Annotated in this window: 47 protein-coding genes and 1 pseudogene (1 of these 48 cut by a window edge); 25 read left to right on the forward strand and 23 right to left on the reverse strand. The window is 74.5% G+C overall.

The features are described 5' to 3' along the window. Positions 1 to 193 precede the first annotated feature (193 nt). Positions 194 to 1,089, forward strand: a pseudogene (locus ABZ312_RS28030) (S1 family peptidase). Between the two features lie 35 nt (positions 1,090 to 1,124). On the opposite strand, the gene ABZ312_RS28035 reads toward ABZ312_RS28030, so the two are convergent. Continuing rightward, positions 1,125 to 2,246 carry a winged helix DNA-binding domain-containing protein gene (locus tag ABZ312_RS28035; protein ID WP_500359740.1) on the reverse strand — a complete coding sequence of 374 codons (1,122 nt, stop codon included), beginning with the start codon at positions 2,244 to 2,246 and terminating at the stop codon, positions 1,125 to 1,127. A 62-nt stretch (positions 2,247 to 2,308) separates the two neighbouring features. Between ABZ312_RS28035 and ABZ312_RS28040 the strand changes: the two genes are divergently transcribed. Both ABZ312_RS28040 and ABZ312_RS28045 read left to right on the forward strand, forming a co-directional pair. Continuing rightward, entirely contained in the window at positions 2,309 to 3,265 is a 957-nt protein-coding gene (locus tag ABZ312_RS28040; RefSeq protein ID WP_500328509.1) for a helix-turn-helix transcriptional regulator, read from the forward strand. 101 nt (positions 3,266 to 3,366) lie between these two features. Further along, positions 3,367 to 4,338, forward strand: a complete 972-nt coding sequence (locus ABZ312_RS28045; protein ID WP_500439024.1) for a slipin family protein — start codon at positions 3,367 to 3,369, stop codon at positions 4,336 to 4,338. Here the strand turns inward: ABZ312_RS28045 and ABZ312_RS28050 are convergent. Then, complete coding sequence (locus ABZ312_RS28050; protein WP_500439025.1) at positions 4,331 to 5,173, reverse strand: GNAT family N-acetyltransferase; 843 nt, start codon at positions 5,171 to 5,173, stop codon at positions 4,331 to 4,333. The genes ABZ312_RS28045 and ABZ312_RS28050 overlap by 8 nt on opposite strands. Before the next feature lie 150 nt (positions 5,174 to 5,323). On the opposite strand from ABZ312_RS28050, the gene ABZ312_RS28055 reads away from it, so the two are divergent. Continuing rightward, positions 5,324 to 6,439 carry a S1 family peptidase gene (locus ABZ312_RS28055; RefSeq protein WP_500328503.1) on the forward strand — a complete coding sequence of 372 codons (1,116 nt, stop codon included), beginning with the start codon at positions 5,324 to 5,326 and terminating at the stop codon, positions 6,437 to 6,439. A gap of 138 nt (positions 6,440 to 6,577) precedes the next feature. Here ABZ312_RS28055 and ABZ312_RS28060 read toward each other — a convergent pair whose 3' ends face one another. Both ABZ312_RS28060 and ABZ312_RS28065 read right to left on the reverse strand, forming a co-directional pair. After that, entirely contained in the window at positions 6,578 to 6,868 is a 291-nt protein-coding gene (locus ABZ312_RS28060) for a hypothetical protein (protein ID WP_500328501.1), read from the reverse strand. Positions 6,869 to 7,041: 173 nt separating this feature from the next. Beyond that, the gene (locus ABZ312_RS28065) at positions 7,042 to 7,863 is read right to left on the reverse strand and encodes a TIGR04222 domain-containing membrane protein (RefSeq protein WP_500439026.1); all 822 of its coding nucleotides are present in this window, start codon (positions 7,861 to 7,863) and stop codon (positions 7,042 to 7,044) included. A gap of 93 nt (positions 7,864 to 7,956) precedes the next feature. Here ABZ312_RS28065 and ABZ312_RS28070 point away from each other — a divergent pair, with 93 nt between their 5' ends. Further along, complete coding sequence (locus ABZ312_RS28070; protein ID WP_500328497.1) at positions 7,957 to 9,174, forward strand: amidase; 1,218 nt, start codon at positions 7,957 to 7,959, stop codon at positions 9,172 to 9,174. On the opposite strand, the gene ABZ312_RS28075 is transcribed toward ABZ312_RS28070, so the two are convergent. After that, positions 9,161 to 10,042: a nuclease gene (locus ABZ312_RS28075; protein WP_500439027.1), complete on the reverse strand. Its 882-nt coding sequence runs from the start codon at positions 10,040 to 10,042 to the stop codon at positions 9,161 to 9,163. The genes ABZ312_RS28070 and ABZ312_RS28075 overlap by 14 nt on opposite strands. 170 nt (positions 10,043 to 10,212) lie before the next feature. Here ABZ312_RS28075 and ABZ312_RS28080 point away from each other — a divergent pair, with 170 nt between their 5' ends. From ABZ312_RS28080 to ABZ312_RS28090, 3 genes are all read left to right on the forward strand, one after another. Beyond that, on the forward strand, positions 10,213 to 13,683 hold the full coding sequence (locus tag ABZ312_RS28080) for a DNA polymerase III subunit alpha (RefSeq protein WP_500328493.1): 3,471 nt from the start codon (positions 10,213 to 10,215) through the stop codon (positions 13,681 to 13,683). Beyond that, on the forward strand, positions 13,680 to 14,663 hold the full coding sequence (locus ABZ312_RS28085; protein WP_500359746.1) for a DNA polymerase Y family protein: 984 nt from the start codon (positions 13,680 to 13,682) through the stop codon (positions 14,661 to 14,663). Before ABZ312_RS28080 ends, ABZ312_RS28085 begins: the two co-directional genes overlap by 4 nt. Positions 14,664 to 14,832: 169 nt before the next feature. After that, the gene (locus ABZ312_RS28090; protein WP_500328488.1) at positions 14,833 to 15,774 is read left to right on the forward strand and encodes an esterase/lipase family protein; all 942 of its coding nucleotides are present in this window, start codon (positions 14,833 to 14,835) and stop codon (positions 15,772 to 15,774) included. A gap of 9 nt (positions 15,775 to 15,783) precedes the next feature. Here the strand turns inward: ABZ312_RS28090 and ABZ312_RS28095 are convergent, their stop codons facing one another. From ABZ312_RS28095 to ABZ312_RS28110, 4 genes are all read right to left on the reverse strand, one after another. Then, positions 15,784 to 16,788 carry a lytic polysaccharide monooxygenase auxiliary activity family 9 protein gene (locus ABZ312_RS28095; protein ID WP_500439028.1) on the reverse strand — a complete coding sequence of 335 codons (1,005 nt, stop codon included), beginning with the start codon at positions 16,786 to 16,788 and terminating at the stop codon, positions 15,784 to 15,786. A gap of 264 nt (positions 16,789 to 17,052) precedes the next feature. Next, complete coding sequence (locus ABZ312_RS28100; RefSeq protein WP_499511037.1) at positions 17,053 to 17,277, reverse strand: hypothetical protein; 225 nt, start codon at positions 17,275 to 17,277, stop codon at positions 17,053 to 17,055. Positions 17,278 to 17,386: 109 nt separating this feature from the next. Beyond that, positions 17,387 to 18,148 carry a DUF2637 domain-containing protein gene (locus tag ABZ312_RS28105; RefSeq protein ID WP_500328484.1) on the reverse strand — a complete coding sequence of 254 codons (762 nt, stop codon included), beginning with the start codon at positions 18,146 to 18,148 and terminating at the stop codon, positions 17,387 to 17,389. A 54-nt stretch (positions 18,149 to 18,202) separates the two neighbouring features. After that, positions 18,203 to 18,517, reverse strand: coding sequence for a hypothetical protein (locus ABZ312_RS28110; RefSeq protein WP_500328482.1), 315 nt, complete (start codon positions 18,515 to 18,517; stop codon positions 18,203 to 18,205). A 118-nt stretch (positions 18,518 to 18,635) separates the two neighbouring features. Here ABZ312_RS28110 and ABZ312_RS28115 point away from each other — a divergent pair, with 118 nt between their 5' ends. From ABZ312_RS28115 to ABZ312_RS28125, 3 genes are all read left to right on the forward strand, one after another. Next, positions 18,636 to 20,165, forward strand: coding sequence for a carboxyl transferase domain-containing protein (locus ABZ312_RS28115; protein ID WP_500328480.1), 1,530 nt, complete (start codon positions 18,636 to 18,638; stop codon positions 20,163 to 20,165). Between the two features lie 403 nt (positions 20,166 to 20,568). Beyond that, positions 20,569 to 21,735: a methyltransferase domain-containing protein gene (locus ABZ312_RS28120; protein WP_500328479.1), complete on the forward strand. Its 1,167-nt coding sequence runs from the start codon at positions 20,569 to 20,571 to the stop codon at positions 21,733 to 21,735. Then, positions 21,732 to 22,106, forward strand: coding sequence for a GntR family transcriptional regulator (locus tag ABZ312_RS28125; protein ID WP_500328477.1), 375 nt, complete (start codon positions 21,732 to 21,734; stop codon positions 22,104 to 22,106). The genes ABZ312_RS28120 and ABZ312_RS28125 overlap by 4 nt, the downstream gene beginning before the upstream one ends. A gap of 10 nt (positions 22,107 to 22,116) precedes the next feature. Here the strand turns inward: ABZ312_RS28125 and ABZ312_RS28130 are convergent, their stop codons facing one another. Both ABZ312_RS28130 and ABZ312_RS28135 read right to left on the reverse strand, forming a co-directional pair. Continuing rightward, positions 22,117 to 22,659, reverse strand: coding sequence for a TrmH family RNA methyltransferase (locus tag ABZ312_RS28130; RefSeq protein ID WP_500439029.1), 543 nt, complete (start codon positions 22,657 to 22,659; stop codon positions 22,117 to 22,119). Next, complete coding sequence (locus tag ABZ312_RS28135) at positions 22,659 to 23,774, reverse strand: DUF5925 domain-containing protein (RefSeq protein WP_500328474.1); 1,116 nt, start codon at positions 23,772 to 23,774, stop codon at positions 22,659 to 22,661. The genes ABZ312_RS28130 and ABZ312_RS28135 overlap by 1 nt, the downstream gene beginning before the upstream one ends. A gap of 366 nt (positions 23,775 to 24,140) precedes the next feature. On the opposite strand from ABZ312_RS28135, the gene ABZ312_RS28140 reads away from it, so the two are divergent. Continuing rightward, entirely contained in the window at positions 24,141 to 24,932 is a 792-nt protein-coding gene (locus ABZ312_RS28140; protein WP_499511030.1) for an SGNH/GDSL hydrolase family protein, read from the forward strand. A 91-nt stretch (positions 24,933 to 25,023) separates the two neighbouring features. Here ABZ312_RS28140 and ABZ312_RS28145 read toward each other — a convergent pair whose 3' ends face one another. The 4 genes from ABZ312_RS28145 to ABZ312_RS28160 form a co-directional block, all read right to left on the reverse strand. Next, entirely contained in the window at positions 25,024 to 26,670 is a 1,647-nt protein-coding gene (locus ABZ312_RS28145; RefSeq protein WP_500328472.1) for a serine/threonine-protein kinase, read from the reverse strand. Between the two features lie 82 nt (positions 26,671 to 26,752). Further along, entirely contained in the window at positions 26,753 to 28,384 is a 1,632-nt protein-coding gene (locus tag ABZ312_RS28150) for a nickel transporter (RefSeq protein WP_500328470.1), read from the reverse strand. Then, positions 28,381 to 29,736, reverse strand: coding sequence for a tetratricopeptide repeat protein (locus ABZ312_RS28155; protein ID WP_500439030.1), 1,356 nt, complete (start codon positions 29,734 to 29,736; stop codon positions 28,381 to 28,383). Before ABZ312_RS28155 ends, ABZ312_RS28150 begins: the two co-directional genes overlap by 4 nt. Positions 29,737 to 29,852: 116 nt before the next feature. After that, positions 29,853 to 31,421, reverse strand: coding sequence for a DUF4331 domain-containing protein (locus ABZ312_RS28160; protein ID WP_500328467.1), 1,569 nt, complete (start codon positions 31,419 to 31,421; stop codon positions 29,853 to 29,855). A 175-nt stretch (positions 31,422 to 31,596) separates the two neighbouring features. On the opposite strand from ABZ312_RS28160, the gene ABZ312_RS28165 reads away from it, so the two are divergent. Both ABZ312_RS28165 and ABZ312_RS28170 read left to right on the forward strand, forming a co-directional pair. Further along, positions 31,597 to 32,403 (forward strand): anti-sigma factor, encoded by an 807-nt coding sequence (locus tag ABZ312_RS28165; RefSeq protein ID WP_500328465.1) that lies wholly within the window; start codon positions 31,597 to 31,599, stop codon positions 32,401 to 32,403. A 116-nt stretch (positions 32,404 to 32,519) separates the two neighbouring features. Beyond that, positions 32,520 to 32,783: a hypothetical protein gene (locus ABZ312_RS28170; RefSeq protein WP_499511025.1), complete on the forward strand. Its 264-nt coding sequence runs from the start codon at positions 32,520 to 32,522 to the stop codon at positions 32,781 to 32,783. Between the two features lie 126 nt (positions 32,784 to 32,909). Here the strand turns inward: ABZ312_RS28170 and ABZ312_RS28175 are convergent, their stop codons facing one another. Genes ABZ312_RS28175 through hmgA form a run of 3 tightly spaced genes read right to left on the reverse strand, consistent with a single transcriptional unit; the run spans position 32,910 to position 36,252 of the window. Next, complete coding sequence (locus ABZ312_RS28175; RefSeq protein ID WP_500328463.1) at positions 32,910 to 34,151, reverse strand: type ISP restriction/modification enzyme; 1,242 nt, start codon at positions 34,149 to 34,151, stop codon at positions 32,910 to 32,912. 14 nt (positions 34,152 to 34,165) lie between these two features. Next, on the reverse strand, positions 34,166 to 34,927 hold the full coding sequence (locus ABZ312_RS28180; RefSeq protein ID WP_500328461.1) for a GntR family transcriptional regulator: 762 nt from the start codon (positions 34,925 to 34,927) through the stop codon (positions 34,166 to 34,168). Further along, positions 34,924 to 36,252: a homogentisate 1,2-dioxygenase gene (gene hmgA, locus ABZ312_RS28185; RefSeq protein ID WP_500439031.1), complete on the reverse strand. Its 1,329-nt coding sequence runs from the start codon at positions 36,250 to 36,252 to the stop codon at positions 34,924 to 34,926. The genes ABZ312_RS28180 and hmgA overlap by 4 nt, the downstream gene beginning before the upstream one ends. A gap of 66 nt (positions 36,253 to 36,318) precedes the next feature. Here hmgA and ABZ312_RS28190 point away from each other — a divergent pair, with 66 nt between their 5' ends. The 5 genes from ABZ312_RS28190 (at position 36,319) to ABZ312_RS28210 (ending at position 42,897) form a co-directional block, all read left to right on the forward strand. Further along, entirely contained in the window at positions 36,319 to 37,014 is a 696-nt protein-coding gene (locus ABZ312_RS28190; protein WP_500328457.1) for a TetR/AcrR family transcriptional regulator, read from the forward strand. 81 nt (positions 37,015 to 37,095) lie between these two features. After that, positions 37,096 to 39,330, forward strand: a complete 2,235-nt coding sequence (locus ABZ312_RS28195; protein ID WP_500439032.1) for a molybdopterin oxidoreductase family protein — start codon at positions 37,096 to 37,098, stop codon at positions 39,328 to 39,330. An 88-nt stretch (positions 39,331 to 39,418) separates the two neighbouring features. After that, positions 39,419 to 40,813, forward strand: a complete 1,395-nt coding sequence (locus ABZ312_RS28200; protein WP_500328454.1) for an aldehyde dehydrogenase family protein — start codon at positions 39,419 to 39,421, stop codon at positions 40,811 to 40,813. 17 nt (positions 40,814 to 40,830) lie between these two features. Beyond that, positions 40,831 to 41,913 (forward strand): zinc-binding dehydrogenase, encoded by a 1,083-nt coding sequence (locus ABZ312_RS28205; protein WP_500328452.1) that lies wholly within the window; start codon positions 40,831 to 40,833, stop codon positions 41,911 to 41,913. Positions 41,914 to 42,591: 678 nt separating this feature from the next. Continuing rightward, a complete protein-coding gene (locus ABZ312_RS28210; protein ID WP_500328450.1) occupies positions 42,592 to 42,897 on the forward strand; it encodes a hypothetical protein in 306 nt (101 codons plus the stop codon). Positions 42,898 to 42,900: 3 nt separating this feature from the next. Here the strand turns inward: ABZ312_RS28210 and ABZ312_RS28215 are convergent, their stop codons facing one another. After that, positions 42,901 to 43,557: a TetR/AcrR family transcriptional regulator gene (locus ABZ312_RS28215; RefSeq protein WP_500328448.1), complete on the reverse strand. Its 657-nt coding sequence runs from the start codon at positions 43,555 to 43,557 to the stop codon at positions 42,901 to 42,903. Positions 43,558 to 43,625: 68 nt separating this feature from the next. On the opposite strand from ABZ312_RS28215, the gene ABZ312_RS28220 reads away from it, so the two are divergent. Together ABZ312_RS28220 and ABZ312_RS28225 are read left to right on the forward strand one after the other, a co-directional pair. Beyond that, complete coding sequence (locus ABZ312_RS28220; protein WP_500328446.1) at positions 43,626 to 44,777, forward strand: acyl-CoA dehydrogenase family protein; 1,152 nt, start codon at positions 43,626 to 43,628, stop codon at positions 44,775 to 44,777. 71 nt (positions 44,778 to 44,848) lie between these two features. Further along, positions 44,849 to 45,481: a TetR/AcrR family transcriptional regulator gene (locus ABZ312_RS28225; RefSeq protein ID WP_500328444.1), complete on the forward strand. Its 633-nt coding sequence runs from the start codon at positions 44,849 to 44,851 to the stop codon at positions 45,479 to 45,481. Here the strand turns inward: ABZ312_RS28225 and ABZ312_RS28230 are convergent. After that, positions 45,472 to 45,933, reverse strand: coding sequence for a MaoC family dehydratase (locus tag ABZ312_RS28230; protein ID WP_499511013.1), 462 nt, complete (start codon positions 45,931 to 45,933; stop codon positions 45,472 to 45,474). The two genes, ABZ312_RS28225 and ABZ312_RS28230, sit on opposite strands and share 10 nt — an antisense overlap. Before the next feature lie 126 nt (positions 45,934 to 46,059). Here ABZ312_RS28230 and ABZ312_RS28235 point away from each other — a divergent pair, with 126 nt between their 5' ends. Continuing rightward, positions 46,060 to 47,397, forward strand: a complete 1,338-nt coding sequence (locus ABZ312_RS28235; RefSeq protein ID WP_500328442.1) for a glycosyltransferase 87 family protein — start codon at positions 46,060 to 46,062, stop codon at positions 47,395 to 47,397. 9 nt (positions 47,398 to 47,406) lie between these two features. Beyond that, positions 47,407 to 47,952, forward strand: coding sequence for a redox-sensitive transcriptional activator SoxR (gene soxR, locus ABZ312_RS28240; RefSeq protein ID WP_500439033.1), 546 nt, complete (start codon positions 47,407 to 47,409; stop codon positions 47,950 to 47,952). Here the strand turns inward: soxR and ABZ312_RS28245 are convergent. Together ABZ312_RS28245 and ABZ312_RS28250 are read right to left on the reverse strand one after the other, a co-directional pair. Continuing rightward, positions 47,885 to 49,330 (reverse strand): amidase, encoded by a 1,446-nt coding sequence (locus ABZ312_RS28245; RefSeq protein ID WP_500328439.1) that lies wholly within the window; start codon positions 49,328 to 49,330, stop codon positions 47,885 to 47,887. The two genes, soxR and ABZ312_RS28245, sit on opposite strands and share 68 nt — an antisense overlap. A 638-nt stretch (positions 49,331 to 49,968) precedes the next feature. After that, complete coding sequence (locus tag ABZ312_RS28250) at positions 49,969 to 50,568, reverse strand: hypothetical protein (RefSeq protein WP_499511009.1); 600 nt, start codon at positions 50,566 to 50,568, stop codon at positions 49,969 to 49,971. A 190-nt stretch (positions 50,569 to 50,758) separates the two neighbouring features. Here ABZ312_RS28250 and ABZ312_RS28255 point away from each other — a divergent pair, with 190 nt between their 5' ends. Beyond that, positions 50,759 to 53,506 (forward strand): penicillin acylase family protein, encoded by a 2,748-nt coding sequence (locus tag ABZ312_RS28255; RefSeq protein ID WP_500439034.1) that lies wholly within the window; start codon positions 50,759 to 50,761, stop codon positions 53,504 to 53,506. 53 nt (positions 53,507 to 53,559) lie between these two features. Here the strand turns inward: ABZ312_RS28255 and ABZ312_RS28260 are convergent, their stop codons facing one another. Then, entirely contained in the window at positions 53,560 to 54,864 is a 1,305-nt protein-coding gene (locus ABZ312_RS28260) for a lipase family protein (protein ID WP_500439046.1), read from the reverse strand. 181 nt (positions 54,865 to 55,045) lie between these two features. On the opposite strand from ABZ312_RS28260, the gene ABZ312_RS28265 reads away from it, so the two are divergent. Further along, positions 55,046 to 55,675, forward strand: partial view of an SDR family oxidoreductase gene (locus ABZ312_RS28265; RefSeq protein WP_500328436.1) — the 5' portion only. It continues 138 nt past the right edge of the window; the window shows 630 of its 768 coding nt (coding positions 1-630); it begins with the start codon at positions 55,046 to 55,048; the stop codon falls past the right edge of the window.

Raw genomic sequence — 55,675 nt, forward strand, 5'->3', positions numbered from 1 at the left:
GGTCAGCCCACGGCGGGCAGCCTTAACTGCTCCGGCGCCGGCTCCCCCTTCCGCCTGCCGGGCACGGACGCGCTCAGCCGTTCCGGCGTCAGGGCCCCACGGCCGCCGGGCACGTCCCGTATGGTCCTCTTGTCCGCCGGGCCGATCGTCGCAATACTCCGCGAGGCACCGCATAACCTCGCAGGGGGAACATATGAGGAACAAGCGCACCACTCCGTGGGGCGGCCTCGCCCGAGGCGCAGCGCTGCGCGGAGCGGCGCTCCTCGGTCTGGTGGCCGCGACCGCGGTCGCCGTGCCGGACGCACGGGCCGCCACCGGCAGCGGGACCTCGGCCGCGCACCTGGCGGCGGCGGGCCTGGCGGCCGAGTCGGCGGACGTCGAGGGCAGTGCCTGGGCGGTCGACCCCAAGAGCGGCGCGCTGGTCATCGCCACCGACGGCACCGTCCCGCGCAGCGGGCTCACCGCGTTGAAACGGGCCGCCGGACGGTACGGCGGCACGGTCCGCTTCGAGCGCGTCGGCGGCTCCTTCGCACGGATGGCCGCCGGTTGCGACGCCGTCCACGGCGGCGGCTTCCGCTGCTCGGTCGGCTTCAACGTCCGCGCCGCGGGCACCTACTACTTCCTGACCGCCGGTCACTGCGGGCACGCCGCCAGGACCTGGTACGGCGATCCCGCCCGGACCAGGACGCTGGGCACCACCACCGGCTTCAGCTTCCCGTACGACGACTACGCCCTGGTCCGCTACACCGGCTCCGTCGCGCGGCCCGGCAAGGTCGGACGGCAGGACATCACGCAGGCCGCGCGGGCCCGCGTCGGGGAGGCGGTGAAGCGGGACGGCTCCACCACGGGCGTCCGCAGCGGCACGGTCACCGGGCTCGGCTACACCGTCAACTACGGCGGCGACATCGTCCGCGGCCTGATCCGTACGACCTCTGCGCCGAGCCCGGCGACTCCGACGGGCCGTTGTACGACGGGACGAAGGCCCTCGGACTGCTGTCCGGAGGCAGCGGTGACTGCACCGAGGGGGGCACCACCTTCTTCCAGCCGCTGCCCGCGGTCCTCACGGCGTACGGGGTCGGCGTGTACTGAGCCGTTCCCGGCCGCCCCCGGTACGCGCGCCCCGGTCACCCCGCGAAGCGCACCTCCCGGGCGGCGGCCTCCGGCACCGTGAACGCCAGCAGCCGTGCGCCCTCGGCGGCGACCGCCTCCCGCGCCCCGGCGTCCAGCGGCGCGTACGGCTGGACGTGGAGCACGGCCGCGCCGCGGGTGGCCCGGATCCGCCACAGGCCGTGGACGAAGCCGTCGTGGAGGAAGAAGCCGCGGTTGCTGCCGCTGCCGGGCAGCGGCAGCTCGGCGTAGGGGTTGCGCAGCATGATCCGCGTCCGGTCGGCGTGCGACAGGGCGATGTTGTCGTACTGCGGGAGGAACCGGGGCGGCGCCTTCGTCCCGGGGTCGGGGAAGGGCGCGTCCGGCACGTCGTACAACGCGGTGCCCTTCTCGTCGCGGTAGACCCGCAGCCCCGGGCGGAGCCGGTCCATGACCGCGCGGAGCCCGGTCAGCCCCGACCATACGGCGACGTCCCCGGCCGACGCGGGGCCGAAGGCGGCGAGGTAGCGCAGGACGGCCGCGTCCGGCGCGGAGCCGGCCGCGAAGTCGAAGTCCCGGCCGAGCCACCGGTCGGCCGGGGTCTGCAGGGCCGCGCCCGAGGTGCGCCACAGGCCGCGCGGCGGCGGCTGCACGGTCGGCACCCGGGCCGTGACGGCCAGGCTGAGCGGCAGCCGCTCGCGGTCCGGCCAGCGTTCCCGCAGGGCGTCCCCGAGCCTGCTCGGGGACAGCGGGCCGTCCTCGAGGAGCGCCCGGCCGGCCCCGGCCACCTCCGCCAGGTCCAGCCCCGCCAGCTGGCGCCGGAACTGCCCGAGCAGGCGCCGTTCGAGCACGTCCTGCACCACAGGGCGCAGTGCCATGCAGTCCCGTGCCGTCACCAGGTGCACCGTCCACCGCAGCAGTGACATCCGCACCGCCCGCCGGTCCGCGAGCATCCCGGACAGCTCCTCCGGCGCGAAGTCCTCGATCCGGGACCACAGGGCGACGTACGGGTCCTGCGGCTCCTGCGCCTGCAGTCCCACCAGGGCCTCGACCATCTCCTCCGCACCGGTGCGCACCCGCCCCAGCAGCGACTGCCGGGCCAGGAGGGAACGGTTGAGCGTCCGGCGGTCCAGGACGGTGCCTTCGGGGATGGTCTCCATGGGCGTCACGGTAGGGCGGAATGCGGCCAGGAACCGTCCGCGATGGCTGCCAGACTGGTGCCGTGCTGGAAACCTCCGCCCGACTGCTGCGCCTGTTGTCCCTGCTCCAGTCCCGGCGCGACTGGACCGGGCCCGAACTCGCCGGACGCCTCGAGGTCACCGCCCGGACGGTGCGCCGCGACGTGGAGCGCCTGCGGGCCCTGGGCTACCCCGTGCACGCCACCCCCGGCACCGCCGGGGGCTACCGGCTCGGCGCGGGCGCCGCCCTGCCCCCGCTGCTGCTCGACGACGAGGAGGCGATCGCGGTCGCGCTCTGCCTGCGCACCGGCGCCGGGGGCAGCGTCGAGGGCATCGAGGAGACCTCGCTGCGCGCGCTGGCCAAACTGGAACAGGTGCTGCCCTCCCGGCTGCGCCGCCGGGCGCAGGCCATGGAGGCCGTCGCGGTCGCCCGGCCCGCGACCGTGCCGGGCGCCGTCGCCCAGGACGTGCTGACCGCGATCGGCGCCGCGTGCCGCGACCACGAACGGCTGCGCTTCGACTACCGGGCGCACGGCGGCACCGCCAGCCGCCGCACGGTGGAGCCGCACGGCCTGGTCCACCACGGCCGCCGCTGGTACCTGCTCGCCTGGGACACCGACCGGCAGGACTGGCGCACCTTCCGCGTGGACCGGATGGACCCCAAGTCCCCGGCCGGCCCCCGCTTCACGCCCCGGCGGCCTCCGGCGGACGCCGCGTCGTACGTCGCCCGCGGCGTCACCTCGCGGGCCTACCGCCACCAGGCCGTCGTGGTCGTGCACGCCCCCGCCGAGGCCGTGGCCGAGTACGCCGGTTACGCGACCGTGGAGTCCACCGGACCGGACAGCTGCGTGCTGCGCACCGGTTCCGAGTCCCTCGACGCGCTCGCCGTCTACATCGGCATGCTCGGCGTCGACTTCGAGGTGCGGGAGCCCCCTGAGCTGGCCGAACGGCTGCGGGTCGTCGCGGACCGCCTCGCCCGGGCGGCGGGTGCGCCGCGGTAGGCCGGCACCGGGCCCGTAACCGGGGCATCCCGGCCCGTATCCGGCGGGTTACTCGCGAGGTACCGTGGAAGTACTGCGATTCCGGACCCCAGGGGGCCGTGATGGTCGTCGAGTTGATTGCCGCCGTGCTCTCGGCAGGAGCGTTGTACTTCGTGGCCGGGGCCCGTGTGGTGCAGCAGTTCGAGCGGGGCGTGGTGTTCCGGCTCGGCCGGGTCAGGGGCGGGGTGCGGAACCCGGGATTCACCATGATCGTCCCGATCGTCGACCGGATGCGGAAGGTGAACCTGCAGATCGTGACGATGCCGGTGCCCGCTCAGGAGGGCATCACCCGCGACAACGTCACGGTCAAGGTGGACGCGGTGGTCTACTTCAAGGTCGTCCACGCGGCCGACGCGATCATCAACGTCGAGGACTACCGCTTCGCCGTCTCGCAGATGGCGCAGACCTCGCTGCGCTCGATCATCGGCAAGAGCGACCTGGACGACCTGCTCTCCAACCGCGAGAAGCTCAACCAGGGGCTGGAGCTGATGATCGACAGCCCGGCCATCGGCTGGGGCGTGCAGATCGACCGCGTCGAGATCAAGGACGTCTCGCTGCCGGAGACGATGAAGCGCTCGATGGCCCGCCAGGCCGAGTCCGAGCGGGAGCGCCGGGCGCGGATCATCAACGCGGACGCCGAGTTCCAGGCCTCCAAGAAGCTCGCCGACGCCGCGGCGGTCATGAGCGACACCCCCGCCGCGCTCCAGCTCCGCCTGCTGCAGACGGTCGTCGCCGTCGCCGCGGAGAAGAACTCCACCCTGGTCCTGCCCTTCCCGGTGGAGCTGCTGCGCTTCCTCGAGCGCGCCCAGCAGGCGCCCTACCCGGCCGTCGGACAGCAGCCGGCGCCCGGACCCCCGGTGGCGGCCGCACCTCCCCCTGGGCCCGCACCGCGGGCCGCCGCGGCGGAGGCGCCGGCCGCCGGTGCGCCGGTGGTGGAGCCCGCCGAGGAGCTCCCCGCCGACCTGCGCGAGGCCCTCTCGGCGGACCCGCTGCTGGACACCGTCCGGCCGCAGCGGCCCTCCGACGTCAGCTGAGCCCGCCCTCCGCCTGCGGCACGTCCGGCCGCCACACGTACGGAACGGTCACCGCCACCGGCAGCAGCCCCAGCCGGGCCAGGATCGGGGCGCTGTCCGGGGAGGCGTCGACCTGCACGAAGCGGTGACCCGCCGCGACCGCGAGCCGGGCCCGGTGCGCCACCGTCGCCCGGTAGGCGCCCCGCCCCCGCCACTGCGGCAGGGTGGAGCCGCCCCACAGCGACACGAAGTCGGTGCCCTCGTGGAAACGGGCCCAGCCGGCGCAGACCACCGTGCCGTCGGCGGTCTCGGCGACGACCACCGCGCAGGGGTCGCCGGGCCCCGACACCTCGCTCTCCAGCATCCCCGGCAGCCAGTCGTGGGGCACGCCCCAGACCGTCTCCTCCATCTCCCGGATGCGCTCGAAGTCCGCCCGTGAGCCGACCTCCCGCAGCGCGAGGCCCTCCGGCAGCGCCGGGGCGGCCGTCAGCGCCTGCGCCTCGCCGACCAGCACCGTCTCCGGTTCCTCCGGCACGAAGCCGGCCGCGACCAGCCGGTCCGGCAGTCCCGCGGGCAGGTCGTGCGCGTGGTACTTCCACTCCACCGGCACGCCCAGCGCGGCGTAGTGGTCCCGCTGCCGGGCGATCAGGGCGTCCAGCCCGGGCCCGTCCAGCCCGCCGAGGTCGCGGTAGTCGAGGAACCCCGCCTCCCCGTGCCGGTAGGTCTTGCGCAGCAGCGGGCCGTCGCGTTCCACCGACTCGTACCGCGAGAGGTCGGCGGGCACACGGGCGCGCAACTGCCGGTCGTAGGTGGCGCGGTACTCCAGCGCCACGAGGGAGGGGTCGAAAGTGCTCATCGGGCGGATTCCACCACAACCGCGACCCCGGGCGCGAGCGGATGGGCCGCGGTGAACGCGACGGGGCGGGGCTGCGTATGTCAGACGGAACGACGCTTCCCCCCTTGCGCCCGACGATCCGGCCTGTATCCCCCCACAGGAGGTCACGAGTTGAAGCACAAACAGATAGCCAAGCGGAAGATCGTGTTCGTTGCGGCCGGTGCCGCCGCCATCGCGGCAGCGGCCGTACTGCTGCCCAACGCCAACGCGTCGCAGTCCGCCGCGCAGGGTCCGCAGGCCCCCTCGCCGAAGCGGCTCACCGCCGCGGCCGCCGCGGAACTCGCCGCGCGGCTCGGCTCGCGGTTCGGCCCGTCCATCGCGGGGGCGTACTACGACGCGGCGAGCAGGCAGCTCGTGGTGAACGTGGTCGCAGGGGACGGCGACGACGTGGCCGCGCAGGCCGGGAAGGCCGGCGCCGCGACCCGGACGGTCGAGAACAGCGCCGCCGAACTGGGCGCCGCCGCACGGACCTTGAAGCAGCGCGCCACGATCCCCGGCACCGCCTGGGCCGTCGACCCCCGGACCAACCGGATCCTGGTCACCGCGGACCGCACCGTCACCGGCGGCAAGTGGGACACCCTGGAGTCCACCGTGCGGTCCCTGGGCGGTGGCATGGCCCGGATCCACAAGTCCGCGGGCGAGTTCAAGCCCCTGGTGGCCGGCGGGGACGCCATCTTCGCCGACGGGGCGCGCTGTTCGCTGGGCTTCAATGTCGTCAAGGACGGCGCCCCGGCCTTCCTCACCGCAGGCCACTGCGGGGTCGCGTTCGCGAACTGGTCGGACAGCCAGGGCGGGACGCCCATCGCGACCGTACGGCAGGCGACCTTCCCGGGTGACGGCGACTTCGCCCTCGTGACGTACGACGACCCGGACACCCAGGCGCCCAGCCAGGTGAGCCTCGGCGACGGCCGTGCCCTGGCGATCAACGGGGCGGCCGAGGCGGCCGTGGGCCAGGAGGTGTTCCGGATGGGCAGCACCACCGGGCTGCACGGGGGCACGGTCCTCGGGCTCGACGCGACGGTCAACTACCCGGAGGGCACCGTCACCGGGCTGATCCAGACCGACGTCTGCGCCGAGCCGGGCGACAGCGGGGGCGCGCTGTTCAGCCGCGACGGGAGTGCGATCGGCCTCACCTCCGGCGGCAGCGGGGACTGCCAGGCGGGCGGGGAGACCTTCTTCCAGCCGGTGACCACGGCGCTGGCCGCGGTCGGGGCGGAACTCGGCTGACGTCCACGTGGTGCGGGCGGGGGGGGGGGGGGGGCCGCCGTGCCCGGGGGGGTGGGGGGGGGGGGGGGGCTCCGGCGCGTGCGGGGCGGGGGGGCGGGCGGGGCCCGCCCCCCCGCGGGCCCGCGGGCCCCGGGGGGGTCAGCTGAACCGGCGGTGCAGCGGGAAGGCCGTCACCGTCGCGCCGACGTGCACGGCCCGAGGGGCCGGGCGGGGTGCCTGGGCATCCTCGTGCAGGCCGACCAGCAGGGCCGCCAGCCGGTGCCGGAAGTCGTCCCAGACCTCGGCGTCCTCGTCCTGCGGGTCCCGCAGGGGCCGTGCGCCGCACGGCGGCTCCACCAGACCGGCGGCCGCGAGGCGGCGCAGGTGGCTCATCATGCGCAGCCGGCCGGGGTGCGCCACGGGTCTGGAGGTGGTGTCGGTCGCCGTCATGGCGGTCAGTAAATCGTGCCGTCCCCTTGGCTTCGCAACCCCTGAGTAGCCACCGGGGTGACGCGCGCGTGACACGGGTTGACGCACGGGACGTGGGAGCACCCATGTGACATCGGGACGTGACGAATCTCGCACCGATGCGGTGTTTGGGCCGTCCGGGAGGACGCGTACCCTCACACCCCTCCCGAGCTGCAGCCGCCCGCCCCCGAGCTCGCGCACGAGGTGGGCGTGCCGCCGCCGCCGCTGTGCCAGTGGTTGACGCCGTAGAGGCTCTCGGCCTTGTCGTGGTGGGCGAGCAGCCCGGCCTCCCCGGCGAAGTGCGGGACGGCCAGCCGCAGCGCCGGCCCGCCGTGCAGGGCGACCGCCAGGAGGACCGACTCGGGTGAGGCCCTGCGGGTGCGCGGGCGCGGGAAACGCTCCTGGGCCCGCCGCAGGACGCGGCGGCCGGCCCGGGTGCGCCGCGGCACCCTCCACAGGGCGAGGGCGGCGGCCACCGTGAGGGCGGGGACGGCCGTCCGGAACGGGTCCCAGGCCGTCAGGGCGCCGGGCACCAGCTCCGCGGCCGCGGTCGGCACGGCCGCGCACAGCAGCACACGGGCCGTACGCCGACGCCGGTCGCCCCGGATCAGCCCCGCGCCGGCCAGTCGCCCGCGCAGTACGTCCAGTTCGCGCCGCACCGGCCGCGACGTGGTGACGGTGTTCACCCCCGCCGGCCGGTACAGGGCCTGGTAGACGGCCAGTTGCAGCGGCTGCGAGAGCCCGTGCAGCGGCCCGGAGATGCGCGCGGTGTGGTGCGCGCCGGCGTCCACCGTGCCGCGCAGATGCAGCGCGACCAACGCGACGACCACCGTGCCGCGGCGCCCGTCGCGCAGGTAGGCCGCCTCGTGGGGGTCCGTCAGCTCGTAGGCCGCGACGCGCGGTGCGCGCAGCAGCACCCCCGCCGTGACGAGCAGTGCCACCTCGGCCACCGGATATGTCCATGCGAGCCATGACATGTCGCACCACCCCCTGTGGTCGGTGTGCCCGTGGGCGCGGCGATGACGCGCTGTTTGAGGAAGGCCGGAGCTTTTCGGCGTAGCGTGGCCGCCGTGACGGATCTGGTGGCACGGACTTGTGACCGCATCGACCGGCTCGACGCCCGGATCAAGGCGTTCGTACGGGAACCGGACCGGCGGGGCCGGCTGGCGGCGGAGGCGGCCGCGGCACCGCCGGGCGTGCTGTCCGGGGTGATGGTGGGCGTCAAGGACATCGTCCGGATCGACGGGATGGACACCAGGGCCGGGTCCGCGGTACCGGCGGAGGTGCTGGCCGGGCCGCAGGCACCGCTGGTGGACCGGCTGCGGGCGGCAGGGGCGCTGGTCGCGGGGAAGACGGTGACGGCCGAGTTCGCGGTGACCGCGCCGGGGCCGACCCGCAATCCGCACAACACCGCCCACACACCCGGTGGTTCGAGCAGCGGATCGGCGGCCGCGGTGGCGGCGGGCATGGTGCCGCTGGCGGTCGGGACGCAGACCGTCGGCTCGGTGGTCCGGCCCGCGGCCTACTGCGGGGTGGTGGGCTTCAAGCCGACCTTCGGGCGCGTCCCGGTGGACGGGGTGATCGCCAACGCCCCGAGCTTCGACACGGTCGGGGTGCTCGCCGCGGACGTCGCGACGGCGACGCTCGGCGCGTCCGTCCTGTGCGACGACTGGCGGGAGCCGGCGGCCGGCGACGGCCGGCCGGTGCTCGGCGTCCCCGTCGGCCCGTACCTGGACCGCGCGGGGACGGAGGCGCGGGAGGCCTTCGCGGCGCGGGCCAAGCGGCTGGAGGCGGCGGGCTGGACCGTGCGCGAGGTGCCGCTGATGCCGGGTCCGGGTGAGTTCGAGGCGGTCGTACGGCAGTTGTACGTCATGAACCGCTACGAGGTGGCCCGTACGCACGCCGACTGGTTCCCCCGGCACGGCCGGCTGTACCGCGAGCAGACGGTCGCCGCCATCCGCGAGGGCCACGCCGTCGGCCGCGACGACTACGAGCGGGCCGTGGGCGAGCGCCGGGTCTTCCGCGAGCGGCTGCTGGCGGCCATGGGGGAGGTCGACGTCTGGCTGGCGCCGTCCGCCACCGGCCCCGCCCCGTTCGGCCTGGGCAGCACCGGCGACTCGGTGATGTGCCTGCCGTGGAGCAACGCGGGCTTCCCCGCGGTGAGTCTGCCCGCCGGGTACGCCGCGAACGGCCTGCCGCTCGGTCTGCAGGTCGTCGGGCGCCCCGGCGAGGACGAGGAACTGCTGCGGTGGGCTGCGGAGTTCGCCCCGGTCGTCATGCCTCGGTGAAGACCAGGTCCTCGACCGGGACGGTCATCCGCACGGTGTGGTCGCCGGTCACCTCGACGACGTGGTGCAGTCCCCGCACCTGCGCGCGCGGGGTGTCCGAGGACAGGATCCGGTAGGTGTCGGCCGCCCCGGCCAGGTAGGCGCGGAAGGCGGCGAGGGAGGGCTCGCCGAGCGCGAGGTAGTCGAAGAGCCGCCGGAAGAGCTTGGGGACGAGCACCACGTCGTCGGTGAGCGAGGAGAGCCCGGTGACCTTCGCGCCGCTGGTGCTCACGTCGCCGGGCCACAGCCCCCTGCCCGCCTCGCGGGCCTGCCGGGCGACGTCGGTCAGCTCCCGGCGCAGGTCCTCGTGGAGGTTGCTGTAGAAGGTCGGGTAGGCCAGGCCCTCGGCGACCAGGTGGTGGTTGACGGTGGCGCGCAGCAGCGGCACGCCGACCGTGACCTCCTGGCCGCTCTTCGTGCCCTCCGGCAGCGCGCCCCGTCCGGCCAGGGCGACGCAGCGGCCGTGCACGTCGACCCCGCCGGTGAGGATCCAGCCGGGGACGCTCTCGGGGCTGGCGGCGACGACCCGCTCGCCGCCGGGCCCGCGCTCCACGGCGGTGAAGCCGAGCCACCGCAGCAGCTCGTCCCGGGCCGCGTGGGCGAAGGGCAGCGGCTGGTGGGCCGGGGCGGAGGTGGGCCCGTAGTGGGTCTCCAGCGCGTCGACGGCGTCCAGGCGCAGCTTGCCCCGGCAGGAGTGGGTGAGGTCGAGCCCGAGCCCGCCCCTGATGCGGTTCCAGTCGGGGTGACGGGTGGGGGTGAAGCCCACGGTGTCCCCGTCCGGTTCGGTGTTCTTTATCTGGAAAGAGCCCTTGACCAGCAGCATCGGCATGGCGACTCCCCATCGGGGTGTGAGCGTCGGTGACGTCGTGTGCAGGAAACCACGCGGAGGGTGGCGGAGGACAGGGATCCGGCGTGTCTTCGTACACATGTTCGACAAGTGGTCTATGGTGGGTGGCGGAGGGTCCGGAAGGGGGGAGACGTGAGCGGTCGGAGGTGCGTATGCCGGGATTCACGCACCTGCACACCGTCTCCGGCTTCTCGCTGCGGTACGGGGCCTCGCACCCCGAGCGGCTCGCCGAGCGCGCCGCCGAACGGGGGATGGACGCGCTGGCGCTGACCGACCGGGACACGGTGGCCGGCGTGGTGCGCTTCGCCAAGGCGTGCGCGCGGGCCGGGGTGCGGCCGCTGTTCGGCGCCTCCCTGGCGGTGCCGGCGGCGTACGCGGGGGAGGGCGCCGCCCCTCAGGCCGGTCCGCCGGCCGCCCGCCGGCGCACCCCGGTGCGCGGCGGGGCCTTCGTGCCGGAGGCGACCGACCGGGCGGTCTTCCTCGCCCGGGACCGCCGCGGCTGGGGCGCGCTGTGCCGGCTGGTCAGCGCCGCCCACACCGACGGCGGCATCGGCTGGGAGGACCTGGGGCGGGAAGGGGTGTACGTGCTGCTCGGCGCGGACTCCGAGGTCGGCCGCGCCCTGGCGGCCGGACGCCCCGACCGGGCCGCCAGGCTGCTGCGCCCCTGGCGCGAGGTGTACGGGGACGCGCTGCGCCTGGAGGCCGTGCACCACGGCCGCACCGGCACCGGGTCCGGCTCGCTGCGGCTCGCCGCCCGCACCGTCGGCTTCGCCGTCGAGCAGGGGGTCGTCCCGGTGCTGACCAACGCCGTCCGCTACGCCGACCCCGGCCAGGGGGAGGTGGCCGACGTCCTGGACTCGGCGCGCCGGCTGGTGCCGATCGACGTGCGCGACGCGGGGAGCCTGGACAGCGGGGAGCGCTGGCTGAAGGACGCCGGGGACATGGCGCGCACCGCCGAGCGGGTCATGGAGGCGGCCGGGTTCGCCCGCGGCGACGCCCACCGGCTGCTGCGGGCCACCGAGGAGACCGCCGCGGGCTGCGCCGTCGACCCGGAGGAGGACCTGGGGCTCGGGCAGGTGCACTTCCCCGAGCCGCAGCTCGTCGGCGCGGGCGCCCGCACCGCCGACCGCGTGCTGCGCTCGCGCTGCGCGGCCGGGATGGTCCGCGAGGGCCACGACCGGGAGCCGGAGTACTGGGCGCGGCTCGACCACGAGCTGCGGATCATCGAGGGGCTCGGCTTCGCCTCGTACTTCCTCACCGTCGGCCAGGTGGTCGCCGACGTGCGGGAGATGGGCATCCGGGTCGCCGCGCGCGGCTCGGGCGCCGGATCGCTCGTCAACCACCTGCTGGGCATCGCGGCCGCCGACCCCGTCGAGCACGACCTGCTCATGGAACGCTTCCTGTCCGGGCGGCGGGCCTCGCTGCCCGACATCGACATCGACGTGGAGTCGGCCCGCCGGCTGGAGGTCTACCGGCGGATCCTGGACCGCTTCGGCGGCGAGCGGGTCGCCACCGTCGCCATGCCCGAGACCTACCGCGTCCGGCACGCCGTGCGCGACGTGGGCACCGCCCTCGGGATGGACCCGGAGCGGACCGACCGGCTGGCCAAGGCCTTCCCGCACATCCGGGCCCGCGACGCGCGGGCCGCGCTCGCCGAGCTGCCCGAGCTGCGGCAGGTGGCGGGGGAGGACCACGGCCGGCTGTGGGAGCTGGTCGAGGCGCTGGACGCGCTGCCGCGCGGGGTCGCCATGCACCCCTGCGGGGTGCTGCTGTCGGACGCCGGGCTGCTGGAGCGCACACCGGTCGTGCCGACCAGCGGCGAGGGCTTCCCCATGGCGCAGTTCGACAAGGACGACGTCGAGGACCTCGGGCTGCTCAAGCTCGACGTGCTCGGGGTGCGCATGCAGTCCGCGATGGCGCACACCCTGGACGAGGTGGAACGCACCGGCGGCGGCCGGATCGACCTGGACCGCATCCCGCAGGGCGACCCCGCGACGTACGAACTGGTGCAGTCCGCCGAGACGCTGGGCTGCTTCCAGATCGAGTCCCCGGGCCAGCGCGACCTGGTGGGGCGGCTGCAGCCGGCCACCTTCCACGACCTGGTCGTGGACATCTCCCTGTTCCGTCCCGGGCCGGTCGCCGCCGACATGGTGCGGCCCTTCATCGACGCCCGGCACGGCCGCAGGCCCGTCCACTACCCGCACCCCGACCTGGAGCCCGTGCTGCGCGAGACCCACGGGGTGGTCGTCTTCCACGAGCAGCTCATCGACATCATGAGCGTCATGACCGGCTGCGACCGGGGGTTCGCCGACGAGGCGCGGCGCGCGCTGTCGGACGAGGCCCGGCAGGGACGGCTGCGGGCCTGGTTCGCGGACGCGGCCCGGGGGCGCGGCTACTCCCGCGAGGTCATCCGGCGCACCTGGGAGATCGTCTCGGCCTTCGGCGCGTACGGCTTCTGCAAGGCGCACGCCGTCGCCTTCGCCGTGCCGACCTACCAGTCCGCCTGGCTCAAGGCGCACCATCCGGCGGCCTTCTACGCCGGGGTGCTCACCCATGACCCCGGGATGTACCCCAAGCGGCTGCTGCTCGCGGACGCGCGGCGGCGCGGGGTGCCGGTGCTGCCGCTGGACGTCAACCGGTCGGGCGCGGCCTATCGAATCGAACTGGTGTCCGGTGAGGGGGGTGGTGAGGTGGGCGAGGAGGTGTGGGGGCTGCGGCTCGCGCTCTCCGAGGTGCACGGCATCAGCGAGGCCGAGGTCGCCCGGATCACCGCCGGACAGCCCTACTCCTCCCTCCAGGACCTCTGGGAGCGCGCCCGCCCAGGCCGTGCCGCCGCCGAACGCCTGGTCCAGGTCGGCGCGCTGGACCCCTTCGGGGGCAACCGCCGCGACATGCTGCTCCAGGTCGCCGAAGTGCACCGGCAGGGCCGGGCCTCCGCCTACGACGGCCAGCTCACCCTGACCGGAGGGGAGGGCGAGCCGGCGTTCGCGCCGGCCGGCCTGCCCGACATGGACGACGGCGAGCGGCTCGGCGCCGAACTCGGCGCCCTCGGCATGGACGCCTCCCGCCACCTGATGGACGACCACCTCGCCTTCCTGGAGGAGCTGGGCGCGATCCCGGCGAACCGGCTGCGCGAGGTGCGGCACGGCGAGACCGTGCTGGTCGCCGGGGCCAAGGCGGCCACGCAGACCCCGCCCATCCGCTCCGGGCGCCGGGTCATCTTCACCACCCTCGACGACGGCACCGGCCTGGTCGACCTCGCCTTCTTCGACGACAGCCACGAGACCTGCGCCCACACCGTCTTCCACTCCTGGCTGCTGCTGGTCCGCGGGGTGGTCCAGCGCCGCGGACCGCAGAGCCTGTCCGTCGTCGGCGCCGCCGCCTGGAACCTGGCCGAACTGGTCGAACTGCGCAGGGAGGGCGGCCTGGAGGCGGTCGCGGCCCGCCTGGCCGAGACCCCGGGCGAGCCCCCTGGCCTCCCCGCACCCCCGCCCGGGGGCCGCCGGGTCCGGATGTCCACCGGGTACGAGATGCACCCCTGGGCCGATCTGCGGCCCGCGGGCGAGGGCGTTCCCACCGGCCGCAAGCTGTGGCACTCCAGTCCGGGGAGCGCGGGGCGATGACGGACGACCTGCACGTGCTGTACGTGCACTTCCACGCCGCCGAGGCGCTGTACGAGCGACTCCTCGGGCTGCTGGGCGGCTTCACCCCGGTCGTCCAGGCGCTCCCGCCCGACGCCGCGCTCGCCGACGTCCGCGGGGCGCTGCGCTACTTCGGGCGCGACGCCGTGGAACTGGCCACGCTGCTGCGGGTGCGGCTGCTCGCCCTCCACGGTGTGGACTGCACGATCGGCGTCGGCCCGAACCAGCTGCTCGCCCGGATGGCGGCGCAGGGCGGACCGGAGGGCGCGGTGCGCGCCGCCCCCACCGACCCCGCGGCCGTGGCGGCCTTCCTCGCCGACCGCCCGGTGGCGGCGCTGCACGGCGTCGGCCCGGCGACGGCACGGCAGTTGGGCACGTACGGCCTGGACACCGTCGGGCGCGTCGCGGCCGCGCCCCTGAGCACCCTGCAGCGGATCCTGGGCGCCGCGGCGGGCCGCAGGACGCACGAACGGGCCCGCGGCATCGACCCGGCCCCGGTCGTCCCGAACGCCCCCGCCCGTTCGGCCGGCGCCGAGCGCCGCTTCGGCCACGACGAACTGGACCCGGTGCGGCACCGCCGCGCCCTGCTGTCGCTCACCGAGGAACTGGGCTCCTCACTGCGCGCGTCGGGCCGGGTCGCGCGCTCACTGACCCTCACCGTCCGCTACGCCGACCGCTCCACGACCACCCGCACCCGCGCGCTGCCCGAGCCCACCGGCCACGGCACCGCCCTCGCCGAGGCCGCGTACCGGCTCTACGAGGGGCTGGGGCTGCAGCGTGCCCGGGTGCGCGGCCTCGCGTTGCGTGCGGAGGGGCTGACGGACGCCGGTCTCGCGACGCTGCAGCTCAGCCTGGACCCGGGGGACGAGAAGGCGCGCCGGATCGAGGCGGTCGCGGACCGGGCGCGAGCCCGCTTCGGCCCGCGGGCGCTGATGCCCGCGGCACTGTCGGGTGCGGCCTGACGGTCCATTATCACATCGACGTGAAGCCGGCGTGATGAATTCTTTACCCACCGGTAGCTAGCGACGTTTGTTACTCCTCCGTAAATTGACGGAAGCTCAGCACTCTGGTGATCCGGATCACAGGCTGCACGGGAGCCAGTCATTCCCCCACCTGCGAGGAGATCGCTCGATGCTGCCCATCAGACCGCGATCAGCGCTCCGGCTCCTCTCCGCGCTGACTCTCACCGCCGCCCTCTTCGCCACCCCCGTCCTGGTGGACAGCACGACCACCGCACTGGCGAAGACCCCCACGTCCGACACCCACGCCACCACGACCGTCGCCGCCGCGACCACCGCCGGCGCCACCGCGAGCAGCGGCTGGAACAACTGGTCCTGCAAGCCGTCCGCCGCCCACCCGCGGCCCGTCGTCCTCGTCCACGGCACCCTCGGCAACTCCATCGACAACTGGCTCGGCCTCGCGCCCTACCTGGTCAAGCGGGGCTACTGCGTCTACTCCCTGGACTACGGCCAGCTGCCCGGCGTGCCCCTCTTCTACGGGCTCGGCTCCATCACCGCCTCCTCCCAGCAGCTCGCCGACTACGTCGACCGGGTCCTCACGGCCACCGGCGCGGGCAAGGTCGACATCGTCGGGCACTCCCAGGGCGGCATGATGCCGCGCTACTACATGAAGTTCCTGGGCGGTGCCCCCAAGGTGAACGCGCTCGTCGGCATCGCGCCCAGCAACCACGGGACCGACCTGGGCGGGCTGCTCAGGCTGCTGCCGTACTTCCCCGGGGCGGCCGAGGCCATCGAGCACCTCAGCCCGCAGGGGCTGACGGACCAGATGGCCGGATCGGCCTTCCTCACCAAGCTGAACGCCGGCGGCGACACCCTCCCCGGCGTCCACTACACGGTGATCGCGACCAAGTACGACGAGGTCGTCACGCCGTACACCTCGCAGTTCCTGTCCGGCCCTGACGTCCGCAACGTGGTGCTGCAGGACCTGTGCCCGCTCGACCTGTCCGAGCACGTCTTCGTCGGGCTGACCGACCGCATCGTGTTCCACGAGGCGGCCAACGCCCTCGACCCGGCGCACGCCACCGCGACCGACTGCGGGGACGTCTTCAGCTGACGTCCCCCGTCAGCCGACCCGCGTCCGGCGCCTGCGGGCGACGAGCAGCAGCACCGACGCACCGAGCGAGACGGCGGCGGCCCCCGCCGCCATCAGCGAGGTCGTGCCGCTGCTGCTGCCTCCGGTCTCCGCCAGGTCCGCGCCGGAAAGGGACGTGTCCGCCGTCGCGGACGGCTCCGCGAGCGGGCTCGCCGAGCCGTCCGCGGCGGTGTGCGCGTGGTGGTGGCGCACCGTCGACCGGTCCGCCCCGGCGGCGATCCGCGCGTCGTCCGGTACGGAGGCGGTGGGCGCGGGGGCGGTCGTGGCCGCGGCGGGGGTCCCGGTCCCGGCCGGGGCCGAGGTCGCGGGCGTGGCGGGCGCCCCGGGGGCCTTCCCGGTGTCCGCGCCGAAGACCACGTCGGAGCAGGAGTAGAAGGCCTCCGGGCTGTCCGAGCGCTGCCAGATCGCGTAGACCAGCTGACGCCCCGACCTGGCCGGCACGTCCACCGGCAGGACGTAACTGCCGTCCCGCACCTGGGGGTCGGTCACCTTCGCGAACGGCTGCGCCTCCAGGTCCGACCACGTCAGCGGCCGCGACGGGTCGTACCCCGCCTTCGTCATGTACAGCTCGAACGAGCCCTTGTGGCGGGCCGTCACCCGGTACGCCAGGTCCTGCCGTCCCGGCGTCATCCTCGTCGCCGGCCAGTCTGCCCGCGCCAGGTCCAGCGCCTTGAACTCCTCGTTGCCCGCGCTGCACAGCTTGCCGTCCGGTATCACCTGCCGGTGGCGTCCGGCCGCGTCGCCGATGCGCACCCCGTTCCAGTCGTAGAAGGCCTGCGTGCCGCCCGCCGCGACCGCCGCCCTGCACGCGGCCGACGTCGGGTTCTCGGGGTTCTCCGCGTAGCAGGTCAGCACCCGGCTGACCGGGCCGCCCATGGTGCCGTGCGCGCTCGCCGGTCCCGCGGCCAGGCCGGTCAGTGCGAGCGGTCCGATCCCGAGGACGGTGGCCAGGGCGGCCCTGCGGCGTGCGGTCATGGTGGGGTTCTCCTTCGGCGGTGGCCCGGTGCGCGGTGCCGACGGGCGCCGGCGAACCAGCACGCTAGCCGCGCCGCACGGGTGGAACCCCTGTTCGGAGGACCTGCGGGCGATCTTTATGGCGGCGTTAAGGCATCGCTAAGCGGGGGCTGAGGATGCCGGTCGCCGGTGCGGCCCGGGTCCCCCCGGCACGACGGCGGCGCCGGACAGGAGTCCTGTCCGGCGCCGCCCACCCGCCTGTTCCCGGGTGCGGTCCGCCGGCCCTCAGCCGAGCCAGAGCGTCAGGAGGTAGCCCGGGCTGTCCCACGTGCACGTGTACTGGTAGGCCTGGCCGGAGTCGACGAACTTCTGGCCGGCCGTCTTGCAGGCCGCGCTCGTCGAGTACACCTTGTACGGCACGCTCGCGTTCGCCGGGGCGGCGAGCGCCAGCATCCCGGTGAGCGTCGCGGCCACGGCCACGGCGACCGAGGCGCCCCTGCGCTTGTTCATGTCCCCTCCAGGAAGAGCTCGTTGCACGACCGGATCACCGGCATCCTCACATCGTCGCAATGGACACGTCAATGATGCGGATCATGGGCGGTGTCGCCGCGGGGCCCCCTCAGGAGGAGTGCCGGCTGCGGGGGGTGCGCCGCGGGGGGTGGGTGAGGGTGATCTGCCGTACGAGCTGGTGGAAGCAGGACAGCGCCGCGATGGCGGGGAGGCTGGCGACGGTCCAGTCGGTGATCGTCCGGGGGGCGGAGGCGACGCAGAACAGGATCGCGAAGGCCGAGAAGAGCAGCACGACCGCCCAGGAGTGCGGGGCCCGGCGCTGGTGCAGCGCGGCCCGCAGGATCGACAACGAGGCCACCATCCAGGGGCCGTAGACCAGCAGCGGCCACCAGCCCGCCAGCCCCGACGCCCCGTTGGTGGCGGCGATGTGGCGCAACGGGTCGTGGGCGACCATCCCCCCGAGCACGCTCACCATGGCCACGATGGTGGCCGCGACCGCCGCGACGACGAAGCTGAGCGTCTGGGTCCTGGCCGCCTTCTGCCGCAGCGCCGCCCGGCGGATCCTGCGGTGCCTGTGCCGGGTGAGCGGCAGCTCGTGGGTCGCGGACTCCGGGGAGGGCGCGGCGAAGACGTCGTCGTCCTCCTCCTCGTAGTCGTCCACCTCCTCCGCCAGAGGGGGTTCGAGGAGCTGGGCCAATTCCTCCTCGGACGTCCACGCCCCGTTCAGGACGTCGTAGTCCGGGGCGGAGAAGAACCCGTTCCCCGAAGTGTCGTCCGGGGCCTGGCGGGGACTGTAAATGGTGTGGCCGCTGAGGTGGTCCTCGTACGGCATGTCGTTCTCGAAGCGGAAACGGTCCTGCAAAGGCGGCATGAAGGAATTCCTGTCGGGGCCGGGCGTGGGCGGGGGATACGGTGAATGCACGCCCTAATACCGCGCATCCAGATCGATGCCGGAGCAGCGGCGGATGAAATCCCCCTCGATGCCGACCATTTCGTTGGTGAACTGTTCCAGTTCCGAAGAGCAGTACACGAGCGGAATGCGCTCCTCGCCACGCTCGATGTAGGCGTCCGGACTCCGGCCGAAGAATCCCGCCGTCCCCGGGACGAAGACCCATTCCCCGAGGGGGACGCCCTCCCTCGGGCGGTACGGACGGCTGCGGCGGATGGGCGCCGGAACCGTCCGGGGGACCTCGTTCCCGGCCGGCGCACCCGGTGCGTTCTGGGAATCGACTGTGACCACATCCCCACAACGACCCCCGCCCCGTGATGGAGTTGCGCCGTACGAGTGACCTCCGCCCCGTGTTCCGTGAGGTGTTGGCCCTGGCCACAGGCCCCGGCAGGCACCCTAGGGTGACGCCATGACCGAACCGACGCGCCGCCGCGCGGCCGCCCTGGAGCTCATCGACGCCGTCGTCGACTCCGGCACCTGGCACGGCTGGGACGAGCCCGTGACCGCGCTGCCCGGCTACCTCGACGACGCCGGGTACCGCGCCGACCTCGCCCGGGCACGGGAGCGGACCGGGCTCGACGAGTCGGTCGTCACCGGCGAGGGCAGGATCCGCGGCCGCCGGGTCGCCGTCGTTGCGGGCGAGTTCCGCTTCCTGGGCGGCTCGATCGGCGTCGCCGCGGGCGAACGCCTCGTACGGGCCGTCGAACGGGCCACCCGTGAGCGGCTGCCCCTGCTGGCCTCGCCCGCCTCGGGCGGGACGCGGATGCAGGAGGGCACCATCGCGTTCCTGCAGATGGTCAAGGTCGCGGCGGCCATCACCGACCACAAGGCCGCGGGCCTGCCGTACCTGGTCCACCTGCGGCACCCGACCACGGGCGGGGTCTTCGCGTCCTGGGGCTCCCTCGGGCACGTCACCGCCGCCGAACCCGGCGCGCTCATCGGCTTCCTCGGCCCGCGGATCCACGAGGCCCTGTACGGCGAGGAGTTCCCGCCCGGCGTCCAGGTCGCGGAGAACCTGCTGGCCAACGGCATCGTGGACGCCGTGCTGCCCTCCGCGGAACTCGCGGACGTCGCGGCACGCGTCCTCGGGGTGCTGTGCGGCGACACGGCGGGAGCCCCGGACACCGGCGGGGCCGGTCCCGAGCCCGCGCCGGGCGCCTCCGCTCCACCGGCCGCGGAGTCCATCCGGCGCTCACGGCGGCCCGAACGGCCGGGGCTGCGCGCCCTGCTGGCGGCGGCCGCCCGGGACGTGACCCCGCTCAGCGGCACCGGCGCGGGGGAACGGGACCCCGGACTCCTGCTCGCGCTCGCCCGGATCGGCGGCACGCCCTGCGTCGTCCTCGGCCACGACCGGCGGGAGACCGGCGACGGGCGGCCGTCCGCGCTCGGCCCCGCCGGCCTGCGGGTCGCCCGCCGCGGCATGGGCATCGCGGCGGAACTGGACCTGCCGCTGTTGTGCGTGGTCGACACCGCGGGTGCGGCGCTGTCCCGGGAGGCCGAGGAGGGCGGCCTGGCGGGCGAGATCGCCCGCTCCCTCGCCGACCTGATGACCGTGCCCGCGCCCACGCTGTGCCTGCTGCTCGGACAGGGCGCCGGCGGGGGCGCGCTCGCGCTGCTGCCCGCGGACCGGGTGGTGGCCGCGCGGCACGCGTGGCTCTCCCCGCTGCCGCCGGAGGGGGCCTCGGCGATCCTGTACCGGACGACGGAACGGGCGTACGAAGTGGCCGGGCGCCAGGGGGTGCGGTCGGCGGACCTGGCCGCGCACGGGATCGTCGACCGGGTGGTGGAGGAGACGCCCGACGCGGCGGACGAGCCCGAGGCGTTCCTGGCCCGCCTCGGCGCGGTCCTGGGTGCCGAACTCGCGGCCCTGCGCGCCCACCCCCGCGCCGTCCGCCTCGCCGCCCGCCGCACCCGCTACCGGAACCTGGGCCTGAGCTGACGCCCCTTCCGGCGGGAGGCGTTCCGCGGCGGCGGGCGGGGATCCGGGCCGGGAAAAGCCGGTCGCGGGTGGTTGGGGGGCCGGCCCGGCTCTGCCGGGGGCTTCCCTGCGGCCCTCCGGAACGGGGGGAGCCGGTGGCGGCCGCGTGGGGCCGGCCCCGTGCGGCCGGGGCAGGGGCGGTGTCCTCGGCCGCGGCACCGGATGCGGGGCCGCGCACACCTGGTCCCGCACGGGAGGCGTCCGCGTCCGCGGGCGGTTGGGGGCGGTCGTGGTCAGGCCTCGGCGGGATCCGTCTGTCGCCCCTTCCTCGGGGGATCGCCACGTGGGGCGTGGTCCGGCCGGACCCGGCGGTCCCGCGGGGAAGCACGGAGGCGTTGTCAGTGGGGGGTGGAAGGATCACGGGGTGGGCGAACTCAGCAGTGACACGTACTGGGACACCGTGGCCGACCGCTTCGACGAGGAGCCCGACCACGGCTTGCGGGAGCCGGCCGTGCGGGAGGCGTGGGCGGCACGGCTGCGGACGTGGCTGCCCGGCACCCCGGCGGACGTGCTCGACCTCGGGTGCGGCACGGGCAGCCTCGCGCGGCTCGCCGCCGAGCAGGGGCACCGGGTGACCGCCGTCGACCGCTCCGCGCGCATGGCCGCGCTGGCCCGGACGAAGCTGGCCGGCACCGGGGCCCGCGTCCTGCTCGGGGACGCGGCCGAACCGCCCGTCGCACAGGGCCGGTTCGACGTGGTGCTCGTCCGGCACATGCTGTGGGCGCTGCCCGACCCCGTGGCCGCGTTGCGCCGCTGGGCCCGGCTGCTGCGCCGCGGCGGACGCCTCGTGCTGGTCGAGGGGTGCTGGGGAGAGGCCGAGCCGGTGGGCATCCGCGCCGCCGAACTGGCCGCGATGGTACGGCCGCTCGCCGAGCACACCGAGGTGGAGCAGCTCGCCCACGACACCGCGCTGTGGGGCGGCCCGGTCCACGACGAGCGCTACGCCGCGGTCGTGCGGATCAAGCAGCCCCGCAGGCACACGGAGATCGTCGACGTCCACCTCGTCCTCCGCCGCGGCGACGAGGTCCTGCTCGGCCGCCGCGTCAACACCGGTTACGCCGACGGCCTGCTGCACGCCCCCTCCGGCCACGTCGAGGACGGCGAGGACGTCCTGACGGCCCTGGTCCGCGAGGCCCAGGAGGAGGTGGGCGTCGTGCTGCGCCCCGAGGACATCGCCGTCGCCCTGGTCATGCAGCACCGCGCGCCCGGCGGGGGCGAGCGCATCGGCTGGTTCTTCGAGGCGGACGGCGGCGTCCACGAGCCGGTCAACCGCGAGCCGGAGAAGTGCTCGGAGCTCGGCTGGTTCCCCCTGGACGCGCTGCCGGACGACATGGTGGCGTACTGCAGGGCGGGCCTGGAGGCGTACCGCGCGGGCGAGCGCTTCGTGCTGCACCTGCACGAGCCGGGGGACGCGATCGCCCACGACCCGGCGGGGCCCGGCCGCGCCGTCGTCCTCGCGGACGGTGCGTGCAGCACAATGGCCGCGACAAACAGCGCTGCCCCGTCCCGCCGGGAGGACGACACACCGTGAGCCTCAAGATCACCGTCAGGCCGGACGCGGCCGCCGCGCCCTACGAGCAACTGCGCGAGCAGATCGCGGACCAGGCCCGTTCCGGGGCCCTCCCGGTCGGCTACCGGCTGCCGACCGTCCGCGGGCTCGCGGACGACCTCGGCCTGGCGGCCAACACCGTGGCCAAGGCCTACCGCGCCCTGGAGTCGGACGGTGTGATCGAGACCCGCGGCCGCAACGGCACCTTCGTCGCGGCCGCGGGCGACGCCGCCACCCGTGAGGCGGCCGCCGCCGCGTCGGCCTACGCCCAGCGCGTGCGGCGCCTCGGCCTGGACCGCGCCGCCGCCGAGGACGCCGTGCGGGACGCGCTGCGCGCCGCGTACGAGGCGTAGCGCGCGCCGCTCACAGCAGTCCGGCGAGTTTGTACAGCGCCAGCGAACCCGCGACCGCGACGTTGAGGCTGGCGCCCGTGCCGACCATGGGGATCTCGACGGCGAGGTCGAGCAGGTCGAGCGCCTCCGGCGGGATGCCCTGCTGCTCGTGCCCCAGCACGACGACCGTGGTGCGCCGCGCGGCCGGCAGGTCCGCCAGCCGGACCGCCTCGTCGGCGAGTTCGACCCCGACGACGTGCGCTCCGCGGTCGCGCTGCCGCTGCAGCCAGCCCAGGGGATCGCCGGTCCAGTGCACGCAGGCGGGCCGCCGCAGGGTGTTGCCGCGGGCGAGCGCCTCCGGCACCCAGGGGAAGCGCGGGACGACCAGGCACGCGCCGACGGCGTCGCAGGTGCGCAGCAGCGTCCCGAGGTTGGCGCCGTGCAGCGGCCACAGCGGCGCCGCGTACAGGTGGTCCCAGCAGTTGTGCGACCGCGGGCGGCGACTGCGGCGCAGTTCCGCCGGGGTGCGGGTCCGTATCCTCCCCGTCGCGCCGCCGGGCGGACCCCCGGCCATCAGAGGTAGAGGCCTCCGGAGGCGGAGGCCGGGGTCGTCTGGTGGGGGAGCGCGGTGCCGCCGGAGGAGGAGGCGCCGCGGCGCAGGGCGTAGAGCTCCGCGAGCGTGGCGCCGTCCCGGCCGATGCCCTCGGACGTGCCGAGCCAGCCGGTCGCCTCGGCGCGGGTCAGCGGGCCCACCTCGATCCGGGCCAGGCAGCGCCCGGGGCGGACCACCGCGGGGTGCAGCCGCTCCAGGTCCTCGTTGGTCGTGATGCCGACCAGGACGTTGCGGCCCTGGCCGAGCAGGCCGTCGGTGAGGTTGAGCAGACGGGACAGCGCCTGGCCGGTCTGGTGCTTGGCCTGGCCGCGGATGAGCTCGTCGCAGTCCTCCAGCAACAGCAGCCGCCAGCGGCCCGGCCCTTCGGTGTCGTCCTCGCCGATGGCGATCTCCATCAGGTAGCCGACGTCGTTGAAGAGCACCTCGGGGTCGAGGACGCAGTCCACCTGGCACCAGTCGCGCCAGGCGCGGGCCAGCGTGCGCAGCGCGGAGGTCTTGCCGGTGCCCGGCGGGCCGTGCAGGAGCAGCAGCCGGCCGCTGACGTCGGCGGCGGTGAGCTTCATCAGCCCGTCCATGGCCTCCGCCACCGGCGCGGTGTAGTTGCCCCGCACGTCGTCCCAGGGGGCGGCGCTGATCTGCCGCGTGATGCGGTGCGGCCCGCGGCGCGGGGCGACGTACCAGAAGCCCATGGTCACGTCGTCGGGCTGCGGTTCCGGCTGGTCCTCGGCGTCCTCGACGGCCTCGGCCAGGACGCGCTGCGCCAGCTCCTCGGTGACCGCCGTCACCGTCACGTCGGCACGGCGGTGCCAGCGCGACACGAGGATCGTCCAGCCGTCGCCCTCGGCGAGGGTCGCGCCGCGGTCCTTGTCCCGCGCGGAGCGCAGCACCGACCCGCCGCCCGGTACGAGCGTCAGCCCCGACTTGACCCGGTCCAGGGACGTGCCGCACGAGTAGGGCTGCTCGCCGGTGACGAAGCGGCTCAGGAACAGGGCGTCGATGGCGTCGGACGGCGAGTCGTCGTCGTTCATGCCGAGACGGATGGACAGGGCGCGATGCGGGGGCGTTGCGTCGGGCATGCCGCTCATGATCCGGCACGGGGTCCGCGTCCGCACCGGGTTTTCACGCAGTGGCGGAATCACCGGGAATTCCCGAACGCCCGGTGGAACCGGCCCGATCCGGGCACAGCGGGCGGTTCACGGGGCACCGGGCGTCCGGCCGGGGATGGCGCGTCCGGGCGGTGCCGCCGTCGGCGCCCCTAAAGGGCCTCCCAACTACGGGAGTAGAGCCCGCCGGCCGAGACGGCGTCACATCCGGTGCACGCAGCGGCGATCACGGACAGCTCGCAGGAATGTCCATGTCAAGAAATCTTGGCATGGACACTTCCCGAACGTGTTACTGCGCGGTACGAAAGATGCGGCAGAGATCCTGCTAAGGGAGGTTCCATGAGACTGTCCCGTTTCGTGTCAGCCGCATCCACACTTCTCCTTACCGCCGCACTCGCCCTGGTTGGTGCCGGTTCCGCCCGAGCCGCCGGCCCCGTCTACGTGGCCCTGGGCGACTCGTACTCCGCCGGAGTCGGGTCCGGCAGCTACGACGGCTCGAGCGGCAGCTGCTACCGCAGCAGCAAGGCGTTCCCCCGGCTGTGGGCGAACGCGCATAGCCCGTCCGGGTTCTCTTTCACCGCGTGTTCCGGAGCGACCACGACCGACGTGCTCAACAACCAGCTCGGTCCGCTCAACGCCTCGACGACCCTGGTCAGCATCAGCATCGGCGGCAACGACGCCGGCTTCGCCGACGTGATGACCACCTGCGTCCTCAGCTCCGACAGCACCTGCCTCAGCCGTATCAACCAGGCCAGGGACTTCGCCAACAACCAGCTGCCCGCACGGCTCGACTCCGTCTACAACGCCATCAGCTCCAGGTCCCCTTCGGCCCGGGTCGTCGTCCTCGGCTACCCGCGCTTCTACAAGCTGGGCACCACCTGCATCGGCCTCAGCGAGACCAAGCGCAGGGCCATAAACGACGCGGCCGACCTCCTCGACACCGTCACCGCGAAGCGCGCCGCCGACCACGGCTTCGCCTTCGCCGACGTCCGCGGCACCTTCACCGGGCACGAGCTCTGCTCGGGCTCGGCCTGGCTGCACAGCCTCACCCTCCCCGTCTACGAGTCCTACCACCCCACCGCCTCCGGCCAGTCCGGCGGCTACTTGCCGGTGTTCACCTCCGCCGCGTGACCCGCGGCACCGCAGCGCGGAGCACCCGGACGACGTGAGACGAGGGGTGCCGGGCCACCGCCCGGCACCCCTCGCCCATGCCGGCGCTGCCTCAGGGGGTCGTCGCCGTCCCCTCCGAACCGCTCGGCGACGGGCTCGGCGCCCGGCACGTGACCGTGAACGGGACGTGCGCGGACTCCGTCCCCACCGGACTGCGCACCTCGACCGCCACCCAGCCCTCGATCGTGCCATCCGGCTCGTAGGACGGCTCGGTGTGCTCGACCGTCCGGCTCCTCGGGCCGCCCGAGGGGAAGTCGAGGGTCTGCCAGCCATGGTCGGAACCGGCGCCGCTCGTCCTCCAGCGGTAGGTGACCGTCACCGGGGTGCGGTCGACCGTGACGACCGCCGAGAAGGACGGCGCCTGCTCCGCGGGCGGCGGACAGCCCCCGGTGTAGGTGTCGCGCACGGCCGACACCGTGACGTGGACGTTCACATGGGCCGGGGTGCTGGGCGGCGCCGAGGTGTGCGGAGACGCGGAGTCGCCGCCGCCGGCCGTCGCCTCGTAGCCGCTGGCGTCCGTGTCGTCGTCGTCCTGCGAGCCGGTGGCGGACGGGGTCCCGTCGCCGCCCGGGGTGTTCCCGGCGGTCGTGCCGTGGCCGGAACCGCCGGGTGAGCCGTCGTCGAGCAGGGCGTAGGCCACGCCCCCGATGCCCAGGGCGAGGGCGAGCACGCCCGCGGCCATCGCCACCGCCGCGCGACGAGGCCGGGCCGGGGGGCCACCTGACGGGGGGCCGAATCCGGTGCCGACGGGTGTCGTCGGCCCGAGCGGTGTCGAGGAGACGGGAGTCGAGGAGACCGGCGTGGACCGGACCGGTGTGCCGTCCGGCCCCGGCGGCATCGGCACGGCGGCCTGGGTGGTGGCGTAGGCCGTTCCGGCGCCCGGCGGGGTGCGCCCGGCGGCGAGGGCGTCCAGCCGCCGCTGCACCTCGTCGCCCGGGATCCGGGCCGCCGGGTCCTTGTGCAGCAGTCCGGTGATCACCGGGGCCAGCGGCCCCGCCCTGCGCGGCTCGGGCAGTTCCTCGTCCACCACCGCGCGCATCGTGCTCAGTGCGGTGTCGCGGCGGAACGGCGAACCGCCCTCCACCGCCACGTACAGCAGCACCCCGAGCGACCACAGGTCCGACTCCGGGCCGGGACGGCGGCCGAGCGCCCGCTCGGGGGCCAGGAACTCCGGTGAGCCCACCAGTTCGCCGGTGCGGGTGATCGCCGAGGAGCCCTCGATCATGGCGATGCCGAAGTCGGTGAGCACGACCCGCCCGTCGTTGCCGATGAGCACGTTGCCCGGCTTCACGTCGCGGTGCAGCACCCCGGCCGCATGGCCGGCGCGCAGCGCCGCCAGCACCTTGCCGCCGATCCCCGCGGCGCGCCGGGGGTCCATGGGGCCCTCCGCGTCGAGGACGTCGGCGAGCGTCACGCCCCGGACGAGCTCCATGACGATCCACGGGCTGCCCTCGGCCATGGCCACGTCGTACACCTTGATGACGTTGGGGTGCTCGACCCGCGCGGCCGCGATGCCCTCCTGCTGCAGCCGCGCGTACAGGCGCTCGACCTCCCCGTCCTCCAGGCCCGGCGGGGCCTTGACCTCCTTGACGGCCACCTCGCGGCCCAGCAGTTCGTCCCGGGCCAGCCACACCACACCCATGCCGCCCCGGCCCAGCTCGCTGATCAGCCGGTAGCGCCCCGCCACGAGCCGTGTCATCGGCGTGTCCCCCCTTCGTGCCGCCCGCAGCCCAGCATGACCGAACTTCCTCCCGAACGGACCCTTTCGACGGAAAGCTCCCTCAAGCCGGCAGTGCCAGCACCGCCCTGAGCAGCAGACCGCAGCCCAGCACCAGCACCACGGACGCCGTGGCCAGCGGCGCGAGGCGCCGTGCCGCCGTGAACAGCCGGCCGCGGGACCGCAGCGCCGACGCCTTCCCGGCCAGCCGCCCGAGGCGCACGACGGCGAAACCGGCGGCCGTGAGCGTGATCGCCAGACCCGCGCCGTACGCGAGCACCAGCAGGAAGCCGAACCAGGCCTGGCCGAGTGCCGCGGCACCCACCAGGACGACCACCGCGGAAGGACTGGGGACGAGACCGCCGGCGAAGCCGAGCAGGATCGTGCCCCGGAGCGTGGGCCGCGGCTCGTGCGGGTGTGTGTGCGGGTGGACGTGCACGTGGCGCTCGGGGGCGGGGCGTTCGGCGGTGAGGACGGCCGCGGGCGCGGTCTGCGCCGCCGTCCCGGGTGCGGGTGCGGGGCGGCGCGGGTGGACGTGGTGTTCGCCGTGGTGGCGATGGCCGTGCCCGTGGTGGCCGCCCCCATGGTCGTGGCCGTGGTCATGCCCTTGCCCGTGCCCATGTCCGTGGTCGTGGCCGTGGGACTGACCCCGCAGCCGCCAGGCGCGGCGGAGCAGCGCCGCACCGGCGCAGGCGACCAGCACCCCGCTGGCGACGCCCAGCCAGCCGATGACCGAGGGCGCCGCGGCCGAACCGGTCGTCACCAGCAGGCCCAGCGCGAACACCCCCATGGTGTGGGTGACCGTCACCGACGCGCCCAGCGCGACCATGTCCCGGCGCGACCGCCGGCCGCCCGCGGCGGCCGCCGCGGCCATCAGCGTCTTGCCGTGCCCGGGCGCGAGCGCGTGCATCGCGCCCAGGGCCAGCGCCGTGAGCAGGGCCAGGGCGGCGAACCCCGGGGTGAGCGCGTGCCGTGACACCAGGTCGGTGAGGGCCTGGGTCCAGCGGTCCGCGCCGCGCGGCAGCACACCGGCGGCGGGGGCGTCGTCCTCCGCCGCCAGCGCGGGGCCGCCCGGGGTCACCCGGAAACCGGCCGCGCGCTCGTCGGCGGGCGAGGAGAGCAGGTCCTTCGGGTACGCGGTGAGCCGCCGCGACACCGACGTCCCCGGCACGTCGGCGTCGTGGAGCGTCATCCGGTCGCCGCGCGCGGTGATCTCCCGCCAGCCCGGCCCGGCACCGATGTCCGCCGGACGGTACGTCAGGGGCGCGGACCTGCCGTCCGGCAGGCGCGCCGTCATCCGGCACTCGACGCGCAGTGTCGTCAGCCCCGCCTGCCCCGGCCGTACGGTCGCCGTGGCCCGGCGCACGGTGACCGGTTCGCGGCGACCGCCCACGGACGCCCGTGCGCCCTCCGCGGCCGCGTCGCACCGCGCCCCCGCCCAGTCCGCCAACTCGGCGCGGCCCAGCGCCCGGTCGCCGTCCCGGTCGATCGCGGGGACGGCCTGGGCCGCGGGGATCTCGGCGAGGTCCTCGACGTGGTCGATCCGCAGCACACCGGGGGCGGCGACCAGGCCGTCGTAGCGGTTGACGGTGAAGTTGCCCAGCGGATGCGCCTGCGCCTGTCCTGCGGGAAGCAGCGCGAGGGCCGCTCCCGCCGCTGCCGCGGCCGCCGCGGCGGCCGTCCTGCGCCGGATCATGACGGGTCTCCTTCGATGCGTGCCAGCGCGCGGCGGGCGGCGGGGGCGGCGGTGGGGGAGAAGCCGGGGTTGAGGCGGAGCGCCGCGGCCAGCGACGTCCTGGCGGTCGCGCGCCTGCCGAGGGCCGCCTCGATGACGCCGCGGTGGTAGAGGAAGGCCGCGTTGCGGTAGCCCGGCGCGGAGGAGCGTCCGGCGTACGTCAGGGCCTCGCGGTCGCGGCCGTTGACGTGCAGGGCCCAGGCGAGCGCGTCGGCGGTGTGGACGGTCTGCCGGCGCGACCATTCGGCCCGGGCCGCGCGCAGCGCCTCGGCGGCGTCCCCGTGGTCGGCGGCGACCAGTGCCGCGTCGAGGTCGGTGGCGACGCCGTTCGCCCGGGCGAGGGCGATCCAGGTGCCGACCACCGCGTACTGCTGCTCCGCCCGCTCGTCCTGGCCCGTGGCCTCGTACAGTTCGCCCAGTTCGGCGAGTTGCGCGGGCAGCGGGTAGCGGTCGACGACCCGCCCCAGGTCGCGCAGGGCCTTCTCCCGGTCGCCGCGTGCCGCGTACGTACGGCCGCGGCCCTCGACCGCCGGCAGGTAGCCGGGGTCGGCGCGCAGCGCGGTGGCGAAGTGCCGCAGTGCGGCCGGGTACTGGCCCTGGCTCCAGGCGAGCTGGCCCAGCGCCGTGGCGACGTAGGCCGTGTCGCCCGGGGTCGCGGCGGAGTCCAGGGCGCGGGTCAGGATGCGGCGGGCACCGGCCGGGTCGCCGCGCAGTTCGTGGACGTAGGCGAGGCGGGTGAAGACCGGGATGCCGGGACGCACCGCGTCCGCGTGCTCGGCGGCGCGCAGCGCCTCGTCGTAGCGGCCGAGTTCGACCAGGGCGTCGACCCGGACGGCCAGGGCGCGCTCCCCGTACGGGTTCACCTTCAGCGCCCGGTCCGCCTCGGTGAGGGCGGTGCGGAAGTCGTGGCGGGCGGCGGCGAGCGCGGCCCGTCCGGCGAGTGCGGCGTCGTTGTCGCGGGGGGAGATCCGCAGCGAGCGGGTGAAGGCGGCCTGCGCCTGCGGGTAGCGGGTCGGGTCGCCGCTGGTCCTGGCCTGCTCGACGTAGGCGGCGCCGAGGGCGGCCCACCCCGGGGCGTCGTCGGGCTGGGCCCGCAGATGCGTCTGCAGGGCCGCGATGCCGCCCGCGAGGTCGCCCTCGGCGAGGCGGTCCAGCGGGGCGTCGGCGGCGGGTGCCGCGGTCCGCGCGGCGTCCCGCGGGGCGGGGGACCCGCCGAGGACCAGCGCGCCCGCGGTGAGCGCCAGCGCGAGGCCGAGCACCAGCGCCGCGTACAGGACGGCGGCGCGCAGTCGGCCCGGGGCCGGTACGTCCATGGCTGCTGCCTTTCGGGATGATGGGGTGGAGCCCGGCCGGGGCGCTCGCGGTGCGTCCCGGCCGGGTGCCGTGCGGTGTGTCTGCGCCGGGCCGTCGGGTCCGGCGCGGCGGTGCGTCAGGCCCGGCCGTGCGCCCGGCGGCCGGCGGGGCTGCGGCGCATCCGCCACCACAGCAGCGCGGCGCCGATCAGCAGCACGCCCGCGCCGCCGGAGGCCGCGGAGGCGATGAGCACGGTGTTGTCGTCACCGCCGCCCGTGAGCAGGCCGCCCCCGTTGAGCTGGGTGACCCCGTTGGTCTGCGCCGAGTTGGTGGCCGGCTTGGCCAGCGGGCCGTCCGAGCCGGAGGCCGGCAGGGCCACGTACGGGAAGCTGGCGCCGAAGGCCTGGTCGTTGGCGTTGACGGCGTCGCCCAGGTCGTTCTTCGACCCGACCAGTTCGCCCTCCACCACCTGGAGCGCGATGTCCACGACGTCGTCACCGAGCCGGCGGCCGTTGGGGAAGCCGGCGTTGTCGCCGTCCAGGACGCCGAGCCGCTTGGGATTGGCGGTGGGCAGGACGGCCGTGTTGAGGCGCAGCATCTCCGACGGGCGGACGTGCGGCGGCTGGTTGAGCTTGGGCACACCCGTCAGGAACACCTGGACGAGGTCGTTGCGCGGCGTGGCCGGCGCCTTGATCTTGTAGATGCCCTCGATGAGCCCGGGCAGTTCGGGGTGGGTCACGTTCTTGAGGAACTGGGCGTCGTTCCAGGGCGAGGACGCGTTGAACCGGTCCTTGTCCTTGAGCGGGTTGACCACCTCGTTGACCAGCGGCATGCCGAGGCGCGAGACCTGTGCCCAGTCGCCGTTCGCCGTGCGCCGCTGCGTGGTGGACCAGATGCCGACGACCGGCTGCTTGGCCGACTGGCGGATCGCGGCCGTCGGGACCTGCAGGGCGATGGTGTTGACGTTGTAGCCCTTGAGGGTGTCGTCGCCGACCTCGGAGAGGTTGCCCCCGTAGAGCAGGTCGAAGACCCGCAGGTCGAGGAAGAACGGGTCGTCGGACTGGCCGGCGAAGGCCGTGGTGCCGCGGCCCAGGTCCTTGACGGCCTGCTGGCGCAGCACGTTGTAGTCCGGCATCGAGGCCTTGCCGACGTTCGACGGCGCGACGGGCACGTCGTTCGCGACCTTGTAGCGGCCGGTTACCTGCTGGTCGTGCAGCCGGAACAGGTCGATGTCGTAGGTCTGGAAGAAGTTCAGGTCCGGGTCGTCGAGGCTGGTGACCGGGCCGGTGTTGTAGAGGAACGTCTTCTTGTTGCGGAGGTGGTCCCGGAACGTCCACCGGTAGAGGTAGTCGCCCTGGGCGTCCCCGTCGCTGTCGATGTGGATGTCGTACTGGGCGTCGTCGGCGAACTTGTAGAAGTTCGGGCCGCCGGCCGGGTCCTCGAACGGTATCCAGTTCGCCACCAGCGTGGTGGTGTCCGGGCGGTCGGGGCTGACGAACGCGTAGACGTCCGTGGTGTCGTACTGCGGCTGCCCCGAGATCAGCGGTGCCTCCCGGTGGCTGGACGCCTGTGCCGTCCCCGGCTCCAGTCCGGTGACGCCCGCCGCGGCGAGTCCCCCCGCGGCCAGTGCGCCGGCGGCCAGCAGGGCGATCGTGCGCGATCGCCCGAACCGGGCCGTGAGCCTGTTCCTGCTGTGTGCGGTCATCGCGTCGGTCCTTCGCGAGTCTGGCCCCTCCCCCTTGGAAGAGGTCCTGCGTGGGTTGTTCGGGGCCGGTCGGACGGCGGATTGGCGGACCGGGGCGAATTTGTGTCACAGGGTTGTAACGTGATATAGGCCCGGCCGGACGGTGCGTGCACCGCGGAGGGAAGCGGGGCGACCCATGAGAGGTTCCGTGCACGAACTGGCCGCGGCGTACGCGCTGGACACCCTCGCGCCGCGGGAACTGCGCCGATTCGAGCGGCATCTGATGCGCTGCGACGCGTGCGCCGAGCGGGTGCGGGATCTGGCCGGGGACACCGTGCGGCTCGGCAACCCGGGTTCCGCCGCGCCGCCGCCCCCGATGGTCCCGCTGTTGGTGGACGGGGTGCCGGTGGACGGGGTGCGGGGGGATCAGGAAGCGCCGCAAGCCCTTGAACCCCTGGAACCCCTGGAACCCCTACGACCGGGCCGGTGGTGGGAGGCGTGGCGCCGGCCGTCCCCGGCGCGTCTGGCCGCGACGGGCGCCGGGGCGGCCCTCCTGGTCTGCGCGGTGCTGGGCGCCCTGCTGCTGCGGACCGCCACCCAACTGGACCGGGAACGGGGGAACGCGCGTGCGGTGAACGAGGTTCTGACGGCCGCCGACGCCCGCCCGGCCTTCGCGAGCGACGACCATGGACGGGGGGTGACCGCCGTGGTGTCACGGGACCTGCGCCGCGCCGTGGTGACGGTGCACGGGCTGCCGCGCCTGGAGGGACGGACCGTCTACCAGCTGTGGCTGGTGAGCGAGCGCCCTACGTCCTTCCGCTCCCTCGGCGTGCTGGGCGCCGATCCGGCGGCGGACGGCACGCCCGCGCCGATCGTGACCGACGGGCTGAACGAGCGGTCGTACGCGTTCACCGTGACGGTTGAGCCGACTGGCGGATCCGTGGTGCCGACCTCGGATCCCATGGTGCAACTTCCCCTGCTCGCGCTGGGGATCGGTTCGTGACCGTCAACCCCCTTGACGGGCAGGTGAATCCGGGAGCGCGGATGCATAGGTGACGCCGCAGGACGATAGGGTTACCCTGCCCGGTGCCGGGTGCCCTCGAACGGGTGGGGAGTGTCATGGATCAGATAGCAATGCGGAGCAGGCCGCGAGTGCCTGCCGTCACGTGCGGGAGCAGCGCGTCCAGCGCGCGTCTCGACCGCCATCTCTCGGTGCTGGCCGGCCCCGCCGTGCCGCAACGGGAGGCGGAGGAGGCCACGCTGTTGATGCGCGAGCTGACCTCGCGCGACCACGTGCGCGCGAACGCCAACCGCGGGGCGCGTGTGTCGCTGTTCGCGCCGCTGCGGCGGCTGCGCCGTTCGCTCTTCGGCAGCCGCGGCTGACCGGAGGCGTTCTCGGCGTTCCTTTCAGCGGACAGGCTCGGGCGCAGTACACCGTCCCGGCACCGCGCTGCGTCATGCGGCGCGTCGGTGTACTCCGTCCGAGCCTGTTGTCGTGTCGACTTGTGGTCACAGCAGGGCGAACTGCCCGTCCGGTCCCTCTTCGTGGTGATCCAGCACGGAGGCCGGGCGGCGCGCGGAATCGGGCACCGGCAGGACGCGGGCCGCGCGCAGCTCGGCGGCACTGATCCGCGGGCCGTCCGCGACCCGGGCGGCGAGCGCGCGACGGGACGGCCGCAGCTCCGCCAGCATCGCCAGCACGCTGATCAGCTCCAGCAGTTCGGTCGTCCTGGCCCGCGGCCAGGCGGCGGGCCGGACCGCGTCGAGTCCCTCCGCCGCCCCGGTGGGGAGCCGCCGCTCGAACCAGGTCTCCAGCACCCGCGTCCCCCCGGCGTGGAACTCCCAGGCCGCCTGCGGCACCGGTGCCACCCGCCCGCTCCCCAGGACCAGCGCCTGCTCCTCCGGGTCGTACGACGGGGCCTCCCGCGGCACGTCGGGCAGCGCCGCCCGGACGTAGGGGCGCCGGCCGCCGGGCAGCCGGGGATGCCCCGCGGGGCGGTCCTCCGCCGGATCGGCGAAGCGGGTGCCCCGGGTGTGCAGCCACAGCAGACGGCGGCCCAGTGCGACGCCCTCCGCCCACAGCGCCGGATCGGCGGTGAGCGGGACCTCGACGGGCGAGCCGGTGGCGAGCGCGGCGACCCAGGCGAGCACGTCCTGTGCGCCGACCGGGGTGTCCAGCCGACGGGCGAGCCGGTCCAGCAGACCCGGCGCGAGGTTCGGGTCCCGTCCGCCGGGGCGGCGGAACAACGGCCGGATCCGGCCGGGCCGGCCGGCGGGGGAGTGGCCGTCGGGGAGCAGCGCGGAGAAGGCCAGCGGCGGCCCCGGGACCTGCGGCAGGCGCGCGAGTTCCACCGCGTACAACTGCCGGTCCTCGTCGGCGACCCGCCACAACTCGGGGCGGGCGGCGTCGATCAGGCGCTGGTCGGGGATGAGCCACTGCAGGTCGTACGGGCCGTGGAGCACCCGCACCGGCTCCGCGCAGGCGCCCTCCTCGCGCTCCAGCCGGGTGGTGGACGCCGGGTGGCCCGGCAACTGGGCGACGGCGGTGCGCGGGGTGCGCGCCCGGGTCGGATGGAACAGCCGCTCGCGCTCGGCGCCCCCGGCCTTCACCAGCCGGTCCCAGCGCGAGGTGAGGGTCGCCGCCTCGGGGGCCATGACCCAGCTCCGCCCCAGGCGCAGGGGCGGGACGGACCACGGCATCAGGTCGGCCAGCGTCGGCGCTTCATCGCTCACATCGCTCACCGTGGGCATGCTACTGACGCCCCTCAGGGTGCCTCCACGGTCACGGTGAAGGAGAAGCGGTCGCCCCGGTAGCGGATGCGCACCACGTCGACCGCGCGGCCCGTGTCGTCGTAGGTCACCCCCGTGTAGTGCAGGATCGGGCTGAGCAGGGGCACCTGCAGCAGCCGGGCGGTGTCCGGGTCGGCCAGCCGCGCCTCGACGGTGTCGGTGATGCGGCTGATCCGAACCCCGAGGGCGTCCCGGAGCACCTTCGTCATCGGCCAGCGCGCCAGGTCCGCGAGGTCGATCCGGGCGGCCAGTTCCGGCAGGACGAAGTTCTCCGCCCAGTTGGTGGGCTCACCCGACTCGTCGCAGCGCAGCCGGCGGTAGGCGACGGCCTCCGGCAGCCCGGGGAAGTACTCGGCGTACTCCTGCGGCACGGGCGCCGGGCCGTGGCCGAGCACGCTGGTGCGGTCCCCGGACTGCTGGGCGACGATCGCGTCGACCGAGCCCAGCAGCCGCACCGGTGCCCCGCGCCGTGCGGCCGGTTCGATGAACGTGCCGCGCCGCCGGTGGCGGCTGATCAGCCCCTCCTCCTCCAGCTCCTTCAGCGCCTGCCGCATCGTGAGCACGCTGACGCCGTAGTGCCCTGCCAGCGCGTCCTCGGTCGGCAGCCGCAGCGGGGCGTCCGGACGACGGCCGAGTATCGAGGCGCGCAGGGACTGCGAGACCTGGTACCACAAGGGGAGTTTGCGGTTCAGGACCAGCGAGTCGGGGGCGAAGGTGCTGCTCGGGCTCGTCGTCATGGCCTGAAGTGTCGCTCAAGCCCCCGCCACACGCCGTCGTAGTCCCGCTGCAGGTGCTCCGCCCCCAGCGCTTCCGGGGTCGCCACCACCGGCCAGCGCGTCTCGAACATGAAGGCCAGCCCGTCGTCCACCTTCTGCGGGACCAGCTCGGCGGCGCTCGCCTTGTCGAAGGTGGACCGGTCCGGGCCGTGCGCCGACATCATGTTGTGCAGCGACGCCCCGCCGGGGACGAAGCCCTCCGCCTTGGCGTCGTACGCGCCCTCGACGAGCCCCATGAACTCGCTCATCACGTTCCGGTGGAAGTACGGCGGGCGGAAGGTGTCCTCGCCGACCAGCCAGCGCGGCGCGAAGACCACGAAGTCGGCGTTGGCCAGGCCCGGGGTGTCGGAGGGCGAGGTCAGCACGGTGTAGATCGACGGATCGGGGTGGTCGTAGCTGACCGAGCCGAGCACGTTGAAGCGCCGCAGGTCGTAGACGTAGGGCACCAGGTTGCCGTGCCAGCCGACGACGTCGAGCGGGGAGTGGCCGTACTCGGCGGCCCACAGGTTGCCGCCGAACTTGTTCACCACCTCCACCGGTTCCTCGCGGTCCTCGTACGCCGCGACCGGCGCCATGAAGTCCCGCGCGTTGGCCAGGCCGTTGGCGCCGATCGGGCCGAGGTCGGGCAGCCGGAAGGACTGGCCGTAGTTCTCGCAGACGTAGCCGCGCGCCTCCCCGTCCGGCAGCTCGACGCGGAAGCGCACCCCGCGCGGCACCAGCGCCACGTGGCCCGGCCCGGCGGCCAGGACGCCCAGTTCGGTACGGATCAGCAGCCGGCCGCGCTCCGGCACGATCAGCAGCTCGCCGTCGGAGGAGGAGAACACCCGGTCGGCCATGGAGCGGTTGGCCGCGTACCAGTGGATGCCGATGCCCTCGCGGCGCAGCACGTCACCGTTGCCGCCGACGGTGACCAGGCCGTCCACGAAGTCGGCCGGCTCCTGCGGCAGCGGCAGCGGGCTCCAGCGCAGCCGGTTGGGATCGGGCTCGGCCTGCGTGAAGGGCGCGCTGCGCAGCCGCCCGTTGGTGATGCGGCGGAACGGCGGATGGGCCGCCGAGGGGCGGATGCGGTACAGCCACGAGCGGCGGTTGTGATGCCGCGGCTCGGTGAAGGCGGTGCCGCTCAGCTGCTCCGCGTAGAGGCCGAGCGGGGCGCGCTGCGGTGAGTTGCGGCCGACCGGAACCGCTCCGGGGACCGCCTCGCTCATGTGCTCGTTGCCGAAGCCGGGGAGGTAGGCGAGGTCCCTGCCGGCCTGGATCTCTGTGCTGGCGATCTCTGTGCTGGTCACGATTCCTATGGTTGTCCATAGGAATCAACCCCGCAAGGGATCGGCCTGTCCCTGTGGAAAACCGGCATGATGGACCTCGTGCACAGCAGCGGCAACGGTCTCCGGCGCGTACCCGTCCAGCAGCGCAGCGCCGAACGCTTCGCCCGGATCCTCGACGCGGCCGCGGCGATCCTCGACGAGGGCGGCTACGAGGAGCTGAGCACGCGGGACGTGGCCGCCCGCGCGGGCGTGCCGATCGGCTCGGTCTACCGCTTCTTCTCCAACAAGCGCGCCATGGCGGACGCCCTCGCCCGCCGCAACCTCGACAAGTACCTCGCCGGGGTCACCGACCGCCTCGACGCCCTCGACGCCCTCGGCCCGGCCCCCGGCCACGCGGCCCCGGGTGGCACGGCCCCCGGCGGCCCCGGGGACTGGCGCCGCCTGATCGACGTCGTCGTCGACCAGTACGTCGCCATGCGGCGCACCGTGCCCGGCTTCGCCCTCGTCAGCTTCGCCGGCCCGGCTCCCGGCCCCGCCGTGAACGACCTGGCCAACCACCTGGTCGCCGACCGGCTGCGGGCCCTGCTCATCGCCCCGCTCGGCGCCGCCGGCGTGGCCGTGACCGACGACCGGCGACTGCGGACCGCCTTCGTGGTGGGCGTGGAGGCCGCCGACGCCCTGCTCAAGATGGCCTTCCGCGCCGAGCCGCAGGGCGACGCCTCGCTCATCGCCGAGACGAAGGTGCTGCTCCGCGCGTACCTCGCAGGCGTTCTGGAGCCGTAGCGCCGCGAGTGCTATCCCGACATGCATACCGGTCGGTATGGTGACCGCACACGAGGAAGCGTCCTTGCCCCGGGAGGCCCGATGGCCAGCAGTCGTACCGCCCTGCGTATCTGTCCGCTGTGCGAGGCCACGTGCGGACTGACCCTGACCATCGACGCGGACCGGGTCACCGGCGCCCGCGGCGACCGCGACGACGTCTTCAGCGCGGGCTTCATCTGCCCCAAGGGCGCCTCCTTCGGCGAGGTCGACGGCGACCCCGACCGGCTGACCCGCCCGCTCGTGCGCCGCGACGGCGTGCTCACCGAGGCCACCTGGGCCGAGGCGTACGCGGCCGTCGACGAGGGCTTCGCCCGCGTCCGCGCGACCCACGGCACCGCGGCGACCGGCGTCTACCTGGGCAACCCCAACGTGCACACCATCGCCGGCGGCCTCTACCCGCCGACGGTCATCCGTGCCCTCGGCACCCGCGCGCTGTTCTCCGCCAGCACCCTGGACCAGATGCCCAAGCAGGCCGCGTGCGGCCACCTCTACGGGGACGCGCTCGCCGTCCCCGTGCCCGACCTGGACCGCACCGACCACCTGGTCGTCATCGGCGGCAACCCCCTGGTGTCCAACGGCAGCCTCGCCACCGCCGCCGACTTCCCCGGCAAGCTCAAGGCGCTGCGCCGCCGCGGCGGCAGACTCACCGTCATCGACCCCAAGCGCACCCGCACCGCCGAACGCGCCGACCTCCACATCGCCCCGCGCCCCGGCACCGACGCCGCGCTGCTCTTCGCCGTCGTCCACGTGCTGTTCGAGGAGGGGCTCACCGGCCTCGGCCACCTCGAAGGCCACGTCACCGGCGTCGACGAGGTCCGCGCACTGGCCCGCGACTTCACCCCCGAGGCGGTCGCCCCGTACTGCGACGTCCCCGCCGAGCTCATCCGCTCCCTCGCCCGCGACCTGGCCGCCGCCCCCAGCGCCGCCGTCTACGGACGCCTGGGCAGCACCGCCGTACGCTTCGGCACCCTCGCCAGCTGGCTGATCGACGTCCTCAACATCCTGACCGGCAACCTCGACCGCCCCGGCGGTGCGATGTTCCCGTTGCCGGCCACGGCACGCGCCCCGCGCCCGGCCGGCCCCGGCCGGGGATTCACCACCGGCCGCTGGCGCAGCCGGGTCTCCGGCCACCCGGAGGTCGCCTCCGAACTGCCCGCCGCCGCACTCGCCGAGGAGATCGACACCCCCGGCGACGGGCAACTGCGCGCCCTGGTCACCATCGCGGGCAACCCCGTGCTGTCCGCCCCCGACGGGGCCCGCCTCGACCGGGCCCTGGCGGGGCTGGACTTCATGGTCAGCGTCGACCCGTACCTCAACGAGACCACCCGCCACGCGGACGCCGTCCTGCCGCCGCCCCCGCCGTCGCGCAGCGCCCACTACGACTTCGCGTTCGGCAACTTCTCCGTGCGCAACAACGCCCGCTACAGCCCGCCCGCGATCCCCCTGGAGGACGGCAGGCCCGGGGAGCCGGAGATCCTGGCCCGGCTCGCCCTCCTCCTCGGCGGCTTCGGCCCGGAGGCCGACCCCGCGCTCGTCGACGAGCAGGCCGTCACCCGCCGCCTGGCCAAGGAGACCGCCGACCCGCACTCCGCGGTCCACGGCCGCGACCCCGCCGAACTGGCCGCCGTGCTCACCGGAGGCACCGGCTACGAGCGGCGGCTCGACATGATGCTGCGGCTCGGCCCGTACGGCGACGGCTTCGGCGCCGACCCCGACGGCCTCACCCTGCGCAGCCTCCTCGACCGGCCGCACGGCATCGACCTCGGCCCGCTGCGCCCCCGCGTCCCCGAGGTGCTGCGCACCGTCTCCGGCACGATCGAACTGGCGCCCGCGCCGCTCACCGCCGACGTGCCCCGGCTGCTGGCGGCGGTCACCGGCAGGTCCGGGGACGGGCTGGTCCTCATCGGCCGCCGCCACCTGCGCTCCAACAACAGCTGGATGCACAACGTGCCCGCGCTCACCGGCGGGAGCAACCGCTGCACCCTCCAGGTGCACCCCGAGGACGCCACCCGCCTCGGCCTCACCGACGCGGCGCCCGCCCGCATCAAGGGCGACGGCGGCGAGATCGAGGCCCCGGTCGAGATCACGGACGCGGTGCGGCCCGGCGTGGTGAGCCTGCCGCACGGCTGGGGCCACGACCGCGCGGGCACCCGGCTGACGGTCGCGTCCCGTGAACCGGGCGCCAACCTCAACCAGTTGCTCGACGGCACCCTGCTCGACCCGCTGTCGGGCACGGCCGTCCTCAACGGATTCCCCGTCCACGTCGCCCCGGCGTGACCCACCGCACGGGGTGCCGCCCTGGAAACGGAAAACTATCGGCGCTAGTTTGGGCGGGTCACGGCAGGTCCGCCCGGGAGGACAAGGGATGAAGCCGCACGACGGGATGTACATCGACGGCGAATGGCGGCCCGCCGCCGGCACGGAGACGATCGACGTCGTCAACCCCGCCGACGAGCAGGTGTTCGCCACCGTGCCCGCGGGCACCGCCGCCGACGTCGACGCGGCGGTCAGCGCCGCCCGGGCCGCGTTCCCCGGCTGGGCCGCCACGCCGCCCGCCGAACGGGCCGCCCGGATCGCCGCGCTGCGCGACACCCTCGCAGCGCGCCGCGACGAGATCGCCGAGACCGTCACCGCCGAACTGGGCGCGCCGCTGCCGTTCAGCCAGGCGGTCCACGCGGGGCTCCCGGTCGCGGTCGCCGGCTCGTACGCCGAACTCGCCGCCGGCCACGCCTTCGAGGAGCGGATCGGCAACTCCACCGTCCTCCACGAGCCCGTCGGAGTGGTCGGCGCGATCACCCCCTGGAACTACCCGCTCCACCAGATCGTCGCCAAGGTCGCCCCCGCGCTCGCCGCCGGCTGCACGGTCGTCCTCAAGCCCGCCGAGGACACCCCGCTGGTCGCCCAGCTCTTCGCCGAGGCCGTCCACGAAGCGGGCGTGCCCGCGGGCGTGTTCAACCTCGTCACGGGTCTCGGCCCGGTCGCCGGACAGGCCCTGGCCGCCCACGAAGGCGTCGACCTGGTCTCCTTCACCGGATCCACCGCCGTCGGCCGGCAGATCGCCGCGACCGCGGGCGCCGCCGTCAAGCGCGTCGCCCTGGAACTCGGCGGCAAGTCCGCCAACGTCATCCTCCCGGGCGCGGACCTCGCCAAGGCCGTCAACGTCGGCGTCGCCAACGTCATGTCCAACAGCGGCCAGACGTGCAGCGCCTGGACCCGGATGCTCGTCCACCGGGACCGGTACGAGGAGGCGGTGGCCCTCGCCGTGACGGCCGCCGCCAAGTACGTGCCCGGCGAGCGCATCGGCCCCGTCGTCAACGCCAAGCAGCACGAGCGCGTCCGCGGCTACATCGCCAAGGGCGTCGAGGAGGGCGCCCGCCTCGTGGCCGGCGGCACCGAGGCCCCCCGGGAGCGCGGCTACTGGGTCAGCCCCACCGTCTTCGCCGACGTCACCCCGGAGATGACGATCGCCCAGGAGGAGATCTTCGGCCCCGTCCTGTCGATCCTGGCGTACGAGGACGAGGAGGACGCGCTGCGCATCGCCAACGGCACCGTCTACGGCCTCGCCGGGGCGGTCTGGGCGGCCGACGAGGCGGCGGCCGTCGCCTTCGCCCGGCGCATGGACACCGGCCAGGTCGACATCAACGGCGGCCGCTTCAACCCGCTGGCCCCGTTCGGCGGGTACAAGCAGTCCGGTGTCGGGCGCGAGCTCGGCCCGCACGGCCTCACCGAATACCTCCAGACCAAGTCCCTCCAGTTCTGAGCGCAGGAGAAAACACCGTGGTCCGCGCCGCCGTACTGCCCGCCGTCAACGCGCCCCTGACCCTCGCCGAGATCGACCTGCCCGAACCCGGGCCGGGCCAGGTACGGGTCAGGCTCGCCGCGGCCGGGGTGTGCCACTCCGACCTGTCCCTGTCCAACGGGACGCTGCGGCAGCCCGTGCCCGCCGTCCTCGGGCACGAGGGCGCCGGCACGGTCGTCTCCGTGGGCGAGGGCGTCACGGGCGTGACGCCGGGCGACCCCGTCATCCTCAACTGGGCGCCCTCCTGCGGCGCCTGCCACTACTGCGGGCTCGGCGAGCCCTGGCTGTGCGCCGCCGCGGGCGCGGCGGCGGGCGTGCCCTACGCCAAGCTCGTGGGTGGCGGGGACGAGCTCTACCCGGGGCTCGGGACGGCCGCGTTCGCCGAGGAGACCGTGGTCCCGGCGGCCGCGGTGCTGCCCCTCCCGGACGGGGTGCCGCTCACCGAGGCCGCGCTCCTCGGGTGCGCCGTGCTCACCGGCTACGGGGCGGTCCACCACAGCGCCGGGGTGCGCCCCGGGGAGTCCGTCGCGGTCTTCGGTGTCGGGGGCGTCGGCCTCGCCGTCCTCCAGGCCGCCCGCATCGCGGGGGCGGGCGCCGTCGTGGCCGTCGACGTCTCCCCGGAGAAGGAGGCCCTGGCGCGGGCCGCGGGCGCCACGGAGTTCCTCCTCGCGGGGGAGGACGTCGCGAAGCGCATCCGCGCGCTGACCGACGGGCACGGGGCGGACGTCGCCATCGAGTGCGTGGGGCGCGGCGAGACGATCCGCTCCGCGTGGTCCTCGACGCGGCGCGGCGGGCGCACGACGGTGGTGGGCATCGGCGGGAAGGGGGACCTGGTCTCCTTCTCCGCGCTGGAGCTCTTCCACTTCGGGCGCACGCTCTCCGGGTGCGTGTACGGGAACAGCGACCCGGCGCGGGACCTGCCGGTGCTGGCGGAGCACGTGCGGGCGGGGCGGCTCGACCTGTCGGCGATGGTCACGGAGCGGATCGGGCTGGAGGGGATTCCGGGGGCGTTCTCGGCGATGCTTTCGGGGAGGGGCGGGCGGGCGCTGGTCGTCTTCTGACCGGTTCGTCGCCGTCCGTGGGTCGTTTGCGCCTGCGGCGGGCGTCCACCCGTCCGCCCGCCCTCCCCCAGCCTTCGGCCGGGGGGACCCCCATCCGGCGCGGTCAGTGACCGCCTCGCGCGGTCGTTGTGGGGTTGGTGCCGCGCCGGGGCACGCCCCCAGCCTTCGGCCGGGGGGGACCCCCATGTGGGCACCCCGCCACACCCCCTCCAGCCGTATGGGCGACTAACGGCCGGACGGGGTGAGAAGGCGGTCCGGGGTTGCCGCAAGTGCCCTACTGACCCCCCACCGGCCGTCAGTCGCCCCAACTCGTGGGAGGGGGTGTGGCGGGGTGCGCCCATGGGGGTCCCCCCGGCCGAAGGCTGGGGGAGACGAGCGGCGGACCCGGGCACCGAACGATGTCGGGCCAAACCGCGAGCGCTGAGGACGTGCGCCGGCGCGGCCCCGACCCCAGACGAACAGAGCGCCGGCCCGCACTGACCGCGCCGGGCAATCGGGAGGACGGGCGGGGGAGAAACCGCAACCGCAACCACAACTGCGCCGCACCCGCACATGGACGCCCCAACCGTGTCAAGCCACGAAATGAAGGGGCGTGACCGGGAGCGGGCACGCACCGCCTACTGGAGGGAGTCCAGATACGCGGGCCGCACAGGCGGCCCCCGCCCGAGGGGAACTCCCATGCCGCACAAGATCTTGACCCGCCGCTTCTTCGCGCTCGCCGCCGCCTCCGCCTTCGTGACGGGAGGCGCGCTGCTGCCCACGACCGCGTTCGCCGATGATTCCGGGTCGTACTCGACGCTCCTCCACACCGACGACATGAGCCAGGACGGTTCCGGCGGCTCGATCGGGTCCGACGGCTGGGACGGGGGTAACTGGGACCCGGGCCGCGGTGACCACGACGGGGACGGCTACGGCGGCGGCGTGGACACCGGCGACGACTGGCGCACGCATCCCGTCTGCTTCGCCGCCCCCTGCGAGCTGTGAGGCCTACTGGGCCTCGGGGGCCGGTGCCCGGTCGAGCGCAGCGAACTGCACCGCGAGGCCGTCGACGAGGGCGCGCAGGCCCGTCTCGAAGGCGCCCTCGTCCACCTGCGCCTGCCGCTGCGCGAGCAGGTGGGCCTGCCCGAGGTGCGGGTAGTCCGCCGGGTCGTACGCCGACGGGTCGTCGACGAACCCGCGCGCGAAGGACCCCAGCGCCGAGCCCGCCACGAAGTACCGCATGAGCGCGCCCACGCGGGTGGCGTGGGCCGGGGGCCAGCCGGCGGCGGTCATGCCGCCGAAGACCGCGTCGGCCATGCGCAGGCCCGCCGGACGGCGGCCCGGGCCCTGCGCGAGGAACGGGACGATCTGCGGGTGGGCGGCGAGCGCGGCGCGGTAGGAGCGGGCCCAGGCGACCAGGGCGTCGCGCCAGTCGCGGCCGTCGTCGAACATGGAGAGGTCGACCTCGCCGACGACCGCGTCGGCGACCGCGTCCAGGATCCCGTCCTTGGTCGTGAAGTGGTTGTAGAGGCTCGGCCCGCTGACGCCGAGCTCCGCCGCGAGACGGCGCGTGGAGACGGCCTGCAGTCCCTCCCCGTCCACGAGCGCGAGTGCCGTGGCGACGATGCGTTCTCGGCTGAGCAGGGGCTTGCGGGGGCGGGCCATGCGGCACATAGTAGAGGCTGCCGCCAGGAAACTAGCAGTGATAATTTAAAGCCGAACCGAGGTGCGCCGTGAATCTTGAGCTGTCCGAGGAGCAGGCCGCGGTCCGCGCGCTGGCCGCCGAGTTCGCCGAGCGCGAGATCGTGCCGCACGCGGCCGCGTGGGACCGGGCGGAGGGCGTGGACCGGGGCATCGTCAAGAAGCTGGGTGCCGTGGGCTTCCTCGGGCTGACCATCCCGGAGGAGTACGGCGGCTCGGGCGGCGACCACCTGGCGTACTGCCTGGTCACCGAGGAGCTGGGGCGCGGTGACTCGTCCGTGCGCGGGATCGTCTCCGTCTCGCTCGGGCTGGTGGCGAAGTCCGTCGCCCACTGGGGCACGGAGGAGCAGAAGCGGGCCTGGCTGCCCCGGCTGGCCTCCGGCGAGGCGGTGGGCTGCTTCGGGCTGACCGAGCCCGGCACCGGGTCGGACGCGGGCAGCCTGACCACGCGGGCCCGGCGCGAGGGCGGCGACTACGTGATCAACGGCGCCAAGATGTTCATCACGAACGGCACCTGGGCGGACGTGGTCCTGCTCTTCGCCCGCACCAACGACCTCCCCGGCCACAAGGGCGTCAGCGCCTTCCTCGTGCCCACCGGCACCCCCGGCCTCACCCGGCACGAGGTGCACGGGAAGCTGGGGCTGCGCGGCCAGGCCACGGCGGAGCTGGTGCTGGAGGACGTGCGCGTGCCGGCCTCGGCGATGCTCGGGCCCGAGGGGAAGGGCTTCTCGGTGGCGATGTCCGCCCTGGCCAAGGGCCGCATGTCGGTCGCCGCCGGGTGCGTGGGCATCGCGCAGGCGGCGCTGGACGCGGCCGTGGGCTACGCCAAGGACCGCGTGCAGTTCGGCAAGCCGATCGCCGCGCACCAGCTGGTGCAGGAACTGCTCGCGGACATCGCCCTGGACGTGGACGCGGCCCGGCTGCTGACCTGGCGGGTCGCCGACCTCATCGACCGGGGCCGGCCCTTCGCGGCGGAGTCGTCCAAGGCGAAGCTCTTCGCGAGCGAGGCGGCGGTGCGCTGTGCCAACAACGCGCTGCAGGTGTTCGGCGGCTACGGCTACATCGACGAGTACCCCGTGGGCAAGCTGCTGCGGGACGCCCGCGTGATGACCCTCTACGAGGGCACGAGCCAGATCCAGAAACTGCTGATCGGCCGGGAGCTGACGGGGATCGCGGCCTTCTGACGGGGTCGGCCGGCGCCGACCGACCGCTCGGTATCTAAGCGCTTGCTCAGCGTCCATGTAGGGTGTCCGCCATGGACGTGGAGGCGGAGCAGTCGGAGCGGACCGAGGCGTGGACCGGCATCACCCCTGATGCCGCCAGGCGGCTGGTGATCGCCGCGGTCGAGGCGTTCGCGGAGCGCGGCTACCACGCGACGACCACGCGCGACATCGCGGGCCGGGCCGGCATGAGCCCCGCGGCGCTCTACATCCACTACAAGACCAAGGAAGAGCTGCTCTACCAGATCAGCGTGGTCGGGCACCGGCTCTCCCTCGGGCTGCTCCAGGACGCCGCGGACGGCGCGGGCGGCCCCGCCGAACGGCTGGCCACGGCCGTGCGCTCCTTCGTCCGCTGGCACGCGGAGCACCACACCACCGGCCGCGTCGTGCAGTACGAGCTCGGCGCGCTCGGCCCCGAGCACTACACCGAGGTGGTGGAGCTGCGCCGGGAGAGCGAGGCCGCGGTCCGCTCGGTCATCCACGACGGCGTGCAGGCCGGGGACTTCGACGTGCCGGACGTCTCCGGGACCACCGTCGCGCTGCTGTCGCTCTGCATCGACGTGGCCCGCTGGTTCAACCCCGGCGGGCGCAGGACGCCGGACGAGATCGGCGCGCTGTACGCCGATCTCGCCCTGCGCATGGTCGGGTACGCGCCCCGTCAGAGGTAGAAGCGGACGACCGTCTCGGCCACGCACACCGGCTTGTCGCCGCCCTCCCGCTCCACGGTGATCGCCACGACGAGCTGGGCGCCGCCGGGGACCTCGCTCACCTCGGCGATCCGGCCGCCGGCCCGCAGCCGTGAGCCGACCGGCACGGGGGAGGGGAAACGGACCTTGTTCACGCCGTAGTTGACGCCCATCTTCACGCCCTCGACCCGCAGCAGCTCCGGGGTGAGGGACGGGATCAGCGACAGCGTCAGGTAGCCGTGCGCGATGGTGGTGCCGAAGGGGCCCTCGGCCGCCTTCTGCGGATCCACGTGGATCCACTGGTGGTCCCCGGTGGCGTCCGCGAACAGGTCGATCCGCTTCTGGTCGACCTCCAGCCAGCCGGTCGTCCCGAGGTCCTCCCCGATGGCGTCCTTCAGTTCGCCGACCGAGGTGAAGATCCTGGGCTGTCCCATGTCATGCCTCCCGTACTGTCCAAGCGCTTGCTCAGCATGGTCTCCGCGGAGGATCCGTGTCAACGCCCCGCACCCGGCGCGTATCAAGGGCCGTTCATCCGGTTTGTGACTATCTTTCATCTCCGTATGCCCCTGTTCGCGCCGGTGGAGGAGACGGAAGTGGCCGAGGCCCCCACGGAGACCAGCCCGTCCGACTGGCACCCGGTGGAGGTCCGAAGCGGCGGCGGCACCCCTTCCCCGGCGGCCGTCCGCACCGTCCTGCTGCGCCCCGCGACCTGGCCCCAGAGCTGGCTCGCCCTCGCCGTCTACTGGCTCGCCAGCCGGGTGGTCATGCTGGCCCTGCTGCGCAGCGGGCAGGGCGACATCGCCCGCGAGGTGCACTTCCTCTACCGCCACTGGAGCGAGGGCTTCGCGCACGGGACCTTCCCCGTGGGCGACGTGACCTGGCAGTACCCGCCCGGGGCCGCGCTGGTGATGCTCGCCCCGGCGCTGCTGCCCGGGCTCAGCTACCTGCAGGGCTTCGTCCTGCTGTCGCTCGCCGCCGACGCCGTCGTCCTGGTCCTCCTGCTGCGGGCCGGGACCGGCCGGCCCGGACGCAGCACGGCCGGTGCGTGGCTGTGGGCGCTCGCCCTGCCGCTGCTGATGCAGCTGCCCTACGCCCGGTACGACCTGATGGTCACCGTCGTCGCGGTCGGCGCGCTGCTCGCGCTGCCCGCGCGGCCGCGGCTCGGCGGCGCGCTCGCCGGACTCGCCGCCCTGATCAAGCTCTGGCCCGTGCTGACCGTGCTCGGCACCCCGCGCGGCCGGACCACCCGGCAGACCTGGACCGCGCTCGCCCTGTCCGCGGGCGGGCTGCTGCTGGTGCTGTGCACCGCGTTCCGCGGCGCCCTCGGCTTCCTGTCCGCACAGCACCACCGCGGGGTCGAGATCGAGTCCCTCGGCGGCACCTTCCTGCACGTCGCCGAGATGTTCGGCTGGCCGGGGCGCGTGGTCGCGCACTACGGGTCGCTGGAGTTCACCGGCCCGTACGTCGCCGAGATCACCACCGCCTCCCTGCTGCTCACCGGGGTCGCCCTGGTGTGGCTGCTGATGTGGCGCGTGAGGGCGGCCCGTTGGACCCCGGCCACTCCGTACGACGCGGCGCTCACCGCCGTGCTCCTGTTCACCGTCACCAGCCGGGTCATCAGCCCCCAGTACCTGGTCTGGCTGATCGGCCTCGGCGCGGTCTGCCTCACCGTGCGGCAGACCACCCAACGGCCGGTCGCCGCGCTGGTGCTGCTCGCCACCGCCGTCACCACGATCGACTACCCGCTGTTCTTCACGGACGTCACCGCCGCCACCTGGCAGGGCGCCGCCATCGTCGCGGTCCGCAACGCGCTGCTGGTCGCCGCCGCGCTCGTCTCCTGCGTACGGCTGTGGCGCACGAGTGTTCCGCACCGCAAGCGGCTCGCCGAGCTCCCGTAGAGTCGGCACGTGGCGAGGATCCCGGGCGAGCACCGCGAACTGACCGTCGGCCAGCTGAGCGGGCGCAGCGGGGCCGCCGTCTCCGCGCTGCACTACTACGAGGCCCAGGGCCTGATCCGCAGCCGCCGCACAGCCGGCAACCAGCGCCGCTATACCCGCGACACCCTGCGCCGCGTCGCCTTCATCCGGGCCTCGCAGCGGGTCGGCATGCCACTCGCCGCGATCCGCGAGGCGCTGGACGGCCTGCCCGAGGGCCGCACCCCGGACCGGGCCGACTGGGCCCGGCTCTCTGCGGGCTGGCGAGCCGAACTCGACGCCCGCATCGACCGGCTCACCGCCCTCCGGGACAGCCTCGACGACTGCATCGGCTGCGGCTGCCTCTCCCTGGACCGCTGCGCCCTGTCCAACCCCGGCGACACGCTCGGCGACCAGGGACCGGGCGCGCGGCGGCTGCTCGGTACGGAGCCGCCGCCGCGCCCCGCGCCCGCTACCAGATCGCGGGCCTGCGGCCGGCCCACGGACGGGCCGCCTCCAGCTGCGCCGACAGCGAGATGAGCGTCGCCTCGTCCCCGTAACGGCCGCCGAACATCACACCGATCGGCAGCCCCTCCTCCGTCCAGTGCAGCGGCACGTTCACGGCCGGCTGACCGGTCGCGTTGAAGATCGGGGTGAACGGCGTGTAGGCGGCCAGCCCCGCGAACTCCGCCGCCGGGTCGTCGTCGTCCCGCAGGCCCGCGCTCCCGACGAACGCCGGGGGCTGTGCCAGCGTCGGGGTCAGCACCAGGTCGTACGAGGACAGCAGCGCGTCCGCGATCAGCTGCCCCAGCGCCCGGAACGCGTACAGCGACGCCGCGAAGTCCGGGCCGCTCACCTTGCCGCCCTCGGCACGCAGGTGCCGCGTGAGCGGCATCAGCAGCTCCTCCTGCTCCGGCGCCACCGGGTAGACGGTGGCCATCACGCCCCACACCCGGGTGAAGGCGTGCAGGATCGCGTCGTCGACGGGCAGTTCGATCTCGTCCACCTGGTGGCCGAGCCCGCGCAGCAGTTCCGCGGTCCCCTCGTACGCGGCGCGGCAGTCCGGGTGCAGTTCGACCCCGGGCACGGGGGGCTGCGGCAGCCCCACCACGCGCAGCGTTCCCGGCTCACGGGTGACGTACGAGGAGAAGGACTCACCGGGCGGCAACGACGGCGCGCTGTACGGGTCGCCCGGCATCGGGCCCGCCAGGACGTCGAGCAGGGCCGCCGCGTCCGCGACCGTACGGGCTATCGGGCCGCTGCCGCTCAGACCGCTGACGTCGTGCTGCACCGGGCCCGCGCTCACCCTTCCGCGGCTGGGCTTGATGCCGAACAGGCCGCAGACGGAGGAGGGTATGCGGATCGAGCCGCCGCCGTCGCTGCCCTGCGCGACCGGCGCCAGCCCCGCGGCGACCGCGGCCGCCGCGCCGCCGCTGGAGCCGCCGGCGGACCGCTCCAGGTCCCACGGGGTGCGGGCGGGCGGGGCGAGCTTGTTCTCGGTGTAGCAGGGCAGCCCGAACTCCGGGGTGTTGGTCTTGCCCAGCAGGACCGTCCCGGCCGCGCGCAGCTTGGCGGCGACGTGGTCGTCGACGTCCGGCACGTGGTCGGCGTACGCCTGCGAGCCGAGCGTGCAGCGCACGCCGGCCACGAAGTTGAGGTCCTTGACCGGAACGGGGACGCCGTGCAGCGGCGACAGCTGCCCTTGGCGGTCCTCGCGGCGGGCCGCGAGCGCCTCCGACTCGGCGTCGGCGGCCTGCTTGCGGGCGATCTCCGGGGTCACGGTGATGAACGCCCCGAGGGTGTCGTTGTGCCGGTCGACGCGGTCCAGATAGTGCTCGGCGAGTTCCGTCGGGGAGACCTCCCCGGCCTTGATCGCCTTCCCCTGCTCCAGCGCCGTCAGATCGTGCAGCTCCGCCATGTGCCGGTCCCGTCCCGTCGCGCGAGGGTGTGCGTTGCCTGGGGTGGCATCGTCGCACCACGGCCGCGGGGGTGTCAGTAGCGCGGCGCGCGGTGCGCTTTGCGCTCCCGGGTGCGCTCTGTGGGGCCCGGTTGTCGTGTGCGGGTTGTCTCCGCCTGCGGCGGGCGGTTTCCCCGCCGCCCTCCCTCCCCCAGCCTTCGGCCGGGGCTGCCCCCAACTCCCCCGCCCCCTCCGTATCGCCGGGCGGCCAACGGCCGGTGGGGGGTCAGTGAGGGGTCCGGGGTTGCCGCAGGTGCCTACTGAACCCCCACCGGCCGTCATGCGCCCCAACCGGCATGAGGGGGTGTGGCGGGGTGCGCCCATGGGGGTTCCCCCGGCCGAAGGCTGGGGGAGACGAGCGGCGGACCCGGTGCCCAATACTGCAGGGGTAAACCGCGAGCGCTGAGGACGTGCGCCGGCGCGGCCCCGACCCAGGCACACGGTGGGCAGGCCCGCACTGACCGCGCAGGGCAATCGGGAGGGCGGGCGGGTGGATGCCCGCCGCAGGCGCAGCCGCCCGCAACCACAACGGCGCCGCACACGACAACCAGGCCCCACAGAACGCACCTCGGGTCGCAAGCCGGGCACCGCGCGCAGGCTCACCCCGTGGGGGCGAGCGCACCGCGCGCCTCCGCGAGCGCGGCCTCGCAGAGGACCGGGAGCGGGACCACGATCCCGCATCGCCCGCACACGGGCCCCGCCCCTGGGTAGTGGTTGAGCCCGTTCCGCCACCGCAGGTGCGACTCGCCGCAGACCGGGCACCCCGTACCGGGCCCCGCGTCGATCGCCGCGATGATGCGCCGCAGTACGTCGGCCAGCCGGTCGTCGGGGTGGACGCGGGGGTCCTCGCACCAGGCGACCCCGTTGCCGCCCCAGGTGCGCCGGTGCCAGTCGTCGAGCGCGCCGGGCTGCCGGATGCCGTAGAACTTCTCCTCCTTGCGGCGGGCCGCGAACTCCCCCTCGTAGGTGAGCCAGACCGCTCGCGCCTCCTCCAGTTCCGCGAGGGCCGTGACGAGCCGGACCGGGTCCGGCTCGCGGTCGTCGGGCGCGATCCCCGCGCCGGCGCACAGGTGGTCCCAGGTCGCGCGGTGCCCGTACGGCGCGAAGCGCTCGAGGCACCTGCGCAGGTAGGTGCGGCGCTGGGTGGGGGAGCGCCGGGGATCGCGCACCTGTCTGGCGAGGCTCCGGAATCCGGCCATGGTGTGTGCCACCTCCGTCGTCGGTGTCGCATCGCTGTCGAATGGACGTAACGGACGGCGTTCCGGATCCATCCCCGGGGCGGCGAGTTCCAGCCGGGATGGCGTAGCTCAAACGTGACGCATGTTCATCTTACCGGGGGGTCATATTTCGAAGTAACCTGCGTCACACCGCGCTTCGTGAGGAGTGGTCATGCGAGCCAGATTTGGCAGGTTCAGGACAAAAATCAGAACGACCGCCGCAGCGGCGGTCCTCGCCCTGGGTGCGAGCCTCGTCGCCCCGTTGCCCATGGCGGCGCACGCCGCCCCCGTCACCGACTACTGCCAGGGGCGGTGCTCGGACATCCTGCCGCCGGGTGAGAACGGCAACGCCACCCTCGCCCAGATCCTGCTCAACCAGATCTTCGGCACCCAGCCGGAGCACGCGGAGGACCAGCTCGGGCCGTACGCGAACCTGGCCGGCGGGTACCAGAACCTCACCGACGCCACGATCAACAACTTCTTCAACGACGCCTCCTTCGGCGTCCCGTCCGAGCAGGTCGCCTCGACGACCTCGCCCCGCAGCGACGTGACGATCACCCGGGACAAGAAGACCGGGGTGCCGCACATCTCCGGCACGACCCGGTACGGGACGGAGTTCGGGGCCGGGTACGCCGCGGCGCAGGACCGGCTCTGGCTGATGGACCTGTTCCGGCACGTGGGACGCGGCCAGCTGACCTCCTTCGCCGGCGGCGCCCCCGCGAACCAGGGGCTGGAGCAGGAGTTCTGGCGCGCCGCGCCGTACACCGAGGAGGACCTGCAGGCCCAGGTCGACTGGATCGCCACGCAGAACGGGGAGCGCGGCCGGCAGGCGCTGGCCGACGTCAACGCCTACGTCGACGGGATCAACGCCTACATCGCGGCCTCCGACAGCGGCCGCTACTTCCCCGGTGAGTACGTGCTGACCGGCCACAAGGACGCCATCACCAACGCCGGCACCATCGAGAGGTTCAAGTCCACCGACCTGATCGCCCTGGCGTCCGTGATCGGTGCGCTGTTCGGCACCGGAGGCGGTGGCGAGGTGACCAACGCCCTGTCCCTGCTGGCCGCCCAGCAGAAGTACGGGGTCACCGAGGGCACCAGGGTCTGGGAGTCCTTCCGCGAGCGCAACGACCCCGAGGCGGCCCTGACCGTGCACGACGGCCGGAGCTTCCCGTACGCCGTCCGGCCGGAGAACCCGCAGGGGAGGGCGCTGCCCGACGCCGGGAGCGTGACGGTCGAGCCGCTGGTCTACGACCGCACCGGCAGCGCGGGCACCGCGAAGGCGTCCGCGGCCTCGAAGAGCGCCACCACCACGGCCCTGTCCGCCAGCACCCGAGGCATGTCCAACGCGCTGCTGGTCAGCGGCGCGCACACCGCGAGCGGCCACCCGATCGCCGTCTTCGGCCCGCAGACCGGCTACTTCGCGCCACAGCTGCTGATGCTCCAGGAGATCCAGGGCCCCGGCATCAGCGCCCGCGGCGCCTCCTTCGCGGGGCTGAGCATGTACGTGGACCTGGGCCGTGGCCAGGACTACGCGTGGAGCGCGACCACCTCGGCCCAGGACATCACCGACACCTACACGGTGGAGCTCTGCCAGGACGACGTCCACTACCTCCACCGCGGCACCTGCACGGCCATGGAGAAGCTGGAGCGCAGCAACTCCTGGAAGCCGACGACCGCCGACGGCACCGCGGCCGGTTCCTACCGGATGCAGATCTACCGCACCGAGTACGGCCCGGTGACGCACCGTGCCACGATCGGCGGCAAGAAGGTCGCCTACGTGTCGCTGCGCAGCTCCTACATGCACGAGGCCGACTCGGTCGTCGGCTTCCAGATGCTCAACGACCCGGCCGCCGTCACCGACGCGGCCTCCTTCCAGCAGGCCGTCCAGCACATCAACTACACCTTCAACTGGTTCTACGCCGACTCCCGGCAGGCGGCCTACTTCAACAGCGGCGCCAATCCGGTGCGGGCCGCGGACGTCGACCCGACCTTCCCGGTCCTGGCCGAGCCCGCCTACGAGTGGCGCGGTTTCGACCCCGCCCACAACACCGCCGACTACACGCCCGCCTCGGAGCACCCGCAGTCCGTCGGCCAGGACTACTACGTCTCCTGGAACAACCGGCAGGCCAAGGACTACGACGCGGCCGGGTTCGGCAACGGCTCGGTGCACCGCGGCAACCTCCTGGACGACCGGGTGAAGAAGCTGGTCGCGGCAGGCGGGGTCACGCGGGCCCAGCTGACCAGGGCGATGGCCGACGCGGCCCTGACCGACCTGCGCGGCGAGGACGTGCTGCCCGACCTGCTCAAGGTGCTGCGCAGCGGCACGGTCTCCGACCCCGCGGTGTCCGCGGCCGTCACCAAGCTCTCCGACTGGGCGACCGCCGGCGCCAAGCGCCGGGAGACCTCGCCGGGTTCGCACGCCTACGCCAACGCCGACGCGGTGCGGATCATGGACGCGTGGTGGCCGCTGCTGGTCCAGGCCGAGTTCGAACCGGGCCTGGGGAGCGAGCTGTACGCGGCGCTGACCGCCAACCTCACCGTCGACGAGGCGCCCTCGGCCGGGCACGGCCCGACCGGGTCGCACGCCGGCAGCTCCTTCCAGTACGGCTGGTGGTCCTATGTCGACAAGGACATACGGACGGTGCTCGGCGAACCCGTGCAGGGCGGCCTGGCGCGCCCGTACTGCGGCGGCGGCGACCTCGCGGCCTGCCGGGACGTGCTGAGCGGCACCCTCAAGCAGGCCGCCGCCAGGACCGCTGCCCAGGTGTACCCGGGTGACGAGAACTGCTCGGCCGGCGACCAGTGGTGCGCCGACACGGTCATCCACCGCACCCTCGGCGGCATCAAGCACGGCAAGATCAGCTGGCAGAACCGCCCGACCTACCAGCAGGTCGTGGAGTTCCCCGCCCACCGCTGACCCGTCGTGCACGGCCCGCACGGCCCGCGCGGGCCGGCGCCCGGCCCACGGCCTCAGGCCAGGAGCCGGCCCGCGCGCAACACGATCCGCGCCAGCTCGGGGTGGCAGATGTCGCTGTGCGCCCCGGAGGGCGGCCCCCCTCGGCGCACCACGGCCGAGGCGTCCACGCTCACGCACCTGGCCCGGGGGAACGCCCCCCGCAGCGCCTCGGCCAGCGGCACGTCCATGGTGTCGTCGACCGCCTTGATGCCGTCGTGGCCCGTCGCGCCCCAGCGGTCGCCGAGGTCGGGCCCGAACCCCTGGTCGTCACCCGCCAGCCGGGAGGCGATCGGGTACATCGTGCCGAGCGCCGTGTCGTGGCGGGAGTAGCAGGACACCACCGGACCTGCCACCTTGAGCCGGGCGGCGCTCAACGCGCCGCCGTGGGCCCCGTCGTGGGGGAGCCGTGACGCGAACGCGTAGTGCGAGAAGGCGCCCTGGAGCAGGGTCACCGACTTCACGGCGCGTACCCCGTCGGGCAGTCCGCGCAGCGCGTAGGAGACCAGCCGGCCGCCGAAGCTGTGGCCGACCAGGTGGACGGAGAGCGAGGGGTGGGCCCGCGCGAGCCGGCCCAGGAGGGGGCCCAGTCCGCGCTCGCCCACCGTCCCGGCCCGCCGCTTCATCGCGTAGTACGTCGCCTGGCGCAGCATCTCCTTGGCGCCGTTCCACAGCCGGGTCCAGCCGCCGCCCGCCAGCGGCAGCCCGGTGCCGCCCTCCAGGGCCGCCGCGTACTCCTCGCAGGCGGCCACGGGGTCGCCGCACAGGACGGCCGGTTCGGCCCCCGGCGCCGCGTCGGAGGTGTCGTCCGCGCACAGCCCCGCCACGGCCTGCGGCGGCACCCCGGTCAGCTGCCGCACCAGGGCGGCGAACTCCGCGAACGGCTCCTCGCCGTCGGGGCGTTCCTCCAGCAGTTCGGCGATCCGGCGGATCTCGTCCTCGTGGCCGGGGAAGACCGCCACGAGCGCGTCACGGGTGGCCGCGTCGAGCGCCGGCTCGGGCCGCCGCGGTTCCGGGCCGGGCAGGAGGGCGTCGAAGTCGGGGATCGGCTCGTCGGAGAAGCGCATGGAGGGCCACAGCACGCCCGCGTAGCCGATGACCGTGCCGGGCCGGGCGCGGCCGGCGAGCAGTCCGGGGACGGGGGCGAGGAAACGGTCGTAGAGGCTGGTCGCGCCGGAGCGGTCGCTGTTCCAGCCGTGCGAGAAGACCAGCAGGTCGGTGAGGCCCTTCGCGCCGACGCCCGCGGTGAGCCGGTCGCGCTGTGCCCGGTCGGGATCGCCGTCCGCGTCGAAGGTCAGCTCCCAGTACGGCTCGACACTCATTTCCGGCATGACCGTCCCCCTGGCTCGCCCGGACCGATGCGGTCGCATCATCCCAATCCGGCGGGGATGCGGCCATACACCGCGCGAGGGGAATTCCGGCACCCGCGCGGCGCGCCCTTCCCAAGGTCTGACCGACCGCTTAGTATGCCGACGGGAGCCGTTCCGAGCCGAAGGAGACGCGATGGAAGCGCTGCGCGATGCCCGGGTGGTGGTCACCGGTGCCGGAGGCGGGATCGGGGCGGCGCTGGCCCGGAGATTCGCGGCGCACGGCGCGCGCGTCGTCGTCAACGACCTGGACGAGGACGCCGCCAAGACCGTCGCGGACGAGATCGGCGGCATCTGCGTCCCCGGCGACGCCTCGGCGGTCGTCGAGCCGGCCCGCGCGGCGCTCGGCGGGGGCATCGACGTGTTCTGCGCCAACGCCGGCATCGGCGCCATGGCCGGGGCCGAGGCCGACGACGCCGTCTGGGAACGGGTCTGGGACGTCAACGTCATGGCGCACGTGCGCGCCGCCCGCGCGCTGCTCCCGGAGTGGCTGGAGCGCGGCGAGGGCCGCTTCATCGCCACCGTCTCCGCCGCCGGGCTGCTGACGATGGTCGGCGACGCCCCCTACTCGGTCACCAAGCACGGCGCGCTCGCCTTCGCCGAGTGGCTCGCCGTCACCTACCGCCACCGGGGCGTGCGCGTCCACGCCGTCTGCCCGCAGGGGGTGCGCACCGACATGCTGCGCGCGGCAGGGCACGCCGGCGACCTCGTGCTCGCCCCCACCGCCATCGAGCCGGAGGACGTCGCCGAGGCCGTGTTCCAGGGC

The organism is Streptomyces sp. NPDC006207, from assembly GCF_040613835.1.
In the GTDB taxonomy this organism is placed as follows: domain Bacteria; phylum Actinomycetota; class Actinomycetes; order Streptomycetales; family Streptomycetaceae; genus Actinacidiphila.

Excerpts from the sequence above, each read along its gene's own strand:
- ABZ312_RS28035 (WP_500359740.1), bottom strand. The coding sequence starts at position 2,246 with ATGGAGACCATCCCCGAAGGCACCGTCCTGGACCGCCGGACGCTCAAC.
- ABZ312_RS28045 (WP_500439024.1), top strand. The coding sequence starts at position 3,367 with ATGGTCGTCGAGTTGATTGCCGCCGTGCTCTCGGCAGGAGCGTTGTAC.
- ABZ312_RS28050 (WP_500439025.1), bottom strand. The coding sequence starts at position 5,173 with ATGAGCACTTTCGACCCCTCCCTCGTGGCGCTGGAGTACCGCGCCACC.
- ABZ312_RS28060 (WP_500328501.1), bottom strand. The coding sequence starts at position 6,868 with ATGACGGCGACCGACACCACCTCCAGACCCGTGGCGCACCCCGGCCGG.
- ABZ312_RS28065 (WP_500439026.1), bottom strand. The coding sequence starts at position 7,863 with ATGTCATGGCTCGCATGGACATATCCGGTGGCCGAGGTGGCACTGCTC.
- ABZ312_RS28075 (WP_500439027.1), bottom strand. The coding sequence starts at position 10,042 with ATGCCGATGCTGCTGGTCAAGGGCTCTTTCCAGATAAAGAACACCGAA.
- ABZ312_RS28080 (WP_500328493.1), top strand. The coding sequence starts at position 10,213 with ATGCCGGGATTCACGCACCTGCACACCGTCTCCGGCTTCTCGCTGCGG.
- ABZ312_RS28085 (WP_500359746.1), top strand. The coding sequence starts at position 13,680 with ATGACGGACGACCTGCACGTGCTGTACGTGCACTTCCACGCCGCCGAG.
- ABZ312_RS28090 (WP_500328488.1), top strand. The coding sequence starts at position 14,833 with ATGCTGCCCATCAGACCGCGATCAGCGCTCCGGCTCCTCTCCGCGCTG.
- ABZ312_RS28095 (WP_500439028.1), bottom strand. The coding sequence starts at position 16,788 with ATGACCGCACGCCGCAGGGCCGCCCTGGCCACCGTCCTCGGGATCGGA.
- ABZ312_RS28100 (WP_499511037.1), bottom strand. The coding sequence starts at position 17,277 with ATGAACAAGCGCAGGGGCGCCTCGGTCGCCGTGGCCGTGGCCGCGACG.
- ABZ312_RS28105 (WP_500328484.1), bottom strand. The coding sequence starts at position 18,148 with ATGCCGCCTTTGCAGGACCGTTTCCGCTTCGAGAACGACATGCCGTAC.
- ABZ312_RS28115 (WP_500328480.1), top strand. The coding sequence starts at position 18,636 with ATGACCGAACCGACGCGCCGCCGCGCGGCCGCCCTGGAGCTCATCGAC.
- ABZ312_RS28130 (WP_500439029.1), bottom strand. The coding sequence starts at position 22,659 with ATGGCCGGGGGTCCGCCCGGCGGCGCGACGGGGAGGATACGGACCCGC.
- ABZ312_RS28135 (WP_500328474.1), bottom strand. The coding sequence starts at position 23,774 with ATGCCCGACGCAACGCCCCCGCATCGCGCCCTGTCCATCCGTCTCGGC.
- ABZ312_RS28140 (WP_499511030.1), top strand. The coding sequence starts at position 24,141 with ATGAGACTGTCCCGTTTCGTGTCAGCCGCATCCACACTTCTCCTTACC.
- ABZ312_RS28145 (WP_500328472.1), bottom strand. The coding sequence starts at position 26,670 with ATGACACGGCTCGTGGCGGGGCGCTACCGGCTGATCAGCGAGCTGGGC.
- ABZ312_RS28150 (WP_500328470.1), bottom strand. The coding sequence starts at position 28,384 with ATGATCCGGCGCAGGACGGCCGCCGCGGCGGCCGCGGCAGCGGCGGGA.
- ABZ312_RS28155 (WP_500439030.1), bottom strand. The coding sequence starts at position 29,736 with ATGGACGTACCGGCCCCGGGCCGACTGCGCGCCGCCGTCCTGTACGCG.
- ABZ312_RS28160 (WP_500328467.1), bottom strand. The coding sequence starts at position 31,421 with ATGACCGCACACAGCAGGAACAGGCTCACGGCCCGGTTCGGGCGATCG.
- ABZ312_RS28165 (WP_500328465.1), top strand. The coding sequence starts at position 31,597 with ATGAGAGGTTCCGTGCACGAACTGGCCGCGGCGTACGCGCTGGACACC.
- ABZ312_RS28170 (WP_499511025.1), top strand. The coding sequence starts at position 32,520 with ATGGATCAGATAGCAATGCGGAGCAGGCCGCGAGTGCCTGCCGTCACG.
- ABZ312_RS28175 (WP_500328463.1), bottom strand. The coding sequence starts at position 34,151 with ATGCCCACGGTGAGCGATGTGAGCGATGAAGCGCCGACGCTGGCCGAC.
- ABZ312_RS28180 (WP_500328461.1), bottom strand. The coding sequence starts at position 34,927 with ATGACGACGAGCCCGAGCAGCACCTTCGCCCCCGACTCGCTGGTCCTG.
- ABZ312_RS28190 (WP_500328457.1), top strand. The coding sequence starts at position 36,319 with ATGATGGACCTCGTGCACAGCAGCGGCAACGGTCTCCGGCGCGTACCC.
- ABZ312_RS28195 (WP_500439032.1), top strand. The coding sequence starts at position 37,096 with ATGGCCAGCAGTCGTACCGCCCTGCGTATCTGTCCGCTGTGCGAGGCC.
- ABZ312_RS28200 (WP_500328454.1), top strand. The coding sequence starts at position 39,419 with ATGAAGCCGCACGACGGGATGTACATCGACGGCGAATGGCGGCCCGCC.
- ABZ312_RS28210 (WP_500328450.1), top strand. The coding sequence starts at position 42,592 with ATGCCGCACAAGATCTTGACCCGCCGCTTCTTCGCGCTCGCCGCCGCC.
- ABZ312_RS28215 (WP_500328448.1), bottom strand. The coding sequence starts at position 43,557 with ATGGCCCGCCCCCGCAAGCCCCTGCTCAGCCGAGAACGCATCGTCGCC.
- ABZ312_RS28225 (WP_500328444.1), top strand. The coding sequence starts at position 44,849 with ATGGACGTGGAGGCGGAGCAGTCGGAGCGGACCGAGGCGTGGACCGGC.
- ABZ312_RS28230 (WP_499511013.1), bottom strand. The coding sequence starts at position 45,933 with ATGGGACAGCCCAGGATCTTCACCTCGGTCGGCGAACTGAAGGACGCC.
- ABZ312_RS28235 (WP_500328442.1), top strand. The coding sequence starts at position 46,060 with ATGCCCCTGTTCGCGCCGGTGGAGGAGACGGAAGTGGCCGAGGCCCCC.
- ABZ312_RS28245 (WP_500328439.1), bottom strand. The coding sequence starts at position 49,330 with ATGGCGGAGCTGCACGATCTGACGGCGCTGGAGCAGGGGAAGGCGATC.
- ABZ312_RS28250 (WP_499511009.1), bottom strand. The coding sequence starts at position 50,568 with ATGGCCGGATTCCGGAGCCTCGCCAGACAGGTGCGCGATCCCCGGCGC.
- ABZ312_RS28255 (WP_500439034.1), top strand. The coding sequence starts at position 50,759 with ATGCGAGCCAGATTTGGCAGGTTCAGGACAAAAATCAGAACGACCGCC.
- ABZ312_RS28260 (WP_500439046.1), bottom strand. The coding sequence starts at position 54,864 with ATGAGTGTCGAGCCGTACTGGGAGCTGACCTTCGACGCGGACGGCGAT.